This window comes from Thiofilum sp., from assembly GCF_016711335.1.
Lineage (GTDB): Bacteria > Pseudomonadota > Gammaproteobacteria > Thiotrichales > Thiotrichaceae > Thiofilum.
Genome location: NZ_JADJTF010000007.1, coordinates 1 through 42,304 on the forward strand (window position 1 = coordinate 1; position 42,304 = coordinate 42,304).

A 42,304-nucleotide genomic window follows, 5' to 3' on the forward strand; every position below is an offset into this window, starting at 1 on the left:
CGTGAGTTTTGGGGGTAGGGGTCCCGCAGCGAGGCAGAAAAGAGAGGGGGGGTACCTTGGGGTGAGGGGAGCTGGGTCCGTGGGTGTGAGGCGTGGGTGCGTACCCCAGGGATTACACAATGAGTATGTAATGTGGGTATGTGTGCGCCAATACACAACGCTTGTGTAATGTATGCGTGTGTGCGTGATACGTGTGCAATGGCAGCACTATCCAGGTTGAGGGCTAATCCGTGGCTCGGCGCGTGGTTTTGGTCTGATTGCTGCTGTGTGACTAGAAACTGCTCTGCCTTTTCAGGGGAAGTGTGACAGCTCGTGTTAACCATGAGCCTCCCCCCTTGAAATCATTGAGGAATAGGAAACGCAAATTTTCACATCGCATTTTCCTTTTATATATATGATTTCTACTACTACTACTCCAGAGGAGTTACTAGGTCAGTATCCTATTCACGAATGTTTACGGGCGTGACACGCTATCCAAACACACAGCACTGTGCCGGGTTTACCCCTGATGCGCTCTGCATTATTACACTGACTTTTATACACCATACACCGCATTATATTACCACGCATCCAGTCACGCACACAACATATGTCACAAGATACCCCTTGTCATGCCTCTTTTTAAGCTATTTATAGCTTAGATGGCGTTTAGCCTTGTCAAACACATATATCCATGCATGCCCCAAAATAAATGTATAAGCTGCAAAAATAACCCTTGCACCTTGCAAACCAAGCTGCTATAACACCAATCAAGCGACGCAATCACGCGACGCCCAAGCGACAACAAACAACACTGTAAGGAGTGTCCCACATGTCAAAGAAACTAGAAATTATAGTCCAATTGTTTATAATATCCGGTGGTCTCATAGCCGTAGCCACAGCATTTATTATTGCTTTTAACGTCACTTTCGGCGGTGCACTATGAGTCCATATGATCAAAAATCACGCATAAATAATGAAGCAACGCTCAAGCGCATTAAGCGCATCGATGTCTACCTAAAGGGTGTGTTGTGTAACGCGTTAGAGCCATGTGAACTGGTTGACACACTGAATGACGACGATCATAACGACGTCTACGACAATCGCAACGACATTGAAAGCGTTGTACAAAAAATGAATGCCGACAACGAATGGCGCGACATGTACCTTAAAATAATATGGAGTGATGTATGATCGACAAGATACACTTTAAACTAGACAAGGAACAGCCATCCACGGGGTTTTGTCGTTTGATGTACACGACAAAAGACATAAACAATAAGACCATGCATTATTGTTTACAAGATGAGGGCTATAACACGATGTTGTTTATGTTGTGCTCAAGCGATGGCGAGCCAATATATGAAGCGAAGTTACCTGTAAATGCGTTTATTACATTTGAGCGCGCCAAGCCCGACGAAAACGATAGCCCATATACGGCAACACTAAAGCGGCTATGTAATGCGTGGATTAATAAGCATGATAGTGGGGTAATTGTATGAGCATATATGACGATACCGATAACCCAACGCAAACATTAACAAACGACGAGTTATATCAGCTTGTTAAGTATGCAACAAACAGCGTAACGGGTACGCTTGCGCGCATAGGGAATGTTCAAGTGATATGCCATAGCTACGCGCTAACACATAAACAATATGAGTTGCTAGATGTGTACTGCAACGCTCTCTACCAAGAGAAGCGCGACGAGCCTGTGGCTTGCTTGCTTTGTGAGTTAAAGACTATACTAAGGATTTACGGGGTGCCACAATGAATAAAATAGATAACGAACTAGCGTTAAAGCATATCCAGTGTTTTGAGGTCTGGTGTGACAGTGAATTAGTTGCAAGTTATACAAAATATGGCTTTACAACGTTACTAAGTTTAACCGATTTTGCAGCATTAGAAAATAATGAGCGCAGCGTGGAAGAATTACTCTTAGACGTAAATCATGTATTCCGCGTGCATCAAAGCGCCAAGCATATGAGTATTGTATGGAAGAAAGTATAAAATGATTTAACACGCTAAAAATAAAAAGGGGGAATGCTACACCATTGTAACATTCCCCTAACGTGTATGATTTCAAACTGTTTACGCAAACGTGTATACATGATCACATCATTAGTTGCAAGCTGCATAGACTAAGGCACACTTTTCTTTTTGACAAAATATAAGTAGACACATATCTAACAGGGTATGCACTAATGCATATCTAACAAGTTACGCACCTATTATGTGTGTAATTATTAAGCAAAAAGGAAACGTGTATGATTCAGGTTGTTTACAAAAGCCCAGCAGGGCACGGGATGATTTTCCCCAAAACCGCTATCGAAGTTCCAGACGTAAAATCATTGTTCAGAAACCGCGACAAAATAGCTAAAATTTTAGTAGAAGACTGGTGCAGCAACAACGTATACTACACCGCTGCACACCACGAGGGTGCAACTAAAGCTATACAGCAGCACGGCAATGGTCACAATGTACTACCAGTGCGCAAGCACATATACTTTAAGTCGCAAGAGATACTCGCATGGGACCTAGACGGTATAGACGTGACAAGGGCACACGATCCGGTACACTTGCAAGCTGTCACGACTGTGTTTGCTGATGTACTTGAGTTGCAGCCTGCAAACTTCACGGTTGTGTATACGGGTAACGGGTACCAGCTGTTTATATATCTACGTCAACAGATACGGCAGCTTAGCTTCTTTGAGAAGCACCGCGCGGACTATGCAAGCCTTGCTGACAAGTTAACAAGTGAATTACACCTAGCCGGTGTACAGGGTGAGGTGGACGTATCCATATGGGATGCGGCACGCCTGCTACGTATGCCGAGCACCATAAATCGCAAGCAGGGCAGGCCGCTCTATACAACAGCGGTACTGCAAGAGTGTTACGATGATGTACACTTCAGCTTCGACGACAACAGCTACCTAAGCACAATCGTGAAGCAAAACATGCCACTAGATGATGTGAGACAGTCGTATGCGACGCCTGACATAGAGACGATGTTTAGCGGCACCGAGCAGGGTGGTTGCTCATTCCTACATGCGGTTGCTCTGAATCCACAGGCGTACCATGAGCCGCAGATATTCGCGGCACTATCGTACCTAGCTAATGCACGTGGTACTAACGAAGTATCAATTGATATCGTTGATGCCGGCACGGGTGAGATTAAACCTACAAAGTTTACAGCAGACACGCTAGCCGACTACATACTCGACCAAGCAAGCACGGGGGTGAGTGCAAGCCTTGCGAGCCTGAACGATGAGCAGAGACGTGCAAAGGTTGAGCATGCTGGTCGCTATGGTGTGCGCCTATGTAGCACAATCCATGCTATGGGGCATGACTGTACGACTTGCAAGCATTGGTGCAAGGTCAAGAGTCCTATACAGCTGAAGAGTGAGGTGCACCTAGCAAGCGCTGACAATGGGTACTGGATCATGGGCAAAAATGGCCCAAAAGAGCCATCATATGCAGACATAGAACAACTGTTCATGACAGAGAAGCAGGTCATCACGCTTGCGTCGGGGGACATGTATGAGTACTCCCCAACGAGTAGGCACTGGGCAACACTAGAGCGGCCACAGGTATACCAGTGGTGGCGAACAAAGCTTGCATATCCCGATGCGCTACGTGAACGACACTTTAACGAGTTCGCTCAACGCGTAGTCAATATGTGCTCAAAAACAAAAAAAGAGGGTGAGGCGTTCTTCGATAGGCCAGGACTTGAGGCAAAAATAAACTTTCGTAATGGCGTGCTGGATCTACACACAAACGTGTTACTGCCGCACAGTGCGTACTATGGCTTCATGTCGTGTATAGATTTAGACTATGACTCCACTGCGACAAGTGACTACTTTGAAGAATGGCTTATGTCTGTATGCTCGAAAGATAGAGAGAAATACACACTGCTTATGGACTTAATGAGCTACGCTCTATGGCCACGTATGGACGACCAAGTGATCGTGTTCATGGTTGGTAACGGGAAGAACGGTAAGTCAACGCTTCTAAACATTCTCAAAGCGATTATGAAAGACAGCGCGTCCACTGTTAGTTTGCAACAGATGCTTACAAACAGATTCATGCTGGCGAATCTACATAAGAAGAATCTAAACATATCGCAAGAGTCGTCGTACGCGAAGCTTAGCTATGAAGAGTGTAACATCCTCAAAAATCTAACGGGTGGTGATGCTGTAACAGCTGAACGTAAAGGCAAGGATAGCTTTATGTTTGAGAACAAAGCCAAGCTATACTTTGCGACGAATACTATGCCAAAGTTTGCGGAGACCACATCAAGCATGCTTAGACGCGTGTTGCATGTATCGTTTGATCAATCATTTCTTACCTGTCGCAGCGAGGTCGGGGAGCGACTTGTAACAACAGAGCTTTCGGGTATAGTTGCGATGCTTGCGCGCAACCTAATGGAGAACATTAGGCGTAATAACGGCCGCTTTGTTATACAACGTGGAGACGTTATGCGAAGCGAAGATATAGTTCTTATAAGCAATAGTTCGTATCAGTGGTTTAAGGAAACATATACTGTCAACGGCATGAAAGCGCACCGCGAATACACGCTTGATGAGTTGTACGTTCAGTTCACACAGTGGTGTGAGGACGAGGGTATTAAGTACCCTATGGCACGTAATACGTTCGCGAAGCAGCTTAGACAGTACATACCTAAAGAGTACTTTGGGCGTAAACGTCTACAGGGGACGCAGTATATCACTGTAAAAGGCATTATGCCCCAGGCAGATGATATACAAATGAATGAACCACTGGACATGCTGTAATATAGGTAGTATGTAGCAACCATGAAAAAGAAAATCGATATAGCAGCAGCTAGGTATTTTGCGAAAGAATGGCGCGATCAGTTTGTGAAAACTCAGAAGAGAGACACAGAAATTGACGTGCGTGAGTTACACAAGATGTATGAGCGTGACCTGAAGGATGTGAAGGGTCCGACGGTCTCAATCAACGGGCTTGCACGTATATTTGCGGAGTTTCCACGCAAACGTAAGGCAATCAAGCACCCACGTACTAAGAAGATCGCGTTCGTAAGTTACTTGCAGTTCTAATTGCTAGGAGCAAAACATGACTGACATCGATTCAGTGTTACCCCTATGGGAACATCAGCGCAGAGGTGTACTCTTCGCGCGCACATGTAATAGACTTGGGTTATTCTTTGACTTGGGTACTGGTAAGAGTCCCACAGCAGCGACCATCCTGCGTGAGCACTATGCTAAGCACGGGAAGATCGTACCAACGGTGATACTTGCACCTAAGAGTGTATGCCATCAATGGGTAGACATGCTGGTCAAGTGGGCGGGCGTTCCACGAGACAAGGTAGTGTTGCTTAGGGGGGCTGGAGCACAGAAGCAGCTAGCGATTAGACACACCCCCAAGGATAGCATCATCATATGTAACTACGAGATGAGCCGGACCGCTGCATGGGCGTCGCTCGTTTGGTGGGGACCACAGGTAGTGGTGTGTGACGAGGCTCATAAGCTTAAGGCGTACAACTCACTGGCGCACAAGAGTGTTTACATGCTAACGATGCATGTGCAACGCCTGTTGCTACTTACTGCTACACCTACAAGCGGCAATCTATTAGATATCTATGGGTTGGCGCGGCTACTGAACGAGAAGGTGTTAGGCCATAACTTCATGGCGTTCCGTAATACGTACTTTGTAGACATCAACGCTGCACGAGCACGCACACAGAGCTACTTCCCGAACTGGCAGCCGAAGAAGGGCGCCGAGACGACAATAATGGACAAGCTTGCACCTTGCTGCATAAAAGCCAGGGCTTTTGAGTGTATTGATCTACCTGAAAAGGTAATCATGGAGCATATCATAGAGTTACCCGAAAAAATAGCAAAAATGTACAAGGCGCTTGCGAAAGATTGGTTAGTTTTTATCAACGAAAACACCGCTGTTACGGCTGAGTTTAAGATTACACAGATGATGAAACTTAGGCAGGTTGCTTGCGGATTCATCATGGATACAGAACGTGGCAACACTGAGTGGCTTGATAACTTCAGACTTGAGAAGCTAGAAGAGATACTCGAAGCGATTCCAGAGGATGAGAGCGTCATCATATGGGTGCCGTTCATCGCTTTGTACGAACGTATTGCAGCCGTGTGTGCGAAGCTGCGCATGAGTGTTGTGTACGTTAAGGGTGGCCAGACCGATAAGGATAGACAGACCGCCATAGAATGCTTCACAAAAAGGAGCATGCAGGTACTTATATCGAACCCACAGGCAGGTGGGGCGGGGCTTAATCTACAAGTTGCAAGGCATGCTATCTGGTTTGCGCATAACTATAACTTATCAGATCATGAGCAGAGCGAGGGTAGAAACTTCAGAGGTGGCAGCATCGACCTACATAAATCAGTTGTGCATCATCATATAATTGCGAAGGGCACGGTAGATGAAGCTGTTTACGCAGCGTTATTACTGAAGAAAAACAACGTGGATAGATTAATGCAAAAAGTTGGTGAGAAAAGTATTGACAACTTGCTAACTATGTTACAAAAGCATGTCGAGGCAAACACATGACAGACTATTACCTGAAACTATTACAAGAGCTGACCGTTAAGCAAGAGAGTGTCTACCATCGTATACATGAGGGTTACCCTAAGTGTACGTCGCAAGACATTATGGAGCTTGCAGATGTTACAACAGCTCTGAAATTACTTGCAGATAGTCTGGAGCATGCTACTCAAATTGAACGTACTGAACGTGTGAAAGCTGGTCTGGAACACTGGTTTACACAGCATAACTAGGAGATATTATATGACGTTAGAACAAATGAATGATGCAATTAAAGAGTTACGAGGCTTGCGCACAAAGATAGATGCTGCAAACGATGTCCTCAAGGGCTTACGTGTAGAAGAAGAGATGCTTGAAGGCTTGCTGATCGAATCACTACAAGAGAATAATCTCAAGAACTATCGTGGTCCAGATGGTTTGATATCAGTGTCTCATAAGACATCCGTGCGTACACCAAAGACTACTGAAGATAAGGAGGCATTCTTTGCTTACTTACGCGATAAGGGTGTGTACGACATGATGATATCCGTAAATTCAGCAACACTTAACTCGTTCTATAAACAAGAGTTTGAGAACGCTGTACTAAACGGTAACGAAAACTTTACAATACCAGGTTTAAACGAAGTGACGCTAACTCCGTCACTAAGTTTCCGTAAGGCGTAGTCGGTTAATCTACGCTAGCATATAATATCCAGGCTAGGCGCTCGCACACACGGGCGTCTAGTTTAAACAACGAAAGTAGAATCTATGAATAACGAATTAATGATTAACGAAGCACAGGCACCTATCGAATTGCACCCTAACTTTGCAGACATGGCAGCTGAGATGGGCATCACAGCAACAGACATCGTGCTACCACGCTTGCTACTCACACAACCAATGTCACCGTACCTATCCGATGGCAGCACTGGTGATACAGTCGTGCGTACTGGTGACATCGTAACGAACGATAGCTACGTTGTAGTTGGTGGTGTAGACAAACCTGTTGAAGTCGTAGCGTTTAAACTTTGGAAAGTATGGAACGAGTACCACATGGTTAGCGGAGAGAAAGAGTACGTTACTAGCTACCCTGTGACAGCAATGAATGCACGCCAAAGATATCAAGAGATTATGGCAGACGGAACAGAAGTCATACGTGACTTCGTGATGAACTACTTCGTGGTTGAGCGTAGCAAACTTGGTTTTGTTGCGACTCCAAGCCTAGTGTCGTTCAAGCGTACAAGCATCAACGCAGGCAAAGCTATCGCTACGATGCTACAGTCATCGATGGTTTTTGGTAAGGCACCTTGGTCTAAATCAATTAAGTTGAGTTCATCTATCATCAAGGATGGCAACCGTACATACGCTGTACTTGTTGCAAAACCAGGTACGAACCTAACCGATGAAGAGATGGCAGCAGCCAATAAAATGTATGGCATTGTTAAGTCGCTTGAGCTTGCAAAGATTGCAGCTGAAGAAACAAGCAGTGTAAGTCTTGACAATGATCGCAACTTGAGTAATGGTGCGAGGACTGTCAGTTTTGCTCCTAGTGACGCTGATGTAATTTAGTTTTTGTTTTAGCGTAGCCGTTTTTACCTTACTTTAAACGACTACGGTTGTAAGGCCCCCATGATTAGACGCACGGGGGCCTTATTTTTAGGAGCAAACATGCTAGTCACGCCCTACCAGTTACAAGATATTATCTATTTCATGGGTCAGCTACCCACGAACACAGCAGTAGCCTTCGACTTCGAGACCACAGGCTTAAGTCCTTACAAGGGTGACACCGCTATCATCATGTCACTTGCCTACCAAGATCGTTGTTACTCTGTGTTCCTGAACGAGATATCCACGCAACACTTACGAAACATATTCTCATTCAAGGACCTACGTTACGTAGCTCACAACGCGAAGTTTGAACTTAGTTTTCTACGTGAGCAGTACGGTATCGAAGTCATGGGTGATGTGTGGTGCACACAAACCATGGAGAGACTCATTGATAATGAGCAGCTAAGCTACTCGCTTGCAGCTTGCGCCTCACGTAGTGGGTTGCCAGCTAAGCACCAACTAATGATTGATTGGTTGAAGAGTAACAAGGGTAGACTATTCACGGATGCACCTACCGATATACTTGTACCATACGTTGAGCTTGATGCGGTCATAGCGCTCGCTCTGTACGAGAAACAACGCCAGGTTATAAACTATCACGGCATGCAGCAGCTCGCACGTACCGAGATGAAGGTCACACGTATACTGCACGATATGGAGTCGATGGGTATGCTTGTTGATAGGGAATATACACGTGAGGCAGCTATCTATGAGACACAGTTACTCGATGAAACATACCTGAAGCTAAGCAAGCTATGTGGCGCACCGTTTGTGGATAGCGCCAAGTTTCTGGCACCTAAACTATTTGAATTGCATAACATCACACTCCCACAAACTGAGAAGGGGAACCCATCGCTTGCGGCTGAGGTACTTGAACAGTACAAGGAGCATGCACTGGTAGATCTTATTCTTACATACCGTCACTATAGTAAGCGTGTCTCCACATACTGGGAAACGTTCGAGAAGATGCTTACTATTAATAGCACGGCACACTTTACGATCAGACAAGCGGGGGCAGCCACCGGACGCTTCAGCTCAACGCCTAATGCACAGAACTGGCCAGCAAACGATGATAAGGAAGCCTACCCCATCCGTCGTGCATTCGTAGCTAGACCAGATTGCAAGATTGTCTCGATCGATTACGCTCAGATGGAGCTGCGCTTGATGGTTGATGAAGCACGCGAGCTAGGCATGGCTCACGACATAACAAGTGGTGTAGACTTCCACCAACGTGTTGCAGATAGTGCTGGTGTTACCAGAAACGTAGCCAAAACAGCTAGGTTTGCAGCCCTATACGGAGCAAGCGCAAAACGTCTAGGCATAACGCTTGGATGCAGCGAGGGTGAAGCTAAGCGTATCAAGGCAGCGCTGGAGCGTGACACCCCGATGATCACACAGTACAGCCATAAGCTACGCAGACAGGTAGAGACTACAGGCATACTACAGAACGCGTTCGGTAGACGCTACACGTTTGCAGATCGCAAGATGAGTTACAAGGCACCTAACTACCGCATCCAAGGTGGGTGTGGAGACATACTTAGGCGTGCACTGATCGGGTGCGATCACTTGCTTAAGACTAGACGCAAGAGCTTGCTATCTACCATGCTGATACCCATACACGATGAGATAGTGTTCAACCTACACACCGATGACCTAGACCTCATACCATTTCTACGACACGAGATGATTGTCGCATACACTGGTGACATCCTAAGCATGAACGTGTCGGTCGCCATAGGAGACAACTTCCATGACCTCGAAGACATGTGAACCAACATCGCTTACCGCTGCACGCCTGCTCAAGACGAAGCGTGAAGCACTACTCAAGAAGCGTGTGATGGATGACTTGCGTACTCTCGCGCAAGCTGGTAATCCTATCTGGTACTACAAGGCGCAAGAGGTGGGACGTCGGGGCATACCTGACATCATCGCTTGTGTGAACGGGCTATTCGTAGCGCTTGAGCTTAAGGCAGAGGGGGAAGTACCAACACCCTTGCAAGCTATGATGCTAGCTAATATGGTGAAGGCAGGATCGAAGAAGGCCGTAGTGGTGATGCCGAGTACATGGCCTGCAATACTAGACGAGGTGAAGGAGTTACTTAAATGAGTACTGAGCCTGAGAAGCTTACAAAGGTGTGTGCAACGTGTGGTGTGGAGAAGCCGTTCGTGTTCTCTCATAACATGGCTCGTGGTGGGTGCTACACGAAAGAGGGAGCACGTACCACGCACTATCAGAAGATATACCTTGATGGTGAGGGTAAGGTTTGGAAGGGGCAGTACTGCTACGATTGCCACCGTAAGAGTGAGGCAATCAAGGCTCGTGCCCGTAACAGAGCGAGAGCACTGATGATGATTGAACGTAAGAAGAAAGCAGGGTTACTATGATTAAGCCGATATTCTACACATGTGTTACATGTTCGATGATACTTATAATTATATTTGTTACACAGTGTACAAGCTGTATGGATAAGGATAGGGAGTTTCTAGCAGACTGCGTGCGCATACGATCTGTTAGTGAATGCAAGGATGCGCTGCGCCGCTAGTTGTAAAGCGTTGTAAAGATTATACATAAAGGAAGGATAAAAATGCTTAATTGTGTTGAATGCAAAAAAGAAATAGCTGAGTGGAAAAAGGAATTAGAATCAGCACTAAGTAAAATTGATGTTTTAAAAGACAAACTAGCGATGCAAACAAGACAAGCAAAAGCATTTGAAAGGCTTTGCGGAGAGTGGCAAAACCACTATATGAAATTAAAAGAAAATATGCGCCGCGAGATAAGAAAAAGGAATACATAAATGACTAACGACAAACAACTAGATGTATATAGTGATGACTCTATTCATTGGTATAAAGAAGCTATACCAGGTGATCGCTATGCCATTATAGAGCGCCAACTAGCAGAGGCACAGCTAAAGATGCATAAGCAAGAGACACTAATACACAATTTACGTGAGTATATAAAAGATCAGGACGAGCTGATTGCTCACTTTCTAAAGATCCATACTAATTGGCCAAAGGAATACATAAATGACTAACGACAAAGTAATTTTAACGATTGAAGTAGGCGAGGACACTTTGCCTCATGATTACCTAAATGCGATTGAAAACGCAGAAAAAATTCGTTCTCTATATGACGAGGTGTTTAGAAAGTATCTTAAGTACTCATTAGACTATAAATATGGCGGCATTGAGATACCAGCCGATGTGACGAGCGAACTGGCTGCACACTTTTGGCATCTATGCCAAGAACACTTTGAGCTAGAAGACAAGCCCAAAAAGGCTTCCTTATTTGAAAGGATGAAAAGATGGATGAGCAAGAAATAAATGACCAAATAATAACAGAACTAACAGAAAAATTTAAGGGAGTAGATCAGCATGAGTTTATTCATATGTTTGCTTCTGCTCAAATTGCTGCATTACTTTGTATTTTAAGATCTAAAGACATAACCACGCAAAAAGAATTTAATAAGTATTTAGACGCAGTTCTTTCACGGCTAGCAAAAGAGTGTAACAAAGAAGAGACTAAGGAATGAGTAAAATACTTACAGTTTTTCTACTTTTATTACTACTTGTGGGTGCTCTTTATACGACGAAACTTGTGCAAAATAGACAGGATAAAACAAAAATATGTTTGTTTATAGAACAGCAAAAATATTGTTGCCTCGGTAACTACTCTGCAAACGCTTTAAAGAACTGTAGAAATGTGTCCACTACTCTAATGCTTGGTGATGGCGTAATTTTAAACCCAGTAAATACATGGATAGAAAATGAATAACGATGAGATTCTATACGACACAATTAAAACTCTACGCTTTAAGCTTCTTGAACTTGAGAAAGAAAATCGCATTCTAAAGAACGATGCTATATTCTACGAGAGTCGTATAAATAAACTAGAGTTTCACTTGGATAACTATAAGGCACAGCTAAATGATGCTCGTGAACAGTTATTAAATAGTGCTCCAAAACAACAAGTTCTATACCAACCAAATAGCACTAATGATATGATAGTTACATGAAGACACTAAAGGTTAAAGCTAAGTCACTAGATGTATGTACCTCAATCGCTGAATCGATCTCTAAATGGGGATCTAAGTTCCACGCACGCTATTTAAAAATAGCTGGCAAGTACTACAACAATAGAACTGGTGAGTTGCTTGTAGACGATGCCTTCACACTAGATGATGATGGCAAGGTTAAGCCGCTCAAAGATGTTAAGCTAGAAAAATTCAACTAGAACGTTACGTCGTTAATCTGAGTGTAGCATTTTACATCAGCGTTTACTAAACGCTTGTTGTCTTCTATTGGTATGTACTCTTCATGCCTTATCTTTTTGATAGGAATTCCAACAAACTTCTTCTGTGTATAAGTGAATCGGCAAAACCCTGGTTTGTCCAGGCATACCTTGTAACGTAGACCACCAACGTAACATATAAAACCAAGTGAATTAAGTTCCTTACGAAACGCTTCGTCATCCAGTGGGTACTCCACGATAGTACACTTAAGCTTCCCCTTATCATCCATCTGGTCACATGCTCGATTGGTCAGACCCTTGTGGCCGTCCCTAACCCTAAGGATCTGCCCAACGAGTGCATGTCTTGGAGACAATGTAGGAGCAACAGTGCATGCACTACCGAGAACTAGTAGTATTGTAAGCTGCAATGTCCTTCTGAACAGCATCAAGTATGATCTTCGCTTCCTGTATGAGTGCTTCAATCTTTGCATCATCCGAGTAGTATCCCTTAGCTTCTTCGTTACGTATCTGCATTTGTAACTCAATACTCTTATCAAGATACTTTCGTGCATCCTTCGAGTTAATAAGATGCATGACTTCAGATGCTAGTGTTAGTGCAGACTGTACAAGAGGTAACATATTACTTCTTGAACGCTTCGATAATCTTAGGCATGTACATAATCTGTACCATCGCTAGCTCAACACCTTCTTGCATATCGATGTCTTTCATTTCTTCTGGTACAGCTTTGATACCGTCAAATGCAGCAGCAATCTTAATCTTGAACTCACCATCGTTCTTCAACACGTCGATGATTGCTCCGATATCATCCATACCGATACCGTCTTTCAAGCGCTTTGCAATGAAGATTGCAAGCTCGTTGATACCGATCAATGCTTCTTTAGATTCTTTAATTCCTACCATAATCTACGCTCCTTATAGTTTCTTATGCTTGCGTATGGCTTTGTTAGCTGCTTCCATACCCTTTGCATAATCGTTAAGGCCATTCGATATGCGAAACACATCACCAACCCTGGCCCACTTAATGTTAAGTCTAAGCTGGTTATGTGGTCTTTCAAAGTCTAAACATTCAAGCCCTACTTTTTCACAAGCTCGTATGTAGTCGCCCCAGATGGCGTCCTTAAAGTCGGGCCACTCAGGGTGGTTGCCTTCCCATACGGTCCAGTCGCTACCACATGAGTACTGATGGGCCGAGTTGTATGCTTGTGCTTTTGATAGATGCTTGCTGAAGAGGTTGTCCTGGGTGTTACCATCTCGAAACACACAGTACGGTTGCCAGTACTCGGGTAGTTCATCACAAAGTGCATCGTAGTAAGGTAGATACAGCTTGTTGCATTCCAGTCGAAACTTATCTCTACGTAGTGGGGTGGTCATCTGTGTGTACCGAACCAGCCACCAAACATACCAGCGATGATAGTTACTATCCACTTAGCCATGCTTGTAACCGTGATACGTGTATGTCTGTCTTGTACAAGTAGATTAAGGCTTGTCTTGATCTCTTTCATGTCAGATTGCAGGTCGTCGATTCTACGCTCTGTTGACTTCTGATTGGCTTGTAACTCACCTAGTATGATATCCTGGTCTGTCATATGTAATTGTTGTGTAAGTAACAGAGAAGCACTGATAGGAATATAAACCACATCAGCATATCCCGTAACACAAAACCCCCTATGCAGTCTTACCATTCAAACATAAACTAGAATAGTTTACATATATTATTTACGTAATGAATACAGTTTCACCACGCGGTAGTATGACAATTCTAACGTCGTTGTGTTTAATGTCAATAACATTGACTGGGTGGAAGTGCCCTACCACGATGGTGCTACAGCCATTCTCTTTTGCTCTCGCAGCCAGCCTATCCTTATGTTCTGGTTTAAGTTTCATGTGTCTATAGATAGTCTGTTTGTTACCCAGTGACTTTAGGAAGCGTATGATCTTACTATTACATGGAGTATCTACAACACGTGGGTGCCCGTTGAATACTTCGTCACCATGCTCGATCCATATATCGTTGATTTTCAGGTATTTTGCAGGCTGTAACTCATGGTTACCGTACAAGTAATCGATGCCTTCCATGGTGTTGTAATAGTTAAACAACCAATCAGCCTTTACCTTATCCTCTGTGTTCTTGAAGTCTACGTTGTCTCCACATAGAATCACGCGATCGAAGTTAACCTTCGCTGTCTCTAGGTCCATCAACGGACTAAGCTCGTAGCGTGTAGTTTCATGCGTATCAGATCTAAAGTATATCTTCATCCGTTCCCCGTTACATCAATCGTTAACCATGCTGTGTTGAGTGTGTTGCGTGCCTTCCAAGGCTTCGCTTCAAACACTGTGTTACCTGGGTTTCTTAACTTGAATACATCAGTTACCCACGCAGCACCGGTCCAGCGTTTTGCTACACCATCATAGAAGTTGATAGCATTAAGCGGGATAAGTGACAAGTCGTATGCGAAGATATCCGTGTCTATAGGGTAACGATTAAACATAGAACTCCTTAGGTATCACTGACTGATGAAACTTTTATATTAGTTACAATGTTTAAAGCGGCGGTACCATTTTGAAAATTCATAATATTACCGTCTTTAGGAAACTTAAAGAATGGCATATGAAGTGCTGCCACATCGTCGTAACTAAACACTGAGCCAACTTGTGGAATGGTTGCTACTGGTTTAAAAAGAAGTAGAGCAAGTGTTCCCGTCACTGAACCACCACCACTCGTAAAACCACGTACTTCTTTGATCCCTTTTGTACCATTAGCGAGAGGTAAAATCATTACAGCATTACTTCCGCTATTACCTGCTAATGTAATGATAACTGAAGGGCTATTATATTCAACGTTATCATTGGCAAGATATCTCATCGAGCCAACACATGATGTGCCCCCTAGCGCAGAAGTTGATACAATCATTGCATAAACACCAACTCCATCGGTATGTCTAGGTAATGCTGCCACTGTAAATACTTGTTCTGTTGCCGTAGCTATATTTATTCCACCAGCTCCGACTAAATAATCGAACATTATTTGAGATACACCGCCTGTTACTCCGCCGGTTGACCCACAAATTGATTGTATGTTTGTTACTAATAACGATGACCCTGCGGAAACCGGTGCTTTAATTTTTGAATAGATGCTTGTTGTTTGCGCTTCTTGCGTAAGAGTTGTTGGAAATGTATGGCCAGTTCCTATCTGATCAAAGTTACCAGAGAAAAAAGATTTAACTGTTCCAATGGTCATCGAATATACATTGAGTCTAGTTTGCTCAGTATAATTGGCTATCTTAAAGCGTAAATCAGCAACATTAGTTATTGGCATTTTAATTCTCCGTTACTGCGAAAAAAGTGTTAGCAAAGCGAAAGCCTAGATTAATAGCGAGCGATGATGTCCATAATCTAAACAAGCACGCATCCGAAGGAATATCTACAAGAGGCATTGAATTCGCTGGTGCTCCCATTATGTTGTTAGGAACAATCAATAACGGTCGTATAATTGTAACTGCAATATTTCCGTTGGTACCTGTCGTACCAGTTAGCGTAATACTCTCGACACTTCGTACACCTGTGTCGCCATCAAAAAACGGAAGTATCCAAGCTCTAGTCTGAGCTTGGTCGCCAGTTCCGCCAATAGCAACAAGAGGGGTTTCGCGATTCGCAACGCCATCTTGATTGGTGTACTTTGCTTTTACTGTTGTAGCTGTAGCACCAATAAGCGCCGCTATTTCTAATGAAATAACATTACCAACACCACCCGTATTACGGGTGGGAGCGAGTGTAAATGTTTGTTCTGTTGAGAGAACACCACTTAGTCCACTCACTGCACATAATCGGTCGCAAAGTATAAAATTACCAATATGCGCTTGCTGTGCTACGCTGCCTGTTGCATGGGTAATTGTTAGCTTGCCAGCACTAGGAGAATTGTAAAGCACACTACCATTACTCGTTCTAGAGTAAGTTTCAGCAGTTCCACCAGGATAAGTACCAAATCCATCGGTACTATTACCTATCCAATCAGTGTACATTTTATAAGCAGTAGTTGCGATTGTGCCTGCTCCCCCACCACCTTGACAGCCAGATGTAAAAGAGTGCAAGTGTTGTGTCTTCGAGAAGTCAGAGGTCTTGTTTACGAAGTCATCTAAATTAGTAAAAGCCATTTTCAAGCCTCCGTTAGCTGTAAATTTAAGAATGTATCAGGAGTAATATTGCTACCATTGTAGTATGCAAGCATTAAACATGCACCAGCAGGTATTGTTGCAAGACCTTTAAACCCTGCCTGTGTAATAACCGGTACGCCTGCGGCTGCGTTGAATATCTCTCTCATGATTGTTACACCAAAATTGCCAGCGGTTCCCGTTGTGGCAGAAAGTGTTACACTCTCTACGCTTTGCACGCCAGTATCGCCATCCATTAGCGGAACTTCAATAAGAGCACTAGCCACACCAAACGCTGTACCACCAATGCGAGTTGCTCCCGATATTCTACCAGCGGTACCAGCTTGATTGGTATAATTAACAGTTAGTGTCGAAGACGTGCCGCCAACACTTGTATAAACTTCTATAAATATTTTGTTACCAACACCACCAGTGTTGCGCGCAGGCGCTAGACCTGTTGTCATTTGTTCAGTTGTAACGTTAGCGACAAGTCCGCCGATTGCAGCCATGCGGTCGTACAACACAACCGCGCCGTTTACTGAAGCCATCGAAGACATAAAGCCTGTCAGGTATAAACTGTTTACGCCTGTTGCTAGCGCGTAAGGGAGACAGCCTGCGCTCGTGTTGTCGTAGGTTGCAGCAGTTGTTGGCGTTGCTCCTGAACCGCCAGTCCCATCGTTCTTCCACGCTGAGCGATAGGCATTACCTAATGCACCTTGAGCGACACCAGCGCTTCGATTAAGTTTAAAGGCAAACAAGCTTTGTGTTTTTGTAGCATCTGTCTGCTTATTAAGCAGGTCAGAGTAACTTGTGAAAGCCATTAGTCGTTACCCCAGTTAATTGACTTCGATATGATGGCGGCCTTTGCAGTTGCAATCAAGCTTGCAAGTGAATCAAGGTTGTTGCCGCTTGCCCAAATATAAGTTGGGTTAGCATCGATTAAACAAGTAATGTGTAACTCTTGCACATGAGCGTTCTCGTGACGTACTTCAATCTGCCAGTCGCCTTGTGGTGCTACATAAATTAATTCTTGCATGGTCATTCTCCTTAACTGATATCAATCCAAATGTCGCCAGCTGCCGGTCCTACAGGCTCCGTCGCTGATACGGTGATCTTCACAACACCTAGGTTACTGCGTGCAGTAGCCACGTTGTTTAGGTCCGATAGGTTTGATGCAATCTTCAGCTGAGCATCGTTCGATACGTTGCTTAGGTCAATGTTCGCAACGTTATTCAAGCTTAGTGTAGTTTTAGCAGCCGCTGCATCTACTGCTGTCAGTAGTGCGGTACCAGTAGCGGTCTGTCCGTGCGCATTCGCCGCGCCGTTGTGTGCTGTAACAGCCGCAGCAGCGGTGCCTGAAGCATCCGCCCCCACCTGTGCAGCTGTATAGTCACCGTTCTGTGCAAGCACATCACCCGTGCGGCCAAAGACTGAGTCTACAGCACCGCCAACACCACCGCTACCAGTCTCGTCAAAAGTTCCTGTGAATACGTTAAATACTTGTGCCATGTCTTACACTCCTACAAAGGTGTAACCGCTTACTTTGTTAAGCGCGTTGTAGGTTACGGTTAGTACACCAACCGATATGGTCTTAGCTACGTCGGAGTAGTACGTAACAGTCTCTACGTTACCTGCACCGTTGCCAGCTGCTACGTATGTCATCGCTGTGGCTACGTGAGCAGGGACTGGTGAAGCACCAGACATCTGCAACCCCTTAGTAGATGGGTTGAATGAGCTGATGATTGCTTCGGACATTGTTACGTTACCTGGATTATTGATTGCCATAAAGTCTCCCGTTTATAGTTTATCTTGTGGATACCATTTGTCTAGTTTCTTTTTTAAAATCGGCACCATACATGGAACATAGATGATAGCAAGTATTGCAGCACCGATCCAGCCTGGTATCTTACATAGTGGAGCTAGAAAGTTTCCAGCTGTAAGAGCTACTAGCCCACCCACTAAGAACAAAGCAAACATTACAAAAGTCTTCATCATCTCACCTCTTCACATTGCAGTAAGTAGTCACTCACCGCTACACACGTTGTTGACCGAACGATAACCTTGCTCGCACACGCACTACACAGTAACAGTAGAAGAATTAGAAGGTGTTTCATGTTACTCCAACTCGAACGATAGAGAGAAGCGTGTAGCAGACGCGTTCCAACCTGTTACAGAACCCCAGCCAGATGGTGTGTGATATATATCTATCAAGTCACCTGCTACCACTGGTATCTTAGGGAACTCGGTATCTGTAATCAGCTCGCCTGTCCCATACAAGTCACCCACTTTATAACGTTGAAAAATATCAACACCATTTTTACGTAGTATAAATACTGAATATGTTGCTGCCGTTCCACCAGTACCAACTATAGACGTTGCGACGCCTGCCTTCAAATAACCAGATCTACTACACTTGAACACGCCTGTGCTTGTATCGTAGGCACCGTGTGTATCAACAATTTTTGTAGGCATTTTAAGTACAGCACCAGGGTTTGCTACTGAAGTGGGTGTACCAGTATACGTTGCAACAACAGGTGCAGCCTGCATGCTAGTCTGCGGAGAGGCGAATTTGGCTATCGCCAATGTTGCTTTATTCCCACTTACCCCAGAACCTAATAAACTTATTACACCCACAGTTGAACTAATTTTTATTTGTATAGTATCACCACACACATAATTATCTGTCCAATTTAAAGATGCTAAAATTACACTAGAGGCAGGAATAGTATAATACGTCATCGTCTGCTGTACGCCATTTTTAAATAAATGGATTTCTACATTACCAGCCGCCGCACTATTAATTGGAATATTAGCTAAGGCATTTATTCTACCAGACGATTTTACTGTATATGTATCTACCGACCAACCACCAACTGTATCTACTGTAGCGGTAAAAGGTACTGTTGCGATAGCCCCTACAGCAGTAGTCGCGATAGAAGAACCATTAAATACAACATCTCTTCCTCCCACATCACTGCTCATCACAGCGTTCGATGACCAGCCGAGGATTGGGATTTCAAAATTAACGGATAATACTTCGCCAGTAACTAATGATGAACCTGTAGCTGGAGTAAGGACAGACTGACCTGCGCCACTTCTTTGACCAAAATAGACAAAGTTATTTGCAGTACCAATTACCGTCATATCAACTTGAACTACATCATTATTATTGCGCCATAACGAACCAACTATTTTAGTATTAGCATAATCCGCAATACCACTAACATTACCACTAACACCCCCAAAACCTAAAGTCATTGATGCGGTAACCGCTGTAGCTGCACCTGGGGTAAACTTACCTTGTACTTTTAGTACCGCGCCCTCTCTCCAACTGTATACGCTAACGTTAGTAACTGTACCAAAGCCAACAAATATGGGCGTATATGCTACTGGATCTGTTATGATAGCTCCTCTAGCAACGTCTTGCTTACCAAGGAACAAGTTGTACACGCCGATCTGCGGGGTGGTAGCGTTGGATGTCGCGTAGAAGAACATGAAGCGACCATGGGTAGCACTGTATGGTATAGCTAACGTTCCTACGTACTCATGGATGATGCCAGTAGTGCCACAGTCAAGCAACCTTGGGTTAGGCTCAGTGTTCGTCCAGGTGGTTCCACCGTCTGTACTAAACTGGAAGTACACGATAATGTCACTGGGAGCTACACCATCAGAGCTTACAGTGAACGAGCCTGCGCTTAACTCGTAGTCAAACGTACATCTAACGGTTCGTCCCCAGTCAACACGTCTAACCTCAAACGTACGTACTTGCGCGCTACCTAGCACGTTGCCTGTACCAATCTTGTACACGCGAAGGTCAAGGTCCACACCAAGGGTAGGGTCCTCTATCGAAGCAAGGGTGATAGGGTCAGCTGTACTCGGAGCAAACGTTGCGTTCGGGTAAGGCTCAGACCCCGAGGCATTCTTCATCTGTACCCAACCAAACTCAGCTAGGGCGAGTGGATCAGCATCAGTCAGTCTGTTGTGCGCAAGGTAGTTATGTACATCCTTGTTGTTCAGTGTAGTTGCTGTAATGTTTCTGTACTTAGCCATTAGTTGCTCCTGCTTATTTCAATGAGGTATCCAAGCCCTGCGTTGTACTCAAGGGTTATACTTTGTTGCGAGTAGAGTACACAGTCACCGTTTAATAACCAACCATCCGCGGCACTAGTATGAGGAACGTTTAGTCTACCAGCTGCGTATGGTCCAGGGTTAGTGTTCATAATCACGAAGCGCTTGCCGTTAGGTAGTCCTGCAAGGGCTCCAAACCCACCAAACGTAACAGATGTTGCTGCGGTGAACGCCCAGGTCTCGTCAACAAGCTTTGTTGATAACGGAGTGATCGCTGCACCCGTCGTGAACGTGCCGTACAACCTACCACCCACAACCAACTGATCGATCGTTGCGAGCGCTGTCTGTACGTCTGTGTCAGTAACCGATAAGTTAGACGTGAAGCCTGATGAATCCACCGATACAGAGCTTGCAGGGTGTGCATCAAGTGCCGTACGGCCAGAGAGTGTCTGGTGGTCACTAGGTGTGATCCCCGTGACGATTGTGTTGATGCTTGCACGGATCGCGATGAAGTCTACAAGCTTAGTGTTAGCTAGCTGAACACCCGCGTTCGAACGTTTGTAGACCGCCTTGTACAGTACAATGCCTTCGGTAGTGAAGTCTGTGATGCCTGTGGTTTCGTTGATATAGCTTGCAGCCTGTGCAGCAGACAGTGAGTTGTGTGTAGCTTGTCCTGCCACTACGAAGTACCCACCGTTAACGTTAACAGGGGTTGCGAAGATGTACATGTTGAACCATGTGTTGTTAGCAGTGATCGGGGTCAGCTGCCACACACCACCCGTGTACTGGTTCCACTGTGGGTTAGTACCGTTGTTGGTGAAGCCGTCGTTGTTTGCAACGTAGGTCCACTGACCAGCGGCACCTACTCTGTACAACATACGGTAGGCGTTGCCACCAACCTGTGCTGGTACCGTGTGGTTGTAGTCCTCGTCTGCTAGTACGCAGCTATCAAGTCCCCAGGTAATGTCCGCAGGGTTAGTTACCTGTGGAATGACGTACCCAGAGGCCGCGCCACCACTTAGTAGCTTCGTACCTACAGTCATGTGAGCATTCATGTGCTCTATCTCAGTCATGCCACCATCAGCTGGGTGTAGCTCCGAGAAGCACTCACCCCATACCTGGACCGCGTTGAAGTAGATAATTGCAAGCTGCGCTGTAGTCAGTATGTTAAATGCAGTCGTAGATAGCTGTAGAGTACCTGTGTTGTCGTAGTACAAGTAGTGCTTACCTGTAACCGCTGTGTGCACGAAGGACTCGTTGCCTGACTTCGTGTAGCGTACACCGTTAACCCACACAGCTGCACCCGGGGAGTACGTTACTGTGAAGGTCCTGGTTGTGTATACATAGGAGAGTGCGAAGAGGGACTTGTCCTCTAGGCCGTTAGATACTCGTGAAGCGCCAAGATTTTGACGAGCAGCCGGGGCAGTAGTTGCTCCCGTGCCACCGTATGCTACTGGTACGATCTCTTCACGTACGATCTCAGGAGCGATCAGTAAGCGACCAAACCCTGTGTGCTGTAGAAGCACCTTACCCAAGCGAAGTGCTACCGTCGGTAGTGATGGTTTGACGTTGGTTAGTGTGCCACCAGCTGCAAGCCATAGCTCGTCACCTGCTGCCCAGATGTTCGTGTCGAACTCTGTAATGGTTCCGTAGAAGAGTGCGATGCCGTAGTTTAACGTTAGGATGTCAGCTGCTACCACTGCGATCATTGCTGATGCATCAGCGTACGTAGGCTCAGCTACACTGAACGTTGCGAAACCTGCCTCAGTGTTCGTCAACTTTATGACGGTACCCTTTGGTATGGTTCCAAGCCCTGCGTGGTACACTCTCACTGCTACCTGATGACCAACCACCATCTTGCGACCTGGTACATCATCGTAGTAAGCGAAAGCCTTCTCGACATCATCATAGAACATATGTTGTTCGTTGTAGAGAAGTGCACCGTTTAATTTCAAGGACTTAAATGTAGGAGACGACGCTGTAGCAATATCCTGCTCTAGTTCTAATTGGATCTCGCCATCTGTAAAAATAGGGCTGATCTGGTTAACTGTTCCAACAATATCTTTGTACTCGTTAGCTGTGTCCAGACCGTTTCTACCAAGAATTTGATTAGCTGAGTGAACTAGTGGGAAGATAGTACTAGGTACCTGGTACACATGCTTGCCAGTTGCTACATCGTACACAAGTGTACGTTGGTCTGCTCTATCTGTGATATCGATCTCTGAGCCCTGTAGTTTATTAGCGTTCCACTGAGCTACAGTGTTGCCTACTTGAGCGGCCGTAACAGCATGAGGGTTGTTAGTAGCACCGATATGAGAGTCAATAGCACTATGGTCATTAGTTCCCTTATCTGAGAGTTGCGCGTGTGTGACAGTATGTGGGTTAACTTGGCTGTTAACGTGCGAATCGAGTTCTGTGTGCGTGTAAGATCCCTGGTCCGGTAGCTGGTCATGACGTACAAGGTGCGGGTTGTTTTGTAGAGATATGTGGTTATCAATCGCTGCATGGTCGTTTGTACCCTTGTCTGCAAGCTGTGCATGGATCACACCGTGTGGGTTAGACATGTTTACTTCATGCGTGTCAGTCTGAACTTTGTGTGCGTACACAACATCGTCAAGCTCGTCAATAGCTGCTTCTACGTGTACCTCAGCACCTAGGTAGTGAGTACCACCACCGTCAAACGCGATGTCTGGTGCTGCAAGCCCTAGCTCGTCTGTGGTAACCACTTCGAGAGCGTCACCAGCACTGTTCCAACGAACGATAGCCTCTGGCCTAGGTTCAGGAAATACTGTGGCTGTAGATTGTGAACCCTCAGCATACCCGATCTTCTTATCGATATCGAAGCGCTGCTCCTGCTGTATAGCTACTATGCGATCAAGCTGCTCCTCGTGATCAACGTACGGGAATGCACGGTTTGCTGCATATGCTACATTCTGCTCAAGCGATGAAGCACGCTTGAATACTAAGCGTGAGGTCACAGGTAGTGGAGCGGTAAGCTCGATCTGAGATACTGGGTTAGCAGTGTTCGGGTAGTACGTGTAGTCTACACCAGCAACGAGTAGTGTAAGAACGTATGGTGCAGGGAGTGTCTCGTCTTGTGTGTAGATCTTGATCTCACTATTGTCTTGTATAGTAATCGAAAACGAGTATCTAGTCTGTGAACCGTTCCCTAATGAGGAAACCTGTTGCACTAAGTTGTTAGTGAGCGTCATGTTGATTATCTCCCAGGTATATAGTATGAGCGGTTAGCTTCCAAAAGTCCAGCTTGGTCACGTAAACGTCTAGACATATCGTCTAGATAACCGTTCTGTGTCCACTCAAGTAGTGTATTAATCCCATATTGCTTCCAGATAAGGTCCGTAAGAGGGGCAGGTAACGGTGCTACTCTGTTTAAAAGAGCACCACCAGGTACAAGATTGAGTGTTGAACGAAGCGCCTTTGCGTTAGCCTTGTCTGAACCAAAGCCCTCACGAAGAGCGTTGTAGAAGTCGGTGGTTAAGTTAACACCTTGGCTAACTGTAGGACCTAAGGCTGCGCGACCTAATGTCTGCCAAGATTCACCAGCTGATATTCGTTTTTTAAAGCCATCTTCATCAATGGTGCTTGCGGCAAACTCGGTTAAAATAGGACCAAGTATCAAACTTCTCTGTGAAACCTTTGCCATGAACTGTGGGTTAGTTGGGTCCGAAGGTGTCTCACCACGGGAAACCTCAGCCGCCCATTCAGCAAGCATATTGAGCATTACAGCTGTAGTGGTTACCTGAGCAACGCCCATCCATGCACTAGCTAGCCCATGCTCCATCTTATTATTGAGAAAAGCAGCACGCATTGTACGAAAGTAGGAAACAGTTGCACCCTTGAACTGGAAGGCAAGCTTCGCAGCCTCGCGAAGACCATAGTTAGATGTAATACTAAGAAAAGCAAGCGCCTCTCGTTGTGTGAGCCTTGCAGAGGTCAGGTTAGACACGTCCGTAAGCATGCCGCCGTATTTAGTAGCAAGCTCAAAACGTACCTGCTTAAGAGCAAAATCATTATCGATTAAATCTTGTGGCAAGTTCTTCGCCACTGCATATGACTTAATCTGCTCAAGTGGAATGTGTTCTATATCAAATGTAGAAATATGTGCCTCAACATCAGGGTCCATTTTGCCGAAGAGGTCTATCTCCTCTCTACCAAAACCATGTGCCGCGTACATATTTTTTACTGTACCATCTAAATTATCAAAACCAATGCGGGCATTATCAAACGTAGCTTGTGTAACCAAAGATACCGCGGCTGTTTCATAAGAACGCGTAAGGCGATCAACGCCTGCCCATTTAGTTGTTATAGCAGCAAGGTCTTTTGCAAAACCACCATCGCCTTTTATATAAAAGTTTTCGGTAGCATCCATCTGGAAGTTGCGCGCAAACAAGCCCATAGACTGCGCAAAAGAGGCTCTTTCTGCTTCATCTGTTATGTTGGATAGAGCGGCTACTGTAAAACGTTGTAGCTCATGTACAAAAGAATTACCTGTAAACTGCTGTATAATTTGTGCAGTTTTAGGGGCATCTGCAACCGCTGCAAGCGCTGAACGCGATAGTAAATTAGATACGTTTAAATGGCGTGCAGACCGTGCAAACTTACCAAACCAGTGTGTACTAGGAGCCTCGAAGAAATTAATAGACTTTGAAAACTGGTCATCAATGTATCTACCAGTAATGTGTGGAGGTAACTTGTCGCCAAGTAACTGTTTAAACATAGCTAGAAACTTGGAAGGTTCCCCAAACTTAGCTAGTGTAGCGGAGTCCTTTGCGAATGACTTTATTTGAGTGTCAAAGGCACTATAAAAATCAGCCTCACCATATTTCGCGTGTAAGTAATCGGCGCTCATATAATCATTGGGTACAACAGAGCGACGTTTTGCGTTTGCCTCACCAATACGTTTAAAAAATGCTGTATCAAGCTGTCTGCCTGCTTTTAAATTATCATACACAGAGGATGCAAACTTAGTAGCAGCTTCTAAATCAAGCTGTCCCTGCTCATCACGAAGCCTATTTACGGCGTGATCTAGTATATCCTGTATAAACTCTTCGCGAGGAGTGGCAGCTATTTTATTCTTATCGTACAACGGTTTAATTAAATATTCTGCACGACGTTGTATATTTGGATTATACATGTGTTTAACATCAAACATGTAGTTAAGTACGTCCTGTATGCCAAGCGCTAGATCATATATGTGTTGAGGTAGATCTGGTGGTTTTGGTAGATCTCTCTGCACAATATGTAGGGCTTTGTACATATCACTGCGCACGGATGGATCGCGTAGGAAATCAATAGCGTTCTTACCCATACGAGCTACGGCTAAACTAGTGAACTTACCGTATAAGTTCTCGTACATGTCACGCACACTGATATTGCCGCCCTTACTAGGCATTAAACTACCACCAACTAACACGTCATCAAGTGCAGCCTCAGCGCTTCTACCTGTCTTCTCCATGATATTAACCATATCAGTAGCCATCTCGGTGGCTTTATTAAGAGCAGTAGTAGTCGCGAAAATATCCTGTGCTTGTTCCTTTTCTATAATCTTACTAATTTTAAGTGCGTAGTCGCCCGTGATATCAGCAGCAGATACACCCTGTGCTTTCATGCGATTTACAGTAAACTCGATCTGATCCAGAACCTCATCGTTAACGAAAAGTTCCTGCGACTCAAGCAACTGTTTAGCTTTTATTTTACAAAATGTCATTGGGCACCCGCTGTACACTCTAATAGTTTAAGAAGTACTTTGTTTATTTTCTTAGTGTCAATCTCTTGACGTTTAGCAACCGCAGCCATCTCCTCAGACTTCACTATAACTTCCTCTATAGCAGCCTTATGTGTAGGCGATATCTTTGGTACCTCTATCTCTTTACCATCAGGAGTAACATATCTAGATTTAGGAACTTCAACTTGTGGTACGAAAGCCTCAAACTCTACAGGAGGAGGAGCCGCAGCTGGTGGCATTGCTTCATCATAGTAATCAGCCTTAGCACCTACAATCGCCTCAACCTTTGGATCAACCTTAGCCTTCGGAGTAGTAATAACTTCCAGTTGCCTTGTCTCAAGTTGAACAAGGTCATCCATTATAGACTGGATCTTAGGCCCCCACTCAGCGCCGAACTCTTTTGTGAAGTCAGTCTTACCACGAAAATCATACAAGTTACGTAAGCTAGCGCCAGGTGCAAGCATACTTTTTCTACCAATAGCACTAACTGTTTCACCTGTTACACGCTCGAAGTGCATGTCTTGTATGTTATTACGTAAGTCGTCTATAACCTTAGCCGTAGCTCTACCATACTTCTCTGTAAGCTCAACAAAAGTACCCTTTGCATAGTCAGGGATAACATCACGTAACGCTTCTACGCGTGTAGCTTCAGCCGCAGCGGTTTCCATATCGCGTACTATGTCTAAATCTTTTAAACGTTGCCTTACGCCTATAGGTGCTCGTGTGAAAATATCTTTATATTTAGTTTCAAACTCGCCCCAGGTCTGCGCCAAGTAATACTCATCAGAACGTAGCTTTGTAATTAGTGCCTTGAACTCAGCCACAGAACTTGCTGCGCGTTCTTTTACTATGACAGCTACTTGCTCAGGCTTAAGTTTAGCAATCTTAGGGGAGGCGTCCATTACTTCCAGAGCCATCTTCTGTGCTTCAGCCTCAGTACGAGCAGAGTCCATTGGCTCAAGCTTAGGAAGTCTACTATCTTTTATATCTGGATTATGTAACCAGTCCTGTACAGGTGCAACCTTCTCTGGGTTAAGTACTTCTAGCTGTGTGTGTATTTTGCGACCACCACGTTCGTATGTGGTCATCACAGCATCCATACCCTGCTCTTGTGCTACTTCTTTAAACAGTGTTGCCTTATCAAGTAACTCATCGCCATCAAGTTCGCGGGTAATATTTACGCTATCGATATACTCATCAAGTGACAAGCCCTGCTCTACCGCTTTTGTGTTCTTAAGCGATTCGATAACGCTCTCATCGTAACCAAGTGCCTTACGTATAGTGTTTAAGGCAAACTTTGATGATTCGTTATCCTTAATGGTAGCGCGTGGATCTAATACAACCGCGTCTTCTGCTATCTGGAACTCTTTGAAGTTACCCTTGTTATTGGCCAGATACGGACTATCAGTTAGTGAGCCACCCTCAGCGCCATAAAAAGGTGTTTGACTAGGATGTGTAATATCTTTGTAAGGAACGTGTGGCTGCTGTAGTTCTGCCCCTATAAGTTGTTGATAACGAATATTAGCAAACTCTACAGACGTACCAGCCTCTATACTATTTATAGTATCGGCTACAAGTTGCTTAGTCTGCTCAGGACTATGCGAAAGAATGTTTATATCTTTCTGCGCTTCTATCTTTTGAATAGTATTCAATACTTTTGGTTTAAATAAACCACCAATACTCCCCTGAAGAATACCACCACCCACGGAGCCTATAGCAGTTTCAAATATACCCTGATCTGTAAACTCTCGCTTCAGCTGCATGTAAGTAGGTACATCAACAGCTAAGTTACCAGCTGTTTCGAGTGCTATAAGACCCGCTGTACGTTTGATACCCCTAAGAGCTGGTAGGATAGGGCCAGCAAGCATACCAACACCAGCACCTACAGCAATATTAATAGGATCAAGAGACTGCGCCATACCAGCAAGCATCTCGCTACCCCAACCCCATTTGCTCTGACCACGTGCCATCCACTGATTAAGCTCGTACTCTTTACGACGTTGCTCAACACGTAGACGAGCAACAGATGGAGCCATTGGCTCAGTAAAGAACACACCTTTATCAGCCATATCAGCGTATGTTTTATTTAAGTCATCAGCAGATACCTTTGGCTGTATCTGGTTAATAAACTGCTCTGTACTCCAACGAAAAAGTGATGAAGTAGGACCCTTCTCTACTAGTTGCTCGTAAGCACGAGCGCGAAACATCTCGCCCCATGAGCCAGGACCGTAGTACGGCGCAAACTCTTGTGAGCCTGAAGTCATCGGCACGCCTTCGGTAGGGGTGTAAGGCGTGTCTTTAAAAGTACCCGACGGTGTTAAACCTGGTGTGTTTAATAAGTCAGCCATTATTTTTTAGCCTTCTCTTTAGTTACTGGTACTTGTGTACCCCTGGTCATAGCACCCATACCGTAGCCGAAGTTCCACTGCCACTTAGTAGGCGAGGCAGGTTTACGTTCTGTTGTTGGCGCGACAGAAGCGCCACCCTTATCTAGGATGCGATGTTTATTAATAGTCTTATTTGTTGGTGGCTTAGGTGGGGCTTTCTTTAATAAAGACTCGGACCAAATAGTTCTAATAGGTTTAAAGAATATCTCACCCTTCTCGTTGCCAACTAGTGTTTTGTACACCTGCCCAGTGCCTTCTAGATTGCCGTACATCTGCCATGCAAAACCAAACTGCCCAGTCTGTGGATGGCGTATCATGATAAGTGCGCCATTACGTAGCTGCTGTTTAGCTCTCTCAGGGAATGGCGTGTGTGCTACATACTTATCAAGTGCACCAGCCGCTACCTTATTGCGAATATCGTCAATATGTGGGGACATTTTCGCTACCATATCTTCTGTGATACGGGTGCCATCTTCTAATACTTTTGGGTAAATAATTCTTTGTGTTTTGTCAGTGATATACTTATCCTTAACAATAAGCATAGCTTTAGTAACGGCATCAGTTGCAGTTAAGCTTGGTTGCTCAATCATATACAGCTGAGCCCTGCGCTTAATAAAATCGGCTGTTACGTTCTGCTGTTCAAGCATAGACTTTGTTGTAAACGAATTATCAAACAACACAGATGTAAATTCTTTTGTACCCTGTATCTGAAGTGACACGGCAGCAGCTATATCATTAGCCTTGACCTTAGAGTCATTACCAAAAGTATTATCAAAAAGTTTACCAAGGTCTTTCTGTAGAATAACAGAGTTGATTAACGCTTCCTGTGATGCTGGGTCATTAACCATTAAACCCAAATACAAGAAGTCATCGGGTAAGTTCTTATCATTCACCATCTGTTTAATGTATGAAGAGAACACACCAGGCTCTAGGTGTGTGCGCATATTGGTTATAATATCAGATGCAAGTATGGTATCACCACCAGCTATAGCCTGACCAAGGTTTTCAGATATTGCTTTAGGAAGTACGCGAATAGGTACCGCTGCCTTAATAGATGATTCCATTAGTTCTCGGGTGGCGGCTTGCGCTATGTTATTTTTACCAGAAAACGCAGTAGCAAAAGACTTACCCTTTAAATTAATTGAGTTGAATAATTCGTAAGCATTACCAGATATAGCAACACCAGAAACATTATCAAAATTACTAAAAGCAGCGGCACTGTCTTCACTAAGTAATTTAGTAATCTGGGTGTTTTTCTGCTCAAACATCGATGCGGCATCTTGAGATATAGTAGCATTAGCAAGAGGACCGCCTATTTTTTGCGCCTCTTTCTGTATCTTTGTTATGCCTTGTGTGGCTATCTTATCACGGCCTGATTTTGTATTTACAAAATATTCGGTTGTGCGTGTGGCCCCACCAATAAGCTGCGCTAAATCTAAACGGCTCTTTTCGTTAGCATTAGTAAGCGGCTCTTCTTCAGCTGGATGTAAGCGATTAATAGCCTCTTGTACCTGCGCTTTTGCTTTGTTTGGTAGGACGCCCTTTTGTAGCGCTGTAGTAAGACCATTACTTAGCATTAGACGGTCATCCGCAGTACTTAATCTAGAGGAATCTGCACCGAGGCCTAACAACTGCTGTGCAAAGTTAGCTTTAGCTGTAGGGTGAAGCATACCAGACAAAGGTGTGGCAACATCGCGGGTCTCTTGTGACTTACCTTCGTTGGCCTTTTCTAAGTCGGCCTTTTGCTTATTGATATTATTGGGGTCGAAAAAATTAGGCTTGCCATCATAGATACCCATAACGAGCTTAAAGGCGTCATCAACACGTGCTTTTCTATCAGCGTGTTTTGGTAAGCGTTTAATAGCAGTAATCATGCCCTCTACAGTAGAAGCAGACATTGTTTGACGTGCCTGTAAAGTAAGCTCTTTACCTTCAGCAAAAGAATATGCACCGCTTATAACCTTATTCTTTAAACCATCTACTAGGGATACATACTTATCGTGCAAAAAAAGCATGTTTGGATTACTAGCTAGTTTATTTGAATTACCTAATATCTCTGACTGTGTCTGTTTCTTTATAGAATTATAACGTAAGTTTAGTTCATCCTCACGTATAGACATAAGTTTTGTATGAAAGTTATCGCGTGTACGTTGAGAAAATAAATCGCGGGATAAGGGCATACTAAGCCCTTCTTTGTATGTTTTATGTAAGTTTTCCGCTAACTCATAAAACTTGTCCGTAACTGTTTTGGGTCTATTAAATACAGTGTCCTGTTCATATTCCCACTTCTCATTACGATAATTACCATCATCACTATTATTAATTAGAGTTTGTTTTAGATTATGTAAGTTATCATTGAAGTCATCCGCACGTATGCGAGCCTCATCATCAGCTTGCACCTTAATGACGGTATCAAATATTTCCTGTCCAGACTGATTAAGTTGGTTTGCTGTTTGTGCAAAAGCTAGTGTGCTTGTCTCAGCAGCGCGTGCTTGCTGACCCACAGTTGGTGCGTCTACGTTGTATTGTTCCCGCTCAAAAGGTAGTTTCATAAAACCTCATTATTAAAATGCGTAAGCCGCTTCTGGTGAAAGGTGGTCTTGGTTACCTTTAAATAAACCACTAACAGCGCTGCCAGTACTCGATAAAATGCCAGTAGAACTATTAATGTTATATAGGGAACTTGCAGCCGATCCCAAAGCACCGTAGCCCTTGATACGCATGGAGCTTGCAGCTTGATCTACATAGTCCAAGTCGTTCTGTACACCCATACGAGTCATCTTATTCTTAAAGGCTACCTGTTCACGCATACGATCGATATTATCAGCCATAATCTTACGTGACTTAATCATCGCACCTAGACCGATATCAGTAGTGCCACCCATAGAAGCTTGTAGCTGAGTGATGGTCTCAAAGTCTTCCTCGTTCTGTTGCATGATAAGAAAGTTCTCTTCCATGCGGCGATTGGTTTCAGTGATACTAATCTCTGCCTGCTCTGCTCGTTTCGCGGCTGCGGCCTCTTCAGCATCAGCTTGTTTATGACCGCTGTATATGCTGACAGCAGCGTTCGCTAGAGAACCAATGGCAGCGGCTGCGGCTAGAATTGGGAATGGCATAGTCTACCTCTCGAATACATTTTATAGTTATCAAGCAATACTTGTTCATCTTTGAAGCCAAGACGACTAACAAAGCGTTGCCCTATCTCATAGTCCTGCTTAACAAAACAAACTATACGTAAGCCCTCTGGGAACAACTCTACTATCTGCTTACATAGTTTGTATGTAGTAATTGCGTACTTGTTAACTAGGTCACTAAATATGCAGTATACTTCTCGGTTAACAGATAGACCAAGGCAGGCTACTAGGCCATCGCTTGCTTCTATCGTGTAACCATACTTATAATCTAACTCGTTAGGTGTCTCGCCCGCGTGCACATGACGGGCATCAATCTTGTGGATATCACCTATCCGGTAGTTGCGTAACTTAACCATCAAACTGTACTCCCTCTGTAACGATAGCTACCACGCCTAGTGGTAACGGGGAGTCAGATACAAAGTAAACATCGCGATCGATGGAATAAGAGAACTCGGGTTGTAGTATAAGCTCACCAGAATAGACCGGAGCACTTTCACTCAGTAGCTGAGTAGAAGTATTAAAGTTAATTTCTCTTAACCTTGTTAACGCTTCTCCTATTTTACAAGCCATTGTGTGATCGAAGCGAACCATAAGCTTATGGTGCTTACAGATAGAACCCTGAGAACTGCCAGCCGGCGAAGCGACTTCCATGCGTACTGGTTTAATAATAGATGTATAGTTAAAGCCAGATACGTTGAAGAATACAACGTTGTTCTGTGGATTAAGTACTTGGTAACGATCATCGTCTGCTACTGAGTCGTACGTGTAGCTTATACCATAAGGGATAATATCGGTTGATAAGCAGTGCGTGTGTCCCAGCGGAGTGGCATCGTTATAGACTACCTCTAGATCAAAGAAAATAGGCTCTACTATATCAGTCACGTGATTACCTATAACATGGCAATCAAGAAGAGCCGCACTGTAGAAGTCAAACTTATTAATACCCTTGGGAGCAAACTTACCATCATCTAATACTTCAAATACGTAGTTAAAGGCACCTGTATCATAGTTCCAGCGAATCACTACAAAGTAGACACTACCGTTAATTGCGATAATGTTCATCACGCGGCCATCGTACCACATGTTCTGGTCAATACCACTAGTCCAGGTAGCACCACTAGTGCCAAGTATGTGTCTAGTCCACATTGATAAGCCGAAGTCTTTGTCACGAGTAAGCGCCGCTACTTTGCCTAGATCATCCACGCACCACATTGTCTTGCGTGATGAGTCGTATGTTGCATCAATCAATCTAGTTGTAAGACCTGAGCTATATGCGCTTGAAGAAGGAAACTCAGAGAAGAATGTATTTAGGTTTTGTACCTTCCAACTCTTCTCAGTATCGTTGTAAGTGAAACCATTAAAAGAAGAGCCATCTTTACCTAAAAAGACAATCTCACCACCAGCACGAACAGAACCCATAACAGCTGAGCCGTTACGAGAAACCTGCAAGCAGTTAACATTGCCAGGTTGAAAGCCTAACGTTGCGTCCTTTAGTGGATATAAATACTCAAACTCTTTGGAGCCAAAAATTAAATCAGTTGAGTTGTTAGACCAGTGGTGCTCTGTAGAATCTGTATATTTAGACGTAAGAGTAAAAGGATATAGCGGGCTAAGAGTAGCCAACTCAGGGTCAGTAATATCTTCACGAGACATTACTGAGGTATCACCATCAGAACTAATATAAATAGAGTTAGGATTTTTGTCTGTTCCACCGAAGATCAAGCGATTAGCAAAAATAGTGCATGTGCGAGGATAGCCGTAGTAAGGTGACCAAGCACAATGTGCCCAAGATAGAGTAGAATAATCAGTCGCAGGGGCGCTACCAGCTATTAAGTCGCAGGACGCATAGTAGTAAGAACCACCATTCATGTTGATGGCTTTGGCTTTATAGTAACCCCAGGCGGCACCATTCCATGCCTTAAAGATAGAACCAACCTCTATTTTAAGCGGAGAGTAATCGTTTTGACTTATACGATAAGGACCACCAATAAGGCTAATAAAAGGCCTAATTACATATGTATTGTCGGCACCAGTTGAGACATTTGTATATAAAAATGGAACGCGATTCATCCTAACTACGTTGGGAGTAATGTCGCCAGCATCAATATACATTTCCTTTGTATACCAATCTACTACAAGAGGCATACTAGCACCATTGCATATAACAGTACCAAAGGTAGTCTCTACGCTTTGCATGCTTTCTAGCAAGAAGTAATTTAGAGAAGTGTTACCTGTAGCGGTCTGCAAGTCGGTCTCTACACTAAATTCATAACGGCCAGAAACATCTATCCAGCGTATATAACGTAGCTTTATTTTGCCATCGTAGCCAGACATGTAAAAGTAGACAAACTTATTGTTTTTCTTATTATATACTATTCGTGTAATAACATTGTTGCCCTGGGGAGCGCTAAATAAATGCTGATACCTTGTCCCTGGTCTTTTATAAACACCACCTGCTGGTAGTGGAAGCACGTTCTCAAGGTTATCACATGACTGTGCATACACAGCTAGATCAGTACGGCCACGTGCCTGGTTACTAATCTCACCGCCAAACAAAGCATTCTTTATGCTTCTATAACGAGCCATTATAACCTCGAATTCGTCCAGTCGTCTGATATTATGCTTGGTACTTTACCTTCAGTACTATCCAAGAAGCGCGCTTTCCTTACTGATGCACTATACATCTCGTAAAGTTTAACTGCTCTCTCTGTACTGTTAGTTAAAGAGTAACATATCTCTGTAGCAATACTAAGTGCTAAAGCATCGCAGAAAGAAGCATCCCAGAACTCTACTGCAATGATGTTAGATATGTATCTTAATTCTATTTCATCTAAATTTGTGTATAATGTGCGCCCTTCGACTATATAGTCGGTCGCATCGTCATCTATACTTAGTACTTTCACACAATCTACTGGTAGAATGTATGCGTACAAGTAAGATGATATGTTACAAATAGCTTCTCGTGTAGGTGTCGTACGAACTATGGCAAAGTTCCAACAACCATCACGAAGAACCTCGTCACGCTTCATAATAAATATGGCGTTAACTAGTGCGGCTTCTCTACAGTCCTCAGTCAATGAACTGATAACCCTAGCGCCTACCTGTATTAATGCTTTATTTGCAATATCTATTAAATTTGCCATATTTAAAAATAGGGGCCAGCCTATTAGACCAGCCCCTACTCCGAAGGAAAAGATTAATGTTTGCTGTATTCTACAACAACTTTAATCGAACCTGCAACAGCTGTTGATGCTGCTGACATAGATAGGATAACTTCTTGTTCAGCTGACAAACGTGAGAATAAACCAACGTTTGTTGCAACTGCTGAATCAGCTAGGTATTGGCCAGCTGATGTGAAGTCCATTGATGGTGCAAGTGCATCGGTATCGTCTGCGAAACCAAGTACGCCTGCGCCTGTTGTTCCAAGGTCTGTCCAAATAACTTTTACGTTATGGATCATTGAACCCGCTGGAAGTTTCATCAATTTGATAACATCGGTTGCGCCGATGATAGCACCAGACAATACGAACTCGTCGTAAGCCAAGTGCATAGCACCGTCTTTTTCACCTTGTGGTATCAATACTAATGGTACTTCGTTAGCTTTTGCTGCATTTGTTCCGTATAAATCAGCCATTGTATCTCCTTAATTAAGCTGTAACGATCTGTACAACTTTTTCTTCTTCCATACGAACGCCGCCCAAGTCCATAGATGCATAAACTTGTGCTGAGTATGATTTGTCGTTACGCTCGTCAACTCTACCACTCATGCTTTCATGCATACCACAGATCACGCCATCGCCAATGAAAGCGATTGCAGAAATGTTTGTTGCGCCTACAGCAGTTCCACCTGAGTTGTATAAACCAGTTGTTGTGCTGTATTTGAAAACAGATGCATTGTAAGCAGCTGCAAGAGGCATAATGCTTGAAGAAACAACCTTAAACTCGAAGCCTAAGAATGTGTTCAATTCGCCGTTTACAAGAGCTTTTACAGAGTTGTAGTCAGCGCTTGTAACTTCAACTTGAGTCAATAAAGCTTCAAGGTTAGCTGGTGTGATAGCGATGTAACGTTTTCCAACAACATCTTTGTCATCCAACAAGAACTTTGCTTTACGCAAAGCTTGGATATTTAGACCAGATAGTGAGCCAGCTGATACAGCTGCTAACTTCTGTGTGTTTGGTAGGATAACAGAGCTTCCACCTGACTCACCAGAGCGTGCTACGCCCAACAATGAATCAATGATGATGCTGTCCATCTTACGTCCCATAGCATTGCGAGCAGCAATAGCGTACTCAGACTCTGGGTTATGGATGTTTTCTAATTTGTCCCATTTGTCTACCAATGTAGCCCATTCGTATTTCTTAGTGATAAGCATACGTCTTGAGTGATCGATATCCAAGTTAGGTGTATCGCTGTTACGAGCTGTCTTTTCGATAGCTTCAGCTGTTCCTAAACGATCGAAGTACTCTGCGTTTCCTTTGAATGTTTCTTTACGAACCAAAGGTGCAAGTACAGAAGCTTTCTGTTGTGATAAGTGATAAACGTTAGCAGTAAACTGCTTAACTCTCCAGGTTTCTATTACGCTGTTGATATAGGTATCCTCCGTTAAGAGTACATCTTAACTATAGATTAAATAATAAAAGTTTATTTCGTTGGCTTGTCCCGAAGGGGCCTACTAGTTTGACGGACTTCTCCGTGTGCGCAAGCGCACGTCACTACGACAGGGGTCCAGATGGACTTATCCTACTTTTATTATCTAAACTATTAGAGTTTATGTCAACTAAATAGCTTCTGATATAGATCACTTACACGGTTAACAACCTTCTTATGGTCGCCGTGTGATGGATCACCGTACTCTGGACGGGATTGTAACTCGTTAATCTCGCGTTGTGCTTCCTCAGGAGTCATACCAAGTTTAGTGTTTGCTTCACCACGGAACTTATCCTCACCAAGCAACTTACCAACTTCAGCGAGTGTCTTGATAATACGTACATCAGAATCTAGGCCCTTTTCAGCTAAGTATTCGATGAAACCATCGCCACCTACACGCTTCGCGGCTGCTACAGCAGCGTTAATCATCTTAGGATAGCCTTCGCCCCACTCCTTCTGAAGTGTGGTTTTATTATCTTCAACCATCTTAGCTTTTACAGCTTGCTGTGCTTGCACGTCGGCTTGTTGTCCACCAACATACATCTCCATGATAGCCTGTGCTTGCTTAGGAAGTAAGCCTGCTTTATGGAATGCCTCAGAGAAGCCCTTAAGTGCGGCTGGATCAAGGTTTATTTTGCTATTATCTAATGCGTATTTATCAACTGGCGGTCTACCAAGAGAATCATAGAAAGAGTTCCAATCATCATCAGAAGCCTTCTCGCCTGGAACTAGTACACCCTTCTTACCAATCAAGCCTTGAGCATGAATGTATGACTTAGCCAAAGTTGCAGGGTCATCAAAAGTAGCGATAGCAGAATGGCCACGAATGTCTTCTGGGAGGCTGTCTTTCCATGAAGTAGATACCCCACTATTGGTAGAAGTAGAAGTCCCACTGCCACTATCTGTATTAGTAGAACCACCGCCATTAGAACTATCAGCATTTGTACCCTCGTTTAATAAACTCATTCTGTCTCACCCTTTAATAATTGATCAAATTGTTCTACGGTTAAATTAACCTTGTGTAATATCTCAACGACGACAGAGCGCTGCCCTTCAGCGAAGGCATCACCCTTGTGTGTTTGTAATATGTGATATCTGCTCATCAGGTCATACAACACCTGCTTGCCCTCTTCGGTCCCAAAGAAGCGCTTGTATGCCACCACTAAATCTCTATATGTTTCTGTCATCCCATTACCTGTGAAGCCGCTGGTAGCACCTTAGATGCCATCTCAGCTTGCTGCATTTGTTGTTGCTGTGCCTGCATCTGCGCTGCCTGCTCAGCCTTTGCTGTTCGTATCTTCTTGATCTCGTTCTTATCCCTAAGTAGCTTATATGGCAAGCCGTAAACATCAGTTAGTAAGTAACGGATAGCTGCATCTGGATCAATTATATCCATAGACTGTGGTGCCATCTGTAGTATCGGAGCTACTTGCTGTATCGCACGTGTGAACGCTACGCCTTCACTTGCACGTTGCGCCTTTGCTACAAGTGAAGAATACTTTACGCTAATTTCGCGTCCCTGAAGTGCCTCTGGTATCTTCGGGTACACGCCCTTGCGATAGCATATACGAAACACACGTGTGACAAGTGGTGATAAGTACTCATGATGTTGCCTACCCATAACAGGTCCCATGAGACTTAGCGTATCCTCTGCCCGTTGCATGACCTCAGTAGCAGTCATCTGTGGGCCTTCTTTAAGCTGTAACTGATCCACGTAGAAGCCTGTACGTATACGTTTACGTACATCATCCACGGCTTGGTATCCAAAGTCTATCCTTGTATCAGTGATGAGTGGTCGTACTGGTATGCGCTCGATATCGCGTACAACAGTTAGCCCGCTTGGTGTTAGGCGTATGTTACCTAGCACGCAGTCATCAGACACCATAAGTGGTGGGTTGACCGCCTTCTGTGCCCCTTGCAGGACAGCCTTCATCATCTCGTTAACCATCTTGATGTCTGGTAACATCTCAGTACCAGGACCACGGCCGTATACTTCACCAGTTGTTTTGGTCCAGCGTGGTACCGCGTACGGGAACTCTTCGAAGCCACCCTCTGATAGCTGGTGCTTACATTCTAGCAGTATGTAGCATGACTTATATGCGAAGTACTTCTTCTTGCCTTCATCGTCCTGTGGACGCACGACATGTAGTATATCGTACTTGTCCATGTCGCCCTTCTCGTACTTACGATAGTACTCAGCAGGCAGTGAATCTTCACCGAACTCTTGCACCACTTGTCGCAAGTCCCACTGGAACAATCTATAGACGGTATCTACGCGACCTAGGTTATTCTCTTCAACGAAGATCTCTTTCATGTAGCGCGCTGAGAAGTGTACGAACGTATCATCATTCTCAGATATGAACATGCAACTTGAGCCGATAGCTCCAAGGTCAAGGTAGACCTCGTGTGTCTCTGTCTGGAAGTTAGAACTGTTCAGCACTACGTGTGTACGCTGAGTAGCAATCTGCAACCATGCACGTACATCATCTTGCTCGTCAAGCTGTGGATCATTCGTAGTAAACTCGAAGAACTGTGCAGCTGGGTTCGTTAGTCTCCCGTGGAGTGCTCCAGCTAGCAACTGGTTCGCTGCGATCGCGGTTGTATCAAACAACTCGTTCCCATACTTGTCGCCCGCTACGTGTGTAGTGGTGACAGCACCCTTACGAGGTATGATGTACTTGAACGCTTCGGCCCAGTGATTCTCCCATATGGATCTGTCGCTACGTACTCGCTCAAAACGATCACATATAGCCTTTATATAGGCTTTCTTCTCGCTGTTCTCTGACTCGTACTCGTCTTGTCCGATATCTTCTTTATCATTCTTATTGTAAGTAACCACTTAAGCTCCTAGCTGATAGTTAGATCTAGCATCTTCTTTTCTTGTAAGTTCTCTTCAAGCAGCCCGCGCTGTCTCATCAGGTCCTTGTTGCTCTTCAGTATGCTGATATAGTCGTTGTACTGTTTCGCGAAGTCGTTAGCGCCTTTATTGGCAGCTTGCTTCTTGCGTAGTAAATCATATATAGAAGCTTTTGCAGCGGTACCAGCAGCTTCCATCTGTGTTACATCCATTGTCTTAACAGGGTTATGTGTAACCATGCGTTCTGTCTCAGTACCTGGGTTCAGCGTTTCGTCCTGTATATCTTCGCCACCCACATACGGAGCCATCGCACCGCTTGTGATAGCGTCAACCTCGCTCTGTTGTAACAGTCCTTGCTTGAGGTATCTCTGTACGTTTTCATCACCACTGAAGTCTAGTGACTTGGTTGCCTTCGTTAGTCTAGCTGTAGCGTCGCCTGCTGCTTGCGACACACCAGATATCGGATTAAGTGCGCTGCTCATGAGTTGCCCCTTCTATGATCTCTATATACTAAATGGATTGTAGTCTGTCTCAGCGCGTAGGTCAACGTTTCCGCCACCATACCCACCATTCATAGCAGTATCGCCGCCGTACCTGTACGGTGACGTGCTTGGTGCTCGTAGCCCCATCGCAAGCTGCTGGAACGCGTCCGCGCCGTTTGACGACCAGTCATGTAGTGGGTTGTCCGCGAAGCTCTGTGTCTTGTCGTCCCACTTCCGCTTGTAGTTAGTGAGCGCCAGTAGGCCTCTTGCACAGTTCTTTTCATCGAAGGTGCAGCGTGGGAGTAGCAAGCGTGCTGCGTTGATGCTGTCTCGTTTCTGCCCTACACGTGGCACCACACGTACATTCCTCACCCCGAGTGTGTAGAGTAGCTGCTCGATGCTCTTGCCTGTGGACAGGTCCCGCGCCTTGGCATCATGCGGTAGCAGGTGGTAGTCGTACACGTAGCCTTTCTTCTGCAGGTCGGCTACGATGGTGGCTATGTCGCTACCACTGGTCTCGTAGTAATCGATGACGTGCAACTTCCCTGGTAACTGCTGCGCGAACCACACCGTGGTGCTGTCCGACACACCAAGGTCCCACCCCGTAATCACCGGGAACTCACGTTGGTACGGCACCGTGGTCAGGCGCCCCTGAGTACGTGCTTCCTCCATCATCTTCGCGAAGTACGCCCCTACTATGCCCGCGCTGAAACTGCATTCGTATTCCTGTTGGTATGTTGCGTCATCCATCGTAGCCTGCGCTGACGCAAGCTCTTTGTCAGGTATTATCTTCGTCTCACTCGCCTTGTACATCTTGCCGTACCACTCAGTATTCTTGCCGCTTGAGGCGTAGTCGAACCACTCCTTGAAGTGATTGTTCCCGCGTGGTGTCCCTAGGAACAGACATCCCCCACCCCTGTCAGACAGAGTCGGTCGGACTGCTTCTTGCCATACAAGTGGTGACATGTCGGCTACCTCATCCATCACACAGTAGTCCAAGTATATCCCTCTGATGGAGTTGTAGTTCTCCCCCGATAGTAGCATTATCTTAGCCTTATTATGCGGTAGTATCGCTGTTAGGTCCGCTTCGTTGAACAGTACCCCTGGCACCTTTTCTAGGAACTGATGCAAGTACGTCCACACTATTCTCTTCGCTGCGGAGTAGGTGGGAGCGATGTATGCGAACTGTGGCTTAGGCAGCAAGCTGTTCAGCGCGAGGTTCAACATATGGTTTAGCGCAAAGAAGGTCTTCCCAAACCTGCGGTGGCATACTATGACAGAGAACCTTCTTAGTTCACGATGTAAGTCAGCTTGCAAGGTGCGCGGAGTATAGTTTGTAGACACCAGCGTTGGAGTGTTTTCGTCAATCTTTACAACTCGTCTAGACATTGTTGACCTCTGCTGTGTCCGGCGAAGCCTCAGGGGTAGAGCCTTCGGTAGGTTCCGTGTCTACGTCTACGTCATCGCCTGGAGCCTCCAGGATTGCCTCAGGCGGGGCTAGGCGCATTCCCGTAGCATCAAGCACCGGTTGCTCGAAGTACTCGTTCCTGGGGACGCCAGTGACTACAGTGAACACGAGTGGCTTGCTTGCATTCCCCTCAATCGTCGTTCGGTTGCCATAACGTTGTTGGTCACTAGTCGCGGCAGCCCACTTGTACGCGTCAAACCTCAACCGTTCAGCCGCCGTGTCGTCCTTCCCACTCGCGTTCTCCGCTGCCTCCAGCGCCTTCTCCTCGAAGTGTATACCACGTAACACCCTCGCCTCTTCAAACGCTCCCCTGAACACGTCATCGTCCTTCAGGTGGCGCAAGATCGTCCCATAGCAAGGCATGCTGCTGTCCTGACATATCTTACTCAAGGGATGCCCTATAGCATACAGCTGTAGTATGCGCTCCTTCGTCTCCGCATTCATGTACTGTGGTGGCTTACGTGTGTACTCCGGGAACAAACTACTAAACACTACTACCTTCGTCATATGGGTAGGGTAACACGGTCCCTGCGGTGGCGCAATCCGTTATACATCTCCTATCTAATCGCGCAGCCGAGGGTGGGTCTGGTGTTATGCTGCTTGCGCTGCGTCTAGAGTGTGTCGATATGGGTGCCTATCTTGGGGGTGTTAGGGTCGCGCAGGGTTCGCGTGAGTTTTGGGGGGTAGGGGTCTCGCAGCGAGGCAGAAAAGAGAGGGGGGGTACCTTGGGGTGAGGGGAGCTGGGTCCGTGGGGTGTGAGGCGTGGGTGCGTACCCCAGGGATTACACAATGAGTATGTAATGTGGGTATGTGTGCGCTAATACACAACGCTTGTGTAATGTATGCGTGTGTGCGTGATACGTGTGCAATGGCAGCACTATCCAGGTTGAGGGCTAATCCGTGGCTCGGCGCGTGGTTTTGGTCTGATTGCTGCTGTGTGACTAGAAACTGCTCTGCCTTTTCAGGGGAAGTGTGACAGCTCGTGTTAACCA

At 44.9% G+C, this 42,304-nt stretch carries 38 protein-coding genes; 14 read left to right on the forward strand and 24 right to left on the reverse strand.

The features are described from left to right. Positions 1-1,749 precede the first annotated feature (1,749 nt). From IPL34_RS20460 to IPL34_RS20525, 14 genes are all read left to right on the forward strand, one after another. On the forward strand, positions 1,750-1,989 hold the full coding sequence (locus IPL34_RS20460) for a hypothetical protein (RefSeq protein ID WP_296843383.1): 240 nt from the start codon (positions 1,750-1,752) through the stop codon (positions 1,987-1,989). A gap of 257 nt (positions 1,990-2,246) precedes the next feature. Next, positions 2,247-4,772, forward strand: coding sequence for a phage/plasmid primase, P4 family (locus IPL34_RS20465; RefSeq protein ID WP_296843384.1), 2,526 nt, complete (start codon positions 2,247-2,249; stop codon positions 4,770-4,772). 21 nt (positions 4,773-4,793) lie between these two features. Further along, positions 4,794-5,057: a hypothetical protein gene (locus IPL34_RS20470; RefSeq protein WP_296843385.1), complete on the forward strand. Its 264-nt coding sequence runs from the start codon at positions 4,794-4,796 to the stop codon at positions 5,055-5,057. Positions 5,058-5,073: 16 nt separating this feature from the next. After that, the gene (locus IPL34_RS20475) at positions 5,074-6,540 is read left to right on the forward strand and encodes a DEAD/DEAH box helicase (protein ID WP_296843386.1); all 1,467 of its coding nucleotides are present in this window, start codon (positions 5,074-5,076) and stop codon (positions 6,538-6,540) included. A 237-nt stretch (positions 6,541-6,777) separates the two neighbouring features. Further along, complete coding sequence (locus IPL34_RS20480) at positions 6,778-7,197, forward strand: hypothetical protein (RefSeq protein WP_296843387.1); 420 nt, start codon at positions 6,778-6,780, stop codon at positions 7,195-7,197. 84 nt (positions 7,198-7,281) lie between these two features. Then, on the forward strand, positions 7,282-8,082 hold the full coding sequence (locus IPL34_RS20485) for a hypothetical protein (RefSeq protein ID WP_296843388.1): 801 nt from the start codon (positions 7,282-7,284) through the stop codon (positions 8,080-8,082). 99 nt (positions 8,083-8,181) lie between these two features. Then, positions 8,182-9,891: a DNA polymerase gene (locus IPL34_RS20490; RefSeq protein WP_296843389.1), complete on the forward strand. Its 1,710-nt coding sequence runs from the start codon at positions 8,182-8,184 to the stop codon at positions 9,889-9,891. Further along, entirely contained in the window at positions 9,872-10,228 is a 357-nt protein-coding gene (locus IPL34_RS20495) for a hypothetical protein (protein WP_296843390.1), read from the forward strand. Before IPL34_RS20490 ends, IPL34_RS20495 begins: the two co-directional genes overlap by 20 nt. A 478-nt stretch (positions 10,229-10,706) precedes the next feature. Continuing rightward, positions 10,707-10,916, forward strand: coding sequence for a hypothetical protein (locus IPL34_RS20500; RefSeq protein WP_296843391.1), 210 nt, complete (start codon positions 10,707-10,709; stop codon positions 10,914-10,916). Continuing rightward, complete coding sequence (locus IPL34_RS20505) at positions 10,917-11,156, forward strand: hypothetical protein (protein ID WP_296843392.1); 240 nt, start codon at positions 10,917-10,919, stop codon at positions 11,154-11,156. Next, positions 11,149-11,445, forward strand: coding sequence for a hypothetical protein (locus IPL34_RS20510; protein ID WP_296843393.1), 297 nt, complete (start codon positions 11,149-11,151; stop codon positions 11,443-11,445). The genes IPL34_RS20505 and IPL34_RS20510 overlap by 8 nt, the downstream gene beginning before the upstream one ends. Beyond that, positions 11,427-11,654, forward strand: coding sequence for a hypothetical protein (locus IPL34_RS20515; RefSeq protein WP_296843394.1), 228 nt, complete (start codon positions 11,427-11,429; stop codon positions 11,652-11,654). The genes IPL34_RS20510 and IPL34_RS20515 overlap by 19 nt, the downstream gene beginning before the upstream one ends. Positions 11,655-11,888: 234 nt before the next feature. Next, entirely contained in the window at positions 11,889-12,137 is a 249-nt protein-coding gene (locus IPL34_RS20520; RefSeq protein ID WP_296843395.1) for a hypothetical protein, read from the forward strand. Beyond that, complete coding sequence (locus IPL34_RS20525; RefSeq protein ID WP_296843396.1) at positions 12,134-12,355, forward strand: hypothetical protein; 222 nt, start codon at positions 12,134-12,136, stop codon at positions 12,353-12,355. Before IPL34_RS20520 ends, IPL34_RS20525 begins: the two co-directional genes overlap by 4 nt. A gap of 637 nt (positions 12,356-12,992) precedes the next feature. Here IPL34_RS20525 and IPL34_RS20530 read toward each other — a convergent pair. The 24 genes from IPL34_RS20530 to IPL34_RS20640 form a co-directional block, all read right to left on the reverse strand. After that, the gene (locus IPL34_RS20530; protein WP_296843397.1) at positions 12,993-13,274 is read right to left on the reverse strand and encodes a hypothetical protein; all 282 of its coding nucleotides are present in this window, start codon (positions 13,272-13,274) and stop codon (positions 12,993-12,995) included. 816 nt (positions 13,275-14,090) lie between these two features. Then, on the reverse strand, positions 14,091-14,630 hold the full coding sequence (locus IPL34_RS20805; RefSeq protein WP_366931114.1) for a metallophosphoesterase family protein: 540 nt from the start codon (positions 14,628-14,630) through the stop codon (positions 14,091-14,093). Beyond that, positions 14,627-14,863 (reverse strand): hypothetical protein, encoded by a 237-nt coding sequence (locus IPL34_RS20535; RefSeq protein ID WP_296843398.1) that lies wholly within the window; start codon positions 14,861-14,863, stop codon positions 14,627-14,629. The genes IPL34_RS20805 and IPL34_RS20535 overlap by 4 nt, the downstream gene beginning before the upstream one ends. A gap of 8 nt (positions 14,864-14,871) precedes the next feature. Then, a complete protein-coding gene (locus tag IPL34_RS20540) occupies positions 14,872-15,690 on the reverse strand; it encodes a hypothetical protein (RefSeq protein WP_296843399.1) in 819 nt (272 codons plus the stop codon). A gap of 1 nt (position 15,691) precedes the next feature. Continuing rightward, the gene (locus tag IPL34_RS20545; protein ID WP_296843400.1) at positions 15,692-16,525 is read right to left on the reverse strand and encodes a hypothetical protein; all 834 of its coding nucleotides are present in this window, start codon (positions 16,523-16,525) and stop codon (positions 15,692-15,694) included. Between the two features lie 2 nt (positions 16,526-16,527). Next, positions 16,528-17,343: a hypothetical protein gene (locus IPL34_RS20550; protein WP_296843401.1), complete on the reverse strand. Its 816-nt coding sequence runs from the start codon at positions 17,341-17,343 to the stop codon at positions 16,528-16,530. Further along, on the reverse strand, positions 17,343-17,558 hold the full coding sequence (locus tag IPL34_RS20555; protein ID WP_296843402.1) for a hypothetical protein: 216 nt from the start codon (positions 17,556-17,558) through the stop codon (positions 17,343-17,345). Before IPL34_RS20555 ends, IPL34_RS20550 begins: the two co-directional genes overlap by 1 nt. Positions 17,559-17,569: 11 nt before the next feature. After that, complete coding sequence (locus IPL34_RS20560) at positions 17,570-18,031, reverse strand: hypothetical protein (protein ID WP_296843403.1); 462 nt, start codon at positions 18,029-18,031, stop codon at positions 17,570-17,572. Between the two features lie 288 nt (positions 18,032-18,319). Next, on the reverse strand, positions 18,320-18,517 hold the full coding sequence (locus IPL34_RS20565; protein ID WP_296843404.1) for a hypothetical protein: 198 nt from the start codon (positions 18,515-18,517) through the stop codon (positions 18,320-18,322). Positions 18,518-18,637: 120 nt separating this feature from the next. Beyond that, positions 18,638-19,972 carry a hypothetical protein gene (locus tag IPL34_RS20570; RefSeq protein WP_296843405.1) on the reverse strand — a complete coding sequence of 445 codons (1,335 nt, stop codon included), beginning with the start codon at positions 19,970-19,972 and terminating at the stop codon, positions 18,638-18,640. A gap of 599 nt (positions 19,973-20,571) precedes the next feature. After that, positions 20,572-23,802, reverse strand: coding sequence for a hypothetical protein (locus IPL34_RS20575; RefSeq protein WP_296843406.1), 3,231 nt, complete (start codon positions 23,800-23,802; stop codon positions 20,572-20,574). Between the two features lie 5 nt (positions 23,803-23,807). After that, positions 23,808-26,318, reverse strand: a complete 2,511-nt coding sequence (locus IPL34_RS20580; protein ID WP_296843407.1) for a hypothetical protein — start codon at positions 26,316-26,318, stop codon at positions 23,808-23,810. Further along, the gene (locus IPL34_RS20585) at positions 26,315-28,684 is read right to left on the reverse strand and encodes a hypothetical protein (protein ID WP_296843408.1); all 2,370 of its coding nucleotides are present in this window, start codon (positions 28,682-28,684) and stop codon (positions 26,315-26,317) included. The genes IPL34_RS20580 and IPL34_RS20585 overlap by 4 nt, the downstream gene beginning before the upstream one ends. Then, positions 28,684-31,275 (reverse strand): hypothetical protein, encoded by a 2,592-nt coding sequence (locus tag IPL34_RS20590; protein WP_296843409.1) that lies wholly within the window; start codon positions 31,273-31,275, stop codon positions 28,684-28,686. The genes IPL34_RS20585 and IPL34_RS20590 overlap by 1 nt, the downstream gene beginning before the upstream one ends. Positions 31,276-31,287: 12 nt before the next feature. Beyond that, entirely contained in the window at positions 31,288-31,839 is a 552-nt protein-coding gene (locus tag IPL34_RS20595) for a hypothetical protein (protein ID WP_296843410.1), read from the reverse strand. A 366-nt stretch (positions 31,840-32,205) separates the two neighbouring features. Next, positions 32,206-34,443 (reverse strand): hypothetical protein, encoded by a 2,238-nt coding sequence (locus tag IPL34_RS20600; RefSeq protein WP_296843411.1) that lies wholly within the window; start codon positions 34,441-34,443, stop codon positions 32,206-32,208. A gap of 610 nt (positions 34,444-35,053) precedes the next feature. After that, entirely contained in the window at positions 35,054-35,491 is a 438-nt protein-coding gene (locus IPL34_RS20605) for a hypothetical protein (RefSeq protein ID WP_296843412.1), read from the reverse strand. Between the two features lie 13 nt (positions 35,492-35,504). Further along, positions 35,505-36,446 carry a phage capsid protein gene (locus IPL34_RS20610; protein WP_366931117.1) on the reverse strand — a complete coding sequence of 314 codons (942 nt, stop codon included), beginning with the start codon at positions 36,444-36,446 and terminating at the stop codon, positions 35,505-35,507. Positions 36,447-36,631: 185 nt separating this feature from the next. Beyond that, entirely contained in the window at positions 36,632-37,471 is an 840-nt protein-coding gene (locus IPL34_RS20615; protein WP_296843413.1) for a hypothetical protein, read from the reverse strand. Then, positions 37,468-37,692 carry a hypothetical protein gene (locus tag IPL34_RS20620; RefSeq protein ID WP_296843414.1) on the reverse strand — a complete coding sequence of 75 codons (225 nt, stop codon included), beginning with the start codon at positions 37,690-37,692 and terminating at the stop codon, positions 37,468-37,470. The genes IPL34_RS20615 and IPL34_RS20620 overlap by 4 nt, the downstream gene beginning before the upstream one ends. Further along, positions 37,689-39,344 (reverse strand): portal protein, encoded by a 1,656-nt coding sequence (locus IPL34_RS20625; protein ID WP_296843415.1) that lies wholly within the window; start codon positions 39,342-39,344, stop codon positions 37,689-37,691. Before IPL34_RS20625 ends, IPL34_RS20620 begins: the two co-directional genes overlap by 4 nt. An 8-nt stretch (positions 39,345-39,352) precedes the next feature. After that, positions 39,353-39,844, reverse strand: coding sequence for a hypothetical protein (locus IPL34_RS20630; RefSeq protein ID WP_296843416.1), 492 nt, complete (start codon positions 39,842-39,844; stop codon positions 39,353-39,355). Between the two features lie 21 nt (positions 39,845-39,865). Next, positions 39,866-41,071 carry a hypothetical protein gene (locus IPL34_RS20635; RefSeq protein ID WP_296843417.1) on the reverse strand — a complete coding sequence of 402 codons (1,206 nt, stop codon included), beginning with the start codon at positions 41,069-41,071 and terminating at the stop codon, positions 39,866-39,868. Positions 41,072-41,225: 154 nt separating this feature from the next. Beyond that, positions 41,226-41,756 (reverse strand): hypothetical protein, encoded by a 531-nt coding sequence (locus IPL34_RS20640; protein WP_296843418.1) that lies wholly within the window; start codon positions 41,754-41,756, stop codon positions 41,226-41,228. Positions 41,757-42,304 lie beyond the last annotated feature (548 nt).

Bases quoted from the DNA above. Each gene is read 5' to 3' on its own strand.
- IPL34_RS20580 (WP_296843407.1), bottom strand. From the start codon at position 26,318: ATGACATTTTGTAAAATAAAAGCTAAACAGTTGCTTGAGTCGCAGGAA.
- IPL34_RS20495 (WP_296843390.1), top strand. From the start codon at position 9,872: ATGACCTCGAAGACATGTGAACCAACATCGCTTACCGCTGCACGCCTG.
- IPL34_RS20595 (WP_296843410.1), bottom strand. From the start codon at position 31,839: ATGCCATTCCCAATTCTAGCCGCAGCCGCTGCCATTGGTTCTCTAGCG.
- IPL34_RS20515 (WP_296843394.1), top strand. From the start codon at position 11,427: ATGGATGAGCAAGAAATAAATGACCAAATAATAACAGAACTAACAGAA.
- IPL34_RS20530 (WP_296843397.1), bottom strand. From the start codon at position 13,274: ATGGTAGGAATTAAAGAATCTAAAGAAGCATTGATCGGTATCAACGAG.
- IPL34_RS20470 (WP_296843385.1), top strand. From the start codon at position 4,794: ATGAAAAAGAAAATCGATATAGCAGCAGCTAGGTATTTTGCGAAAGAA.
- IPL34_RS20630 (WP_296843416.1), bottom strand. From the start codon at position 39,844: ATGAGCAGCGCACTTAATCCGATATCTGGTGTGTCGCAAGCAGCAGGC.
- IPL34_RS20510 (WP_296843393.1), top strand. From the start codon at position 11,149: ATGACTAACGACAAAGTAATTTTAACGATTGAAGTAGGCGAGGACACT.
- IPL34_RS20620 (WP_296843414.1), bottom strand. From the start codon at position 37,692: ATGACAGAAACATATAGAGATTTAGTGGTGGCATACAAGCGCTTCTTT.
- IPL34_RS20635 (WP_296843417.1), bottom strand. From the start codon at position 41,071: ATGTTGAACCTCGCGCTGAACAGCTTGCTGCCTAAGCCACAGTTCGCA.
- IPL34_RS20490 (WP_296843389.1), top strand. From the start codon at position 8,182: ATGCTAGTCACGCCCTACCAGTTACAAGATATTATCTATTTCATGGGT.
- IPL34_RS20590 (WP_296843409.1), bottom strand. From the start codon at position 31,275: ATGAAACTACCTTTTGAGCGGGAACAATACAACGTAGACGCACCAACT.
- IPL34_RS20550 (WP_296843401.1), bottom strand. From the start codon at position 17,343: ATGGCTTTCACAAGTTACTCTGACCTGCTTAATAAGCAGACAGATGCT.
- IPL34_RS20475 (WP_296843386.1), top strand. From the start codon at position 5,074: ATGACTGACATCGATTCAGTGTTACCCCTATGGGAACATCAGCGCAGA.
- IPL34_RS20805 (WP_366931114.1), bottom strand. From the start codon at position 14,630: ATGAAGATATACTTTAGATCTGATACGCATGAAACTACACGCTACGAG.
- IPL34_RS20520 (WP_296843395.1), top strand. From the start codon at position 11,889: ATGAATAACGATGAGATTCTATACGACACAATTAAAACTCTACGCTTT.
- IPL34_RS20600 (WP_296843411.1), bottom strand. From the start codon at position 34,443: ATGGCTCGTTATAGAAGCATAAAGAATGCTTTGTTTGGCGGTGAGATT.
- IPL34_RS20505 (WP_296843392.1), top strand. From the start codon at position 10,917: ATGACTAACGACAAACAACTAGATGTATATAGTGATGACTCTATTCAT.
- IPL34_RS20500 (WP_296843391.1), top strand. From the start codon at position 10,707: ATGCTTAATTGTGTTGAATGCAAAAAAGAAATAGCTGAGTGGAAAAAG.
- IPL34_RS20545 (WP_296843400.1), bottom strand. From the start codon at position 16,525: ATGGCTTTTACTAATTTAGATGACTTCGTAAACAAGACCTCTGACTTC.
- IPL34_RS20535 (WP_296843398.1), bottom strand. From the start codon at position 14,863: ATGTTTAATCGTTACCCTATAGACACGGATATCTTCGCATACGACTTG.
- IPL34_RS20560 (WP_296843403.1), bottom strand. From the start codon at position 18,031: ATGGCACAAGTATTTAACGTATTCACAGGAACTTTTGACGAGACTGGT.
- IPL34_RS20525 (WP_296843396.1), top strand. From the start codon at position 12,134: ATGAAGACACTAAAGGTTAAAGCTAAGTCACTAGATGTATGTACCTCA.
- IPL34_RS20540 (WP_296843399.1), bottom strand. From the start codon at position 15,690: ATGCCAATAACTAATGTTGCTGATTTACGCTTTAAGATAGCCAATTAT.
- IPL34_RS20485 (WP_296843388.1), top strand. From the start codon at position 7,282: ATGAATAACGAATTAATGATTAACGAAGCACAGGCACCTATCGAATTG.
- IPL34_RS20575 (WP_296843406.1), bottom strand. From the start codon at position 23,802: ATGACGCTCACTAACAACTTAGTGCAACAGGTTTCCTCATTAGGGAAC.
- IPL34_RS20480 (WP_296843387.1), top strand. From the start codon at position 6,778: ATGACGTTAGAACAAATGAATGATGCAATTAAAGAGTTACGAGGCTTG.
- IPL34_RS20640 (WP_296843418.1), bottom strand. From the start codon at position 41,756: ATGAATGCGGAGACGAAGGAGCGCATACTACAGCTGTATGCTATAGGG.
- IPL34_RS20460 (WP_296843383.1), top strand. From the start codon at position 1,750: ATGAATAAAATAGATAACGAACTAGCGTTAAAGCATATCCAGTGTTTT.
- IPL34_RS20585 (WP_296843408.1), bottom strand. From the start codon at position 28,684: ATGGCTGACTTATTAAACACACCAGGTTTAACACCGTCGGGTACTTTT.
- IPL34_RS20555 (WP_296843402.1), bottom strand. From the start codon at position 17,558: ATGCAAGAATTAATTTATGTAGCACCACAAGGCGACTGGCAGATTGAA.
- IPL34_RS20565 (WP_296843404.1), bottom strand. From the start codon at position 18,517: ATGATGAAGACTTTTGTAATGTTTGCTTTGTTCTTAGTGGGTGGGCTA.
- IPL34_RS20465 (WP_296843384.1), top strand. From the start codon at position 2,247: ATGATTCAGGTTGTTTACAAAAGCCCAGCAGGGCACGGGATGATTTTC.
- IPL34_RS20605 (WP_296843412.1), bottom strand. From the start codon at position 35,491: ATGGCTGATTTATACGGAACAAATGCAGCAAAAGCTAACGAAGTACCA.
- IPL34_RS20615 (WP_296843413.1), bottom strand. From the start codon at position 37,471: ATGAGTTTATTAAACGAGGGTACAAATGCTGATAGTTCTAATGGCGGT.